Annotated in this window: 51 protein-coding genes and 1 other annotated feature (2 of these 52 running past the window's edge); of the genes, 45 read left to right on the top strand and 6 right to left on the bottom strand. The window is 56.3% G+C overall.

Annotated elements, in window-relative coordinates; genetic code table 11:
- From nadD to leuS, 6 genes are all read left to right on the top strand, one after another.
- On the top strand, positions 1–162 hold the end of the coding sequence (nadD, locus tag DNH61_RS21060) for a nicotinate-nucleotide adenylyltransferase (RefSeq protein ID WP_111148788.1). The gene continues 432 nt to the left of window position 1, outside the view; only the last 162 of its 594 coding nucleotides appear in the window; its start codon lies beyond the left edge, outside the window; its stop codon occupies positions 160–162.
- A complete protein-coding gene (gene yqeK, locus DNH61_RS21055) occupies positions 152–730 on the top strand; it encodes a bis(5'-nucleosyl)-tetraphosphatase (symmetrical) YqeK (RefSeq protein ID WP_111148787.1) in 579 nt (192 codons plus the stop codon). The genes nadD and yqeK overlap by 11 nt, the downstream gene beginning before the upstream one ends.
- The gene (gene rsfS, locus DNH61_RS21050) at positions 727–1,074 is read left to right on the top strand and encodes a ribosome silencing factor (protein ID WP_111148786.1); all 348 of its coding nucleotides are present in this window, start codon (positions 727–729) and stop codon (positions 1,072–1,074) included. Before yqeK ends, rsfS begins: the two co-directional genes overlap by 4 nt.
- The gene (locus DNH61_RS21045) at positions 1,071–1,976 is read left to right on the top strand and encodes a CvfB family protein (RefSeq protein WP_111148785.1); all 906 of its coding nucleotides are present in this window, start codon (positions 1,071–1,073) and stop codon (positions 1,974–1,976) included. Before rsfS ends, DNH61_RS21045 begins: the two co-directional genes overlap by 4 nt.
- A 60-nt stretch (positions 1,977–2,036) precedes the next feature.
- On the top strand, positions 2,037–2,810 hold the full coding sequence (locus DNH61_RS21040) for a class I SAM-dependent DNA methyltransferase (protein WP_111148784.1): 774 nt from the start codon (positions 2,037–2,039) through the stop codon (positions 2,808–2,810).
- 78 nt (positions 2,811–2,888) lie between these two features.
- Positions 2,889–3,126: a binding site (T-box leader), on the top strand.
- Between the two features lie 57 nt (positions 3,127–3,183).
- Complete coding sequence (gene leuS / locus DNH61_RS21035) at positions 3,184–5,622, top strand: leucine--tRNA ligase (protein WP_111148783.1); 2,439 nt, start codon at positions 3,184–3,186, stop codon at positions 5,620–5,622.
- Between the two features lie 133 nt (positions 5,623–5,755).
- On the opposite strand, the gene comER is transcribed toward leuS, so the two are convergent.
- Positions 5,756–6,583 carry a late competence protein ComER gene (gene comER / locus DNH61_RS21030; protein WP_111148782.1) on the bottom strand — a complete coding sequence of 276 codons (828 nt, stop codon included), beginning with the start codon at positions 6,581–6,583 and terminating at the stop codon, positions 5,756–5,758.
- A gap of 162 nt (positions 6,584–6,745) precedes the next feature.
- On the opposite strand from comER, the gene DNH61_RS21025 reads away from it, so the two are divergent.
- The 7 genes from DNH61_RS21025 (at position 6,746) to holA (ending at position 15,662) form a co-directional block, all read left to right on the top strand.
- Entirely contained in the window at positions 6,746–7,375 is a 630-nt protein-coding gene (locus DNH61_RS21025; RefSeq protein ID WP_111148781.1) for a ComEA family DNA-binding protein, read from the top strand.
- 121 nt (positions 7,376–7,496) lie between these two features.
- On the top strand, positions 7,497–8,789 hold the full coding sequence (locus DNH61_RS21020) for a homocysteine synthase (RefSeq protein ID WP_111148780.1): 1,293 nt from the start codon (positions 7,497–7,499) through the stop codon (positions 8,787–8,789).
- Between the two features lie 203 nt (positions 8,790–8,992).
- Positions 8,993–9,517 carry a deoxycytidylate deaminase gene (locus DNH61_RS21015; RefSeq protein ID WP_111148779.1) on the top strand — a complete coding sequence of 175 codons (525 nt, stop codon included), beginning with the start codon at positions 8,993–8,995 and terminating at the stop codon, positions 9,515–9,517.
- A gap of 144 nt (positions 9,518–9,661) precedes the next feature.
- On the top strand, positions 9,662–12,283 hold the full coding sequence (locus DNH61_RS21010; RefSeq protein WP_181438810.1) for a DNA internalization-related competence protein ComEC/Rec2: 2,622 nt from the start codon (positions 9,662–9,664) through the stop codon (positions 12,281–12,283).
- A 251-nt stretch (positions 12,284–12,534) separates the two neighbouring features.
- A complete protein-coding gene (locus DNH61_RS21005) occupies positions 12,535–13,083 on the top strand; it encodes an RNA polymerase sigma factor (protein ID WP_111148777.1) in 549 nt (182 codons plus the stop codon).
- The gene (locus DNH61_RS21000; protein ID WP_111148776.1) at positions 13,080–14,417 is read left to right on the top strand and encodes an anti-sigma factor family protein; all 1,338 of its coding nucleotides are present in this window, start codon (positions 13,080–13,082) and stop codon (positions 14,415–14,417) included. The genes DNH61_RS21005 and DNH61_RS21000 overlap by 4 nt, the downstream gene beginning before the upstream one ends.
- A 225-nt stretch (positions 14,418–14,642) precedes the next feature.
- A complete protein-coding gene (gene holA / locus DNH61_RS20995; protein ID WP_111148775.1) occupies positions 14,643–15,662 on the top strand; it encodes a DNA polymerase III subunit delta in 1,020 nt (339 codons plus the stop codon).
- A 131-nt stretch (positions 15,663–15,793) separates the two neighbouring features.
- Here holA and rpsT read toward each other — a convergent pair whose 3' ends face one another.
- A complete protein-coding gene (gene rpsT / locus DNH61_RS20990; RefSeq protein ID WP_111148774.1) occupies positions 15,794–16,066 on the bottom strand; it encodes a 30S ribosomal protein S20 in 273 nt (90 codons plus the stop codon).
- A 219-nt stretch (positions 16,067–16,285) separates the two neighbouring features.
- Between rpsT and gpr the strand changes: the two genes are divergently transcribed.
- From gpr to DNH61_RS20905, 17 genes are all read left to right on the top strand, one after another.
- The gene (gene gpr / locus DNH61_RS20985; protein ID WP_111148858.1) at positions 16,286–17,287 is read left to right on the top strand and encodes a GPR endopeptidase; all 1,002 of its coding nucleotides are present in this window, start codon (positions 16,286–16,288) and stop codon (positions 17,285–17,287) included.
- Between the two features lie 173 nt (positions 17,288–17,460).
- Positions 17,461–18,735, top strand: a complete 1,275-nt coding sequence (gene spoIIP, locus DNH61_RS20980; RefSeq protein ID WP_111148773.1) for a stage II sporulation protein P — start codon at positions 17,461–17,463, stop codon at positions 18,733–18,735.
- 28 nt (positions 18,736–18,763) lie between these two features.
- Complete coding sequence (locus tag DNH61_RS20975; protein ID WP_111148772.1) at positions 18,764–19,174, top strand: hypothetical protein; 411 nt, start codon at positions 18,764–18,766, stop codon at positions 19,172–19,174.
- A 149-nt stretch (positions 19,175–19,323) separates the two neighbouring features.
- Positions 19,324–21,138 carry a translation elongation factor 4 gene (gene lepA, locus DNH61_RS20970; RefSeq protein ID WP_111148771.1) on the top strand — a complete coding sequence of 605 codons (1,815 nt, stop codon included), beginning with the start codon at positions 19,324–19,326 and terminating at the stop codon, positions 21,136–21,138.
- 100 nt (positions 21,139–21,238) lie between these two features.
- Positions 21,239–22,405, top strand: a complete 1,167-nt coding sequence (hemW, locus tag DNH61_RS20965) for a radical SAM family heme chaperone HemW (RefSeq protein ID WP_111148770.1) — start codon at positions 21,239–21,241, stop codon at positions 22,403–22,405.
- A 79-nt stretch (positions 22,406–22,484) separates the two neighbouring features.
- Positions 22,485–22,946, top strand: a complete 462-nt coding sequence (locus tag DNH61_RS20960; RefSeq protein WP_111148769.1) for an N-acetyltransferase — start codon at positions 22,485–22,487, stop codon at positions 22,944–22,946.
- Between the two features lie 239 nt (positions 22,947–23,185).
- Positions 23,186–24,211 carry a heat-inducible transcriptional repressor HrcA gene (hrcA, locus tag DNH61_RS20955; protein ID WP_111148857.1) on the top strand — a complete coding sequence of 342 codons (1,026 nt, stop codon included), beginning with the start codon at positions 23,186–23,188 and terminating at the stop codon, positions 24,209–24,211.
- A gap of 55 nt (positions 24,212–24,266) precedes the next feature.
- Positions 24,267–24,869, top strand: coding sequence for a nucleotide exchange factor GrpE (grpE, locus tag DNH61_RS20950; RefSeq protein ID WP_425452290.1), 603 nt, complete (start codon positions 24,267–24,269; stop codon positions 24,867–24,869).
- Between the two features lie 96 nt (positions 24,870–24,965).
- The gene (gene dnaK / locus DNH61_RS20945; protein ID WP_111148768.1) at positions 24,966–26,810 is read left to right on the top strand and encodes a molecular chaperone DnaK; all 1,845 of its coding nucleotides are present in this window, start codon (positions 24,966–24,968) and stop codon (positions 26,808–26,810) included.
- A 158-nt stretch (positions 26,811–26,968) separates the two neighbouring features.
- The gene (dnaJ, locus tag DNH61_RS20940; RefSeq protein ID WP_111148767.1) at positions 26,969–28,108 is read left to right on the top strand and encodes a molecular chaperone DnaJ; all 1,140 of its coding nucleotides are present in this window, start codon (positions 26,969–26,971) and stop codon (positions 28,106–28,108) included.
- Between the two features lie 90 nt (positions 28,109–28,198).
- Entirely contained in the window at positions 28,199–28,348 is a 150-nt protein-coding gene (locus DNH61_RS20935) for a YfhD family protein (RefSeq protein ID WP_245948281.1), read from the top strand.
- Between the two features lie 16 nt (positions 28,349–28,364).
- On the top strand, positions 28,365–28,577 hold the full coding sequence (locus tag DNH61_RS20930; RefSeq protein ID WP_111148766.1) for a hypothetical protein: 213 nt from the start codon (positions 28,365–28,367) through the stop codon (positions 28,575–28,577).
- Positions 28,578–28,725: 148 nt separating this feature from the next.
- Entirely contained in the window at positions 28,726–29,709 is a 984-nt protein-coding gene (gene prmA / locus DNH61_RS20925) for a 50S ribosomal protein L11 methyltransferase (RefSeq protein ID WP_111148765.1), read from the top strand.
- The gene (locus DNH61_RS20920; protein WP_111148764.1) at positions 29,709–30,425 is read left to right on the top strand and encodes a site-2 protease family protein; all 717 of its coding nucleotides are present in this window, start codon (positions 29,709–29,711) and stop codon (positions 30,423–30,425) included. Before prmA ends, DNH61_RS20920 begins: the two co-directional genes overlap by 1 nt.
- A gap of 83 nt (positions 30,426–30,508) precedes the next feature.
- Positions 30,509–31,276, top strand: a complete 768-nt coding sequence (locus DNH61_RS20915; RefSeq protein WP_111148763.1) for a 16S rRNA (uracil(1498)-N(3))-methyltransferase — start codon at positions 30,509–30,511, stop codon at positions 31,274–31,276.
- A gap of 6 nt (positions 31,277–31,282) precedes the next feature.
- The gene (gene mtaB / locus DNH61_RS20910) at positions 31,283–32,635 is read left to right on the top strand and encodes a tRNA (N(6)-L-threonylcarbamoyladenosine(37)-C(2))-methylthiotransferase MtaB (protein ID WP_111148762.1); all 1,353 of its coding nucleotides are present in this window, start codon (positions 31,283–31,285) and stop codon (positions 32,633–32,635) included.
- Between the two features lie 97 nt (positions 32,636–32,732).
- Complete coding sequence (locus tag DNH61_RS20905; RefSeq protein WP_111148761.1) at positions 32,733–33,164, top strand: NUDIX hydrolase; 432 nt, start codon at positions 32,733–32,735, stop codon at positions 33,162–33,164.
- 123 nt (positions 33,165–33,287) lie between these two features.
- On the opposite strand, the gene DNH61_RS20900 is transcribed toward DNH61_RS20905, so the two are convergent.
- Positions 33,288–34,298 carry a Na/Pi cotransporter family protein gene (locus DNH61_RS20900; RefSeq protein ID WP_111148760.1) on the bottom strand — a complete coding sequence of 337 codons (1,011 nt, stop codon included), beginning with the start codon at positions 34,296–34,298 and terminating at the stop codon, positions 33,288–33,290.
- A gap of 120 nt (positions 34,299–34,418) precedes the next feature.
- Here DNH61_RS20900 and DNH61_RS20895 point away from each other — a divergent pair, with 120 nt between their 5' ends.
- Positions 34,419–35,840, top strand: a complete 1,422-nt coding sequence (locus tag DNH61_RS20895; protein WP_425452288.1) for a class I SAM-dependent rRNA methyltransferase — start codon at positions 34,419–34,421, stop codon at positions 35,838–35,840.
- A 126-nt stretch (positions 35,841–35,966) separates the two neighbouring features.
- On the opposite strand, the gene DNH61_RS20890 is transcribed toward DNH61_RS20895, so the two are convergent.
- On the bottom strand, positions 35,967–36,215 hold the full coding sequence (locus DNH61_RS20890) for a hypothetical protein (protein WP_111148758.1): 249 nt from the start codon (positions 36,213–36,215) through the stop codon (positions 35,967–35,969).
- Between the two features lie 129 nt (positions 36,216–36,344).
- On the bottom strand, positions 36,345–37,205 hold the full coding sequence (locus DNH61_RS20885; RefSeq protein WP_111148757.1) for a glycerophosphodiester phosphodiesterase: 861 nt from the start codon (positions 37,203–37,205) through the stop codon (positions 36,345–36,347).
- 201 nt (positions 37,206–37,406) lie between these two features.
- Here DNH61_RS20885 and addB point away from each other — a divergent pair, with 201 nt between their 5' ends.
- The 5 genes from addB to DNH61_RS20860 are packed head-to-tail and all read left to right on the top strand — an operon-like array spanning position 37,407 to position 50,416.
- Positions 37,407–41,048: a helicase-exonuclease AddAB subunit AddB gene (gene addB / locus DNH61_RS20880; protein ID WP_111148756.1), complete on the top strand. Its 3,642-nt coding sequence runs from the start codon at positions 37,407–37,409 to the stop codon at positions 41,046–41,048.
- A complete protein-coding gene (addA, locus tag DNH61_RS20875) occupies positions 41,032–44,982 on the top strand; it encodes a helicase-exonuclease AddAB subunit AddA (RefSeq protein ID WP_245948280.1) in 3,951 nt (1,316 codons plus the stop codon). Before addB ends, addA begins: the two co-directional genes overlap by 17 nt.
- Before the next feature lie 16 nt (positions 44,983–44,998).
- Positions 44,999–46,204 carry an exonuclease SbcCD subunit D gene (locus DNH61_RS20870; RefSeq protein WP_111148755.1) on the top strand — a complete coding sequence of 402 codons (1,206 nt, stop codon included), beginning with the start codon at positions 44,999–45,001 and terminating at the stop codon, positions 46,202–46,204.
- A gap of 6 nt (positions 46,205–46,210) precedes the next feature.
- Positions 46,211–49,732 carry an AAA family ATPase gene (locus DNH61_RS20865; protein WP_111148754.1) on the top strand — a complete coding sequence of 1,174 codons (3,522 nt, stop codon included), beginning with the start codon at positions 46,211–46,213 and terminating at the stop codon, positions 49,730–49,732.
- A gap of 30 nt (positions 49,733–49,762) precedes the next feature.
- Positions 49,763–50,416 (top strand): hypothetical protein, encoded by a 654-nt coding sequence (locus tag DNH61_RS20860; protein WP_111148753.1) that lies wholly within the window; start codon positions 49,763–49,765, stop codon positions 50,414–50,416.
- Between the two features lie 119 nt (positions 50,417–50,535).
- Here DNH61_RS20860 and DNH61_RS20855 read toward each other — a convergent pair whose 3' ends face one another.
- On the bottom strand, positions 50,536–51,864 hold the full coding sequence (locus DNH61_RS20855) for an FAD-dependent oxidoreductase (RefSeq protein ID WP_111148752.1): 1,329 nt from the start codon (positions 51,862–51,864) through the stop codon (positions 50,536–50,538).
- Positions 51,865–52,192: 328 nt separating this feature from the next.
- On the opposite strand from DNH61_RS20855, the gene DNH61_RS20850 reads away from it, so the two are divergent.
- The 9 genes from DNH61_RS20850 to yqfD all read left to right on the top strand — a co-directional run.
- On the top strand, positions 52,193–52,531 hold the full coding sequence (locus DNH61_RS20850; protein ID WP_245948279.1) for a hypothetical protein: 339 nt from the start codon (positions 52,193–52,195) through the stop codon (positions 52,529–52,531).
- A gap of 184 nt (positions 52,532–52,715) precedes the next feature.
- Positions 52,716–53,063 carry a histidine triad nucleotide-binding protein gene (locus DNH61_RS20845; protein WP_111148751.1) on the top strand — a complete coding sequence of 116 codons (348 nt, stop codon included), beginning with the start codon at positions 52,716–52,718 and terminating at the stop codon, positions 53,061–53,063.
- Between the two features lie 91 nt (positions 53,064–53,154).
- Positions 53,155–53,328, top strand: a complete 174-nt coding sequence (gene rpsU, locus DNH61_RS20840; protein ID WP_111148750.1) for a 30S ribosomal protein S21 — start codon at positions 53,155–53,157, stop codon at positions 53,326–53,328.
- Between the two features lie 15 nt (positions 53,329–53,343).
- Positions 53,344–53,787 carry a GatB/YqeY domain-containing protein gene (locus tag DNH61_RS20835; RefSeq protein ID WP_111148749.1) on the top strand — a complete coding sequence of 148 codons (444 nt, stop codon included), beginning with the start codon at positions 53,344–53,346 and terminating at the stop codon, positions 53,785–53,787.
- A gap of 247 nt (positions 53,788–54,034) precedes the next feature.
- Positions 54,035–55,405, top strand: coding sequence for an NfeD family protein (locus tag DNH61_RS20830; protein WP_111148748.1), 1,371 nt, complete (start codon positions 54,035–54,037; stop codon positions 55,403–55,405).
- A gap of 42 nt (positions 55,406–55,447) precedes the next feature.
- A complete protein-coding gene (gene floA, locus DNH61_RS20825; RefSeq protein WP_111148747.1) occupies positions 55,448–56,449 on the top strand; it encodes a flotillin-like protein FloA in 1,002 nt (333 codons plus the stop codon).
- Positions 56,450–56,505: 56 nt separating this feature from the next.
- Positions 56,506–57,024: a hypothetical protein gene (locus DNH61_RS20820; protein WP_111148746.1), complete on the top strand. Its 519-nt coding sequence runs from the start codon at positions 56,506–56,508 to the stop codon at positions 57,022–57,024.
- A gap of 148 nt (positions 57,025–57,172) precedes the next feature.
- On the top strand, positions 57,173–57,451 hold the full coding sequence (yqfC, locus tag DNH61_RS20815) for a sporulation protein YqfC (protein WP_111148745.1): 279 nt from the start codon (positions 57,173–57,175) through the stop codon (positions 57,449–57,451).
- Between the two features lie 14 nt (positions 57,452–57,465).
- Positions 57,466–57,671, top strand: partial view of a sporulation protein YqfD gene (gene yqfD / locus DNH61_RS20810; protein WP_111148744.1) — the 5' end (the start) only. It continues 988 nt past the right edge of the window; the window shows 206 of its 1,194 coding nt (coding positions 1–206); it begins with the start codon at positions 57,466–57,468; its stop codon lies beyond the right edge, outside the window.

Raw genomic sequence — 57,671 nt, 5'->3', positions numbered from 1 at the left:
CCCTCTCCATTGAGGGATAAGGTCAAAACTGCCGATATGCCCCAGATGGAAATCTCATCGACAGCTGTCCGGCTGCGCAGAGCGGAAGGCCGTTCCATCCGATTCTTGGTTCCGGACTCTGTGTATGAATATATTATGAGGAATGATATTTATGGATCGTAATCAACTGATGGAGTCAGTCAGGGCCCAGATGCCGGAGAAACGCTGGAACCATACGCTTGGTGTCATGCAGACGGCAGTCGAGCTTGCGAGGCGGTACGGAGTCAGTGAGGAACAGGCAGACCTGGCGGCTATCCTGCATGATGTGGCCAAGTACTGGCGTACCGACAAGATGGAAGAAGTGATGCGCGGCAATCCGGAGCTTGAGCCGCTGCTGTCACAGGACAAGGAGCTGTGGCATGCCTTTGTCGGAGCGGTTGTTGCTGAGCGTGATTACGGTATTACTGATCCGCTCGTGCTTGATGCGATCCGGTATCATACCTCTGGCCGGGAGAAGATGACCATGCTGGACAAGGTCGTATGCCTGGCTGATTATATCGAGCCGGGACGTGATTTTCCCGGGGTGGATAAGATTCGTGAAATGGCCCAAGATAGTTTAGAGAGGGCACTTGTCGCCGGATTTGATTCGACGCTTTCCTTTCTTATCGAAAGAGGCAAACGGATTTTTCCGCTGACCGTGCTTGCCCGTAATGATCTGATAATGGCTCTTAAAGAGGAGGCTGATTTATGACGATACAACCTAATGAATTGATGCAAGTAGTCGTGGATGCGGCAGAAGACAAGAAGGCTCAGAAGATCGTAGCACTTGGCCTGCAGGGGATTTCACTGGTAGCGGACTATTTTGTCATCTGCCATGGTAACTCGGACACGCAGGTGCTGTCCATCACGACGGAGATCAAGAAGCGGGCTGAGGAGAAGGGTGCTCGTGTGAAAGGAATTGAAGGCACCGATACAGCAAGATGGGTGCTGCTGGATCTGGGGGATGTAGTCGTTCATATTTTCCATCGGGATGAGCGTGAGTACTACAATCTGGAACGGCTCTGGTCGGATGCCAAGGTTGTGGAATTTGCATGACGCTGACCGCGGGAACAATCGTAAGGCTGCAGACTGCACGTGAAGTTCCGCCTAACGGCTTCTTCCTGACCGACGGGGAGCAGGACGTTCTGCTGCACTATAACGAAATTTTGGGTGAGCGGCCTGAACCGGGTGATGAGGTGGAGGTCTTCCTCTATTTTGACACCGAAGACCGGCTGGCTGCCACGATGCGCAGGCCGTATCTGACGCTTGGCGAGGTTGCCCGTCTGGCAGTTGCGGATACCCATCCCCGTTATGGGTGCTTCCTTGAAATGGGGCTGGGTAGGCAGCTGCTGCTGCCGAATGCCGAGCTGCCGGAGGCGCATGAGCTTAGACCGGTTGTTGGTGATGAGGTGTATGTGCGAATGGCGCATGACAAGGCCGGACGGCTGGTTGCCAAGACAGCCGGCGAGGAAGAGCTGGCCCCGCTGGTGTTTCCCGCACCGGCGTCGTGGCATAACGAGTGGGTAACCTGCTGGGTGACCAAGACCCTGCAGATTGGCTCGTTCGTGATTGTTGAAGGAGGCGTCACGGGGTTTGGGGTATATGGGCTGATTCCGGCAGCGGAACGGCCGCATCCGCTTCGGCTGGGCGAGAAGGCTGAAGCCCGGATTACCTTTATCCGTGAGGATGGCCGCGTTAATCTGTCCATGTTTCAGCGCAAAGAGGTCGGCCGGCTTGAGGATTCGCAGCGGATCCTGGCTTTTTTGCGTGAGCGCCCGAACGGGGCCATGCCTTACTCGGATGAAACGCCGGCAGACATTATCAAGCAGAAATTTGGCATCAGCAAATCCGCATTCAAGCGGGCGATGGGGAAGCTGATGCGAGACGGGCTTATCCAGCAGAAGGGCAGCTGGACGCATCTGAATGACAGCAGGCCCGAAGTAGGGGACGAACAATAGGATGACGAGGACCGGACGCTCACAGCAGGATCGGTGACAATCGGTTGGTATGGAGGCATTATGCGCGCATATAAGCAATTCGCGTCGGTTTATGACCGGCTGATGGAGGAAATGCCGTATCCGGAGTGGCTGAGGTTTGCCAGAGAGTGCTGGCAGAGGGGAAGCATGCCGGAGACGGTTGTGGATCTCGGCTGCGGGACGGGCAGTATCTCGATTCCGCTTGCCCGGTCCGGCTTCCATGTATACGGCATCGACTTGTCAGCCGACATGCTGACGGTTGCACGGAGCAAGTGGGAGGAGTCGCCGCAGCAGGCGATTCGCTCGAATGCCGGATCCATCCGCTGGCTGCAGCAGGATATGCGGGGTTGGGAGCTGCCGGATCCGGTGGATACGGTTGTATCCTTCTGCGACTGCATCAACTACCTGCTTGAGGAAGAAGATGTAGAGGCCGCTTTCCGTGCCACCTTCAAGTGCTTGAAGGATGGCGGTGTGTTCCTGTTTGATGTACATACGCCGCTCACGCTTCAGCGGTACGCTGATGAGCAGCCCTTCACGCTTGACGAACGGGATGTCGCTTATATTTGGACGAGCGAGCTTGAGCAGAAGCGGCTGGAGATTGAGCATCATCTGACGATTTTTGCCCGTGAGGGATCAGCTCGGGATGCGAGATACATCCGGTTTGAAGAGACGCATGTGCAGCGGGCCTACGAGCAGGCTTGGCTGCGCGGAGCCTTGAGCCGGGCCGGCTTTGAGCGGATTGAGGTCTATGCCGACTTCAGCTGGAACGCGCCGGATGAGAAGAGCGAGCGGCTGTTTTTTGTAGCTTATAAGTAATCTCTGCCCGGTCCACAGCGCGCAGCGCTTGACAGCAGGGTTCGCCTTTTTTATAATCGAACTAACATTTTTATCTATATATGAGCTGAGAGAAGGAACAGTACTTTCGGTTATCCGGATCAGAGAGTCGGCGGCAGGTGCGAGCCGAACCGGTAGCGAGACGAACTCGCCTTTGAGCTGCATCGGTGAACTGCCGTTAAACCGGCAGACAGCCGTGCCGTCTAGTCCGCGATAAGGACGAACGAGTGAGCAGGGGCAAAGCATGCATCTGCTAACTAGGGTGGTACCACGGGAAAATCAACCTCTCGTCCCTAGCGGTTTACGCTATGGATGAGAGGTTTTTTTGCTGATAATAAGGGGGCATATGATTCCAATGAGTGAGAATCAGAGGCAAGGCTACAATCCGTTAGTAATCGAGCCGAAATGGCAGCAGTATTGGGATAAGAACAAGACCTTCGCGACGACCGAGGACCCGGCGAAGCCAAAATTTTATGCGCTGGATATGTTTCCGTACCCTTCAGGAGCGGGTCTGCATGTTGGCCATCCGGAAGGCTATACGGCTACGGATATCGTATCCCGCTATAAGCGGATGCGCGGCTACAACGTGCTGCACCCGATGGGCTGGGACGCGTTCGGCCTGCCTGCCGAGCAGCATGCGCTCAATACGGGCGAGCATCCGCGCGATTTTACCGTCTTCAATATCAATAACTTCCGCCGCCAGATCAAGTCGCTGGGCTTCTCCTATGACTGGGACCGCGAGATCAGCACGACGGATCCGGAATATTACAAGTGGACGCAGTGGATCTTTATCCAGCTGTACAAGAAGGGCCTTGCCTATGTGGCAGAGGTGCCGGTGAACTGGTGTGAAGCGCTGGGAACGGTGCTGGCGAATGAAGAGGTCATTGACGGCAAGAGCGAGCGCGGCGGCCATCCGGTTGTGCGCCGTCCGATGCGTCAATGGGTGCTGAAGATTACCGAGTACGCCGAGCGGCTGCTGGAGGATCTGGAGGAGCTCGACTGGTCGGAGAGCATCAAGGATATGCAGCGCAACTGGATCGGCAAGTCGAAGGGCGCCGAAGTGACGTTTGCCATTGAAGGCCATGACAAGGACAGCCTCGTCGTCTTCACGACAAGACCCGATACGCTGTTCGGCGCGACATACTGCGTACTGGCCCCTGAGCATGAGCTGGTTGGACGCATCACAACTAATCAGCAGCGCGCTGCTGTAGAGGCTTACCAGGAAACGGCTGCCCGCAAGAGCGATCTGGAGCGGACGGACCTGGCCAAGGACAAGACGGGCGTATTTACTGGTGCTTTCGCCATAAATCCGGTCAGCGGCGCGAAGGTTCCGGTGTGGATTGCCGATTATGTGCTTGCTGGCTACGGCACCGGCGCCATCATGGCGGTGCCGGGTCATGACCAGCGCGACTGGGAATTCGCGAAGCAGTTCGAGCTGCCGATTGTTGAGGTTGTCGAAGGCGGCGATTTGTCGAAGGAGGCTTACGCCGGAGACGGTCCGCATGTGAACTCGGACTTCTTGAACGGCCTGACGAATGAGGCGGCAATCGCGAAGGCAATCGAATGGCTGGAGCAGGAAGGCAAGGGCAAAGGCAAGGTAACTTACCGTCTGCGCGACTGGCTGTTCAGCCGCCAGCGTTATTGGGGCGAGCCTATTCCAATCCTGCATCTGGAAGACGGCACGATGAAGCCGGTGCCGGAATCTGAGCTGCCGCTCCTGCTGCCCGAGGTGGACGAATTCAAGCCGTCCGGCACAGGCGAGTCGCCGCTTGCCAACGCGGAGGACTGGGTGAACACAGTCGATCCGGAAACAGGCATGAAGGCGCGCCGGGAGACGAATACGATGCCGCAGTGGGCGGGAAGCTGCTGGTATTACCTGCGGTTCATTGATCCGCATAACGATAAGGAAATTTGTTCCCCGGAGAAGCAGAAGCAGTGGCTGCCGGTTGACCTGTACATCGGCGGTGCCGAGCATGCGGTGCTTCACCTGCTCTATGCCCGTTTCTGGCATAAGGTGCTGTACGATCTTGGCGTGGTTGCCACGAAGGAGCCGTTCCACAAGCTTGTTAACCAGGGCATGATTCTTGGGACGAACAACGAGAAGATGAGTAAATCCCGCGGCAACGTTATCAACCCGGATGATATCGTAAATGAATACGGCGCGGATACGCTGCGCATGTACGAGATGTTCATGGGTCCTCTTGAGGCGACTAAGCCGTGGAACACGAACGGCGTGGAAGGCTCCTACCGCTTCTTGAGCCGGGTATGGCGTCTGTACATTGGGGAAGACGGCGAGCTGAACAGCAGAATCACGGACGGGGAAGGCAGTGAGGCGTTCAAGCGGACCTGGCACCGGACGATCAAGAAGGTAACGGAGGATTATGAGCATCTGCGCTTCAACACCGCAATCAGCCAGATGATGATCTTCGTAAACGAAGCCTACAAGGCGGAAGAGCTGCCGCGCAAGGCGCTGGAGGATTTCCTGCAGCTGCTGTCGCCGGTTGCTCCGCATATTGCGGAAGAGCTCTGGGAGAAGCTCGGCCATTCGGGGACGATCTCCTATGCGGCTTGGCCGTCCTTTGAGGAGAAGTGGACAGTGGACCAGGAGGTCGAGATTGTGGTCCAGGTCAACGGTAAAATCATGGACCGCATCGCGATCGCCGCTGATACGGATGAAGCCGAGATGGAGCGCATTGCCAAGGAAAGCGCGAAAGTGCAGGAGGCGACCGCCGGCAAGACCATCCGCAAAGTCATCACTGTCAAGGGCAAGCTCGTTAATATCGTAGCAAATTAATATACGGCAGCTGCACGTTAAGTGCGCTTAAGGCTCCGGCATGAAGCGGGCTGGGGGCGGCGGCAGGGCATCGCAACGGGATGGCAATGCTGCCGCATCCAGCACGGCTGCCCGGGCCGGAGCCAAGGCACAGTTACCTGATAACGGTAAAGGATTGGTCAACCTTCTCAAGATCTTCTCTGAATTTTGCATGAGTGGTCTTGATAAGCCGCTGAAAGACGCCATCCAGCTCGTTGCCCAGCATCGTAAGCGCCTTGGCGGTAATCCCGCCCGGAACAGAGACGCGTTCCTGCAGCATTTCAGGCGTCATTCCGCCTTCGGTCAGGAGCTGACCGGTCCCGAGCAGCATGTTGCTGGCCAGTCGAACCGCTTCATCGCGGTCGATTCCGGTTTCCTCCACAGCGGCATCGACGAACTGCTGCAGCAGAAATGCCATAAATGCCGGGCCGCAGCTGGAGAGATCCGAGACGATACGTGTGTATTTCTCATCAATCCGGATCGGTTCACTGATATGGGAGAGAAGGCCTTCAAGCATCTGCCGTTCCTCCATCAGCACGCGTGCGCTGTACATGCATAGGGAAGCGCCGCTAAGCGACAAATTCGTAATACTTGGAATGACCTTTGCCACCTTGCAGGGGAGCCATTCCTCCAGATGGGCCAGAAGCACTGGACTCGTGATCGAAATGATCATCTGTTCCGGCTGCACGCTGGCCCTTATTTCGTCTATGACGTTCTTGAATTCCAGCGGCTTGATGCAGAGGAAGATGAGATTGCTTCCCGAGATGGCGTCGACATTGTCGGGATAGGCCCGCATGCCAGGATGCCGGACCGCAATTTGTTCGGCCTTGGCGAAGGTTCTGTTGCTGATGGCAATCTGCGAGGGCTCGAGTGCGCCTGAGCGGACGAAAGAGTCAATCAGGATGCTGCCCATGCTGCCCGTTCCGATAAAGCTCACTTTCATCAGGATCTCTCCCTTTCATAAAGGGTAGTATGGTGCTCTAACTACACTATGAACGGCTGTTCGTCCAGCATTCCTGCTTTTTTGACATAGGAAGCACTAGATAACGTTATAAGTCGACTTGATGAGAATTAGGGATTCATTTGGATAGGAGGTGGCTGCAGGATGAGACGGATATCGAGCGGCGGGCTGCTGCTTGCGGCCGGGTTGGCCCTGATAGGGGGCGTGCTGCTGTGGAATGCGCTGCTTGTGGAGAGCGCCCGCAACCTTCCGCCTTGGGAGCCGGTAAACGAACGGTTAGAGGCCTCGCTGCAGGCTGTCAATGGGAGCGGTGGAGAAGCTCCCGGAAGCGGCAGCGGGTCAAGCAGCGGAGCGGACGGGGCCAAAGACAGCGGGACAAACAGCGAAGCAAATCGTGGAACGAAGAACGGAACGAACAGTAGTGCAAGCAGCGGAGCGGACAGTGACGCAGGCAGTGGAGCAAACGGTGGAGCGGACGGGGCGAACAGCGGCGATAGGGGTATTGCTGAGGATGCGGGGGCAGCAGGCGTTAGCCCGGCGCAAACGACCGGCCCCCCGGCAGCCGCGGCAGCGGATAACAGGCTGGACCTGAACCGGGCCTCTGCCGAACAATTGCAGGAGCTGCCCGGAATTGGCCCCGCCAAAGCGAAGGCTATCGTGGAGGACAGGCAGCAGAACGGCTTTTATCGTTCGGTGGATGAAATCACCCGGGTGAAGGGAATCGGCCCCAAGATGCTGGCCAAGATGAGGCCGCTGGTCACTGCTGTCCCCTGACGGCTGCCGCTGAAACAGGACCAAACCTGACAACAGATGACATAATTGTTGTAGACATGCTTTTCTTGTGCGAGAATGATAGAGATAGCGTTAATCAGGAACTGACAAAGGAGATGTTGACATGAAGGAACAACGCAAACCAAGCTTGGACACGCTGGCCGTTCACGGCGGGCAGGAGATCGACCCGACAACTTTATCCCGTGCAGTGCCGATCTATCAGACTACTTCATACGGCTTCAAGGATACCGACCACGCAGCCGATCTGTTCGCGTTGAAGGAGTTCGGAAACATCTATACACGCCTGATGAATCCTACGACAGATGTATTTGAGAAGCGGGTGGCGGAGCTGGAAGGAGCGCCTGCTGCACTTGCGGTTGCTTCCGGACAAGCGGCCATTACATATTCTATCTTGAACATAGCCGGAGCAGGCGATGAGATTGTCTCGGCTGCCAGCCTGTATGGCGGTACCTACAATCTGTTCTCCATGACACTGCCTAAGCTTGGCATCAAGGTGAATTTTGTTGATCCGTCGAACCCGGAGAACTTCCGTGCGGCAATTACCGAGAAGACGAAAGCACTCTATGCCGAGACGGTTGGCAACCCGAAGGGGGATGTGCTCGATATTGCCGCCGTGGCAGCGATCGCCCATGAGCACGGCATTCCGCTGATTGTGGATAATACCTTCCCAAGTCCTTACCTGTGCCGTCCAATCGAGCATGGGGCAGATATCGTTGTTCACTCGGCGACCAAATTCATCGGCGGGCACGGCACGTCGATCGGCGGCGTCATCGTGGACGGCGGCAAATTCGACTGGAAAGCAAGCGGCAAGTTCGAAGGGCTTACGACCCCTGATCCAAGCTACCACGGCGTTGTCTACACCGATGCGGTTGGACCGATAGCTTACATTATTAAGGCGCGGGTTCAGCTGCTGCGCGACATGGGCGCGGCACTGTCGCCGTTCAACTCCTTCATGCTGCTGCAGGGGCTTGAGACCCTTCATCTGCGGATGGAACGGCACAGCAGCAATGCTCTGCAGGTGGCCCAGTATCTGGAGAATCATGAAGCGGTGGAGTGGGTTAACTATGCGGGACTGGAAAGCCATCCGTCCTACAAGCTGGCTCAGAAGTATATGCCATCCGGCCAGGGCGCCATTCTGACCTTCGGCATCAAGGGCGGACTCGAAGCAGGCAAGAAGCTGATCCATTCGGTAAAGCTGTTCTCTCACCTGGCTAACGTAGGTGATTCCAAGTCGCTTATTATACATCCGGCCAGCACCACACACCAGCAGCTGGGTGAAGAGGAACAGGTCGCTGCGGGCGTATCGCCGGGCATGCTTCGCCTGTCGATCGGCACTGAGGGCATCGCGGATATTCTGCATGACCTTGAGCAGGCGATTCAGGCCAGCCAGGCATAGGGCTGCCGGGACAAGCGGAACGCTTTCTGCTCCAAGGTGCAGCTGCTCCGTCAAGGCACAGGAGGCCTTGTGCATTCCGTTAGCGGTTCGGGTATAATGGCTGCATAACGCAACAGGCGGAGCGGAGTATGTCCCCGATAAACCGTCTGAAATCTGGCCGTGGAGCAGAAGCGGGCCGGCTTTAATGGAAAGGAAGAAGCGGGATGTCAAGCACAATCAATGTCCGCAAGGATTGGGACACGTATTTTATGGATATTGCCTATATGGTTTCAACCCGGTCGAGATGTCCGAGACGCCATGTCGGCGCTGTTCTGGTACAGGGCAAGAAGCTGCTTGGAACAGCCTACAATGGGGCGCCGTCGGGTGTGCCGGATTGCTCAGAGGCAGGCTGCATGATTGCCGAGCAGTATGAGCTTGCCGTTGTCGATGGTGTTGAGCAGATGGTCAAGAAGGAACGGTGCATCCGGACGATCCATGCCGAACAGAACCTGCTTCTGTTCACGGACCGGATTGACCGTGAAGGCTCTACGGTGTATGTAACGGACCAGCCCTGCTGGACCTGTGCCAACATGCTGGCGAACAGCGGCGTTCAGGAAATTATATACCACCGTGCTTATCCGAAGGACAGCGATAAGGTAAACTGGCTGATGGAACAGAAGGGCATCGCCTTCCGTCATATGACCGGCTATGTGCCGCCGGAGCAGACCGCGGGGATCACTGCACCTTAACGCAGCCTCCCCGCAGGATAAGCTGCTGCGAATCAGACAGAGCGGGATAAGAAGTTGAGGAAGAACCTCCTTGTAGTTTACGAGGGGGTTCTTTTGCGTTTTTTTACAGGCTGATATTCATGTGAATAAGAGAGGGGGATGATTGTGCCAGAGTTTAACCGAAGGCCGATTGTCTGGTTTACGGTCTGTTATGTCGGCGGCAGCTCGGCAGCCGCTGCCCTTGATATGCGCGGCATGCTGCTTGCCGGTGCGGCGCTGCTGCTGTGGCTGCTGGCGCTGCTGGCCGCCGGCAGGCTGCCGCGCGCGCTGGCGGCGGCGTGTTTCGCCGCCTTCGCGCTGGCTGTGGGCGGGCGTCTGTGGGCCGACGCCCGCAACACAACCGGCCTCGGCCTCTGGACAGAGGCGGCCGAGGCCGGAGCTCCACCGGAAGCAGCGGTGGAGGCAACGATTGTTTCCGCGGTCAAGGTCGACGGCGACCGCGTTTCCTTTCGCGCGGCGGTCCGCTCCGCCCGCGTAGGGGGTGAGGCTCCGCTCGGGCTCCGCGAGCGGATGCAGGTGACGGTCCGGCTGAGCGAGGAGCCGGACCTGGCGGTCGCCGCCCGCTGGAAGCGCGGCGACCGCGTCAGCCTGGCCGGCCGGCTGGAGCGGCCGGCGCAGGCCAGCAATATCGGCGGATTCGATTACCGCCGATATCTGTACAGCCAGCGGATTCACTGGCTGGTACAGGTGAAGGGTGCGGCCGGTGTGACCGTTACCGGCCGTGAACGGCTTTCCGCGGCAGCGCTTATGGCTCACGCCGATGCGGCAAGGGAGTGGCTCGGCAGCCGGATGGAACGGCTGTTTCCTGGGGAACAGTCGGGTTATATGAAGGGGCTTGTCCTCGGAATCAGGGAGGATCTTGACCCGGATCGCTACCGCCAATTCGCCGAGCTGGGGCTCACGCATATTCTGGCGATATCAGGTCTTCATGTGGCCGTCTTCATTGGGGGTCTTGGCTGGGTGCTGCGCCGGCTGAGAATAACTAGGGAATCGATGTACACGCTTCTCATAGCTGCTGTTCCCCTCTATGTCGTTATGGCCGGTGCGGCGCCCTCTGTTATGAGAGCGGGCATTATGGCTGTCATCGGGCTTGCGGCAGCCAAGTACCATCTGCTGAAGGATGGCCTGCATGTGCTGTCAGCCGCCGCTCTGCTTATGCTGGTCTGGGATCCTTATTATTTGACAGAGGTCAGCTTCCAGCTGTCCTTTACGGTCACCGCCGGACTTATACTTGGCGTGCCGCGGGTTCGCGCCCTGCTGCCGAAAGGGGGCAAATGGAAAGCCTTGTTGGACCTGGCCGCCGTGTCCATGGTTGCGCAGGCGGTAAGCTTTCCGCTGTCGATATACTATTTCAACCAGTTTCACTTGCTTTCCCTTCCGGCTAATATGCTGCTTGTGCCCTTCATCAGTATGCTGGTGCTTCCGCTGGGCTCTGCAGCTCTGCTGCTGTCGTTTGCCTGGTTTCCGGCAGGCAGAGCAGCAGCATGGCTTGCGGAGTGGGCGAACGATACTACTTATGCGCTTAGCAGCCTGCTGGAGAAGGGCAGGATGTTCCGGTTAATATGGCCATCGCCGCCGGCCTGGTGGATTGTCTTGTGGTATGCCGTCCTTCTTCTGCTGTTCAATCTGCTTGCAAGGCGGAGCATCAGCTATCAGGCGGACCGTTCTTCTTTCCGTCTTGGGACATCCTGGGTGCCGGTTCTGCTGCTTGTCTGTATGGCTCTCTACGCTTACACGCCGGACCGCTTCCAGCAGACGGCCGTTGTTTCCTTCCTTGACGTGGGCCAGGGAGATGCCGTGCTGATCCGCACACCTGCTGGCAAGCACTATCTAATCGACGGCGGCGGTACGGTCAGCTTCCGGAAACCGGGCGAGGAATGGCGTGAGCGCCATGATCCTTATGAGGTGGGGAAAGACACAGTAGTTCCGTTATTGATGAAACGGGGCGTCCATACACTTGATGCCGTCATTGTATCTCACTTGGACACCGACCATATCGGCGGCCTTCAGGCGGTGCTGGACACGATACCGGTACGAATGCTCATCTGGAACGGTACGGTCAAGTCCTCCCCAGATGCAAGCCAGCTGCTTGCGACGGCCGTCCGCAGGAATATTACCGTGATTGCTGCCCACCGGGATCTGCCGGAGTACCGTACTGATCAATACAGCAGCTTTCATTTTCTCTGGCCTTATCCGCAAGTACAGGAAGAATCGGCAGAAGCGCCTTCAAGCGGCAGCGGGATGTCTGCAGCGCTGCCTGAGGCGCCGGATCAGAATGAGCTCAGTGTAAGTCTCCTGTGGACGCTGTATGACCGGACGTTCCTGTTTGCAGGCGATTCGGGAAGCGTGAGCGAGGAAGCCATGCTTGCGGCCGAGCAGGGCCACCCGGCAGGACCAGCCCTGTCAGCCAAGGACGAGTATGGGGCCAAGGGGACATCAGTCGATGTTATGAAGCTGTCCCATCATGGCAGCAGGCATTCGAGCTCCGCTTCCTGGCTGGCTTACTGGCAGCCGGTTGAGACGGTTGTGTCTGCTGGCCGGAAGAACCTGTACGGTCATCCTCACCCGGATGTGCTGCAGCGTGTGAGGAATGCCGGTGCTGCGCTTCGCAGGACGGATAAACAGGGAGAAATTCAATACAAGATTACAAGAGACAGTATGGAAGTCAGGAATGCCCTGGAAGCGGCGGCTCTGACAGCTTTAGAAACGCCCGAAATGACAAAATAATCTTGTTGCCGCTAGTCCAGTGTCCATATACGCTGGGCTTTTTTTCTGTTATGCTGAGAGGTGGACGGCCGCCTGGCAGCTGTCCGTTTTATTTGGTTTCCAGAAGGCAGGAAGGCTGAAACGGTGTCTTGAATCCGTGCCTTGGGGAGCCAGCCATTTATACTTAAAATTTTTATAAAATCATAGAATGTTTACCGCAACCTTTTACCCGGTACTTCCGTCTGAGAGGTTGCAAGAGAGGGGGATCCTTCGTGGTGGAGCCTGGTCTCATCAGAGCCGCTCAATTAGGCGATCGCGACGCCTTAATTACCCTGCTGCGCGAGATTGAAACGCATGTCTACCGGACGGCCTATTACATTGTAGGGAATGAGCAGGATGCGATGGACGCTGCGCAAGAAGCGCTCATCCGCATTTATACGAAGATCAACTCCTACGAGGAAAAGGCGCTGTTCAAAACATGGGTTCAGCGCATCGTGACCAATATCTGCATCGATAAATTCCGTAGAAGCAAACCGACGGTTTCTATTGAGGAGCATGAGCTGGTCTTCCGGGAAAAGCAGGATGTCGAAGAGGAGGTTCTCTCGGCATATGCGGCCAAAGATGTACGTGAGGCAATTGACAAGCTGCCTGAGCATCACCGGGCTGTCGTTGTTCTCCGGTACTTGCAGGATTTTTCTTACAATGAGATAGCAGACTCGCTTGATCTGCCGCTTAATACCGTCAAGTCGTATTTATTCCGGGCAAGGCAGCAGCTGCAGGGCTTACTGCAAGATTATCAGAAAGGTGGTGTCCGAGGATGACTTGTCAAGAGGTGATGGAATTGATGCAGCGACAGCTCGATGGCGATCTGGATGAGCGCGAAACAGCCGACTTGACGGAGCATATCAGGCATTGCCCCGAATGCGAAGCCATGATGGAGCGCTTGAACCGATTATCCGATGAATTAGAAAATCTGCCGAAAGTGCAGCCCAGATACAGCTTGGTCGATGCGATTCTGCCTCAGCTCGAACAGATTGACCAAATGCGTGAGGAGAACCTGCTTCTCACCCAAACGTCTGACGATCTGGAGATTGAGCAGGCGGCAGCCTTGGCTTCATCCTCTTCCGGACGCTCACGTGTCGAACGCCGGTCAGCGAGCTGGTTCGAACGCCGCTCGGTCCGCTGGTTAAGCGGTGTGGCAGCAGCGGGCTTGGTCATTGGGCTATTCCTGTTCACCTATGAACCGCAGCCGTTCGGCCAGGGTACACAAAGCTTCATGCTTGAGTCACGGTCCGGCAGCTCAGACGGTGGAGCGGGTGATGAAGCTGCGAATTCTTCAGAGACATACTCGGTGCAAAATCAAATGGGTGCTGCCGATGCAGGCGCAGGGAACACTTCAGACAGTATGGCAGGTTCGGATAACGAGCCTTCAAGCGATGCTGAAGAACGTTCAGCCTTGCGAAGCGGCGCTGACAAGAACAGCAGCTCGCCGGCCTCCCCTGGGAGCGACGCACCCGGCGAAGACCCGCGTCCTGCAGCCCGGCAGGATAGAACAGAGAGCAGCGGCTCCGCAGCGAAGAGGCCTTCTGCTGCAGAATCGAACACCTCAGCCGGGAATGCCGCTGGTGCTGACTCGTCCGGCGGGACCAATCAACCCGCAGCGGTTGCGCCTCCCGGCAGCAGCAACCAGCCGGTGGCTGATAGCAGCGAACGAGAGGACGCCGGGGCGCTTAACAACGGCAACAGCACAGAAGCAAACGGAAGCAGCCCACCGGCTAATAAGGGGATTACGGCAGAGGGCGGCACAGCGGAAGAAGAAGGGATCTATTCTACTGCAGAGCCAGAAGATACTGATAATACAGGCAGCTACAGCAACATGGGAATCACTTCTGAGCCCTCTTCTGATGCAAAACTGAAGCATGAGCTGGTTTCGCCTAATGGCGTCTACCGGGCGGTTGTAACAGACCGCAAGCTGATGGTTGTAGAAGAAACGGCCGGAGGCACCGTGTTTGAGAGCCGGACGAAGAATGGTGACATCTCGATTACCGGCTGGACAGCGGACAGCGCTTCGGTTGAATACGAGGTGCTGACTAAGGACGGAACGGTGGAGCGTTACCGGGTTGACATCAACCTTGGTACCGAAACCAAAATTTGATCTGGCAGCAGCCGCACACTTTCTCTGATTTCGACGTATGATACGGTATAGAGATTAGCCGAAAGGGCCTTGATCTTCGTTATGACCATCCGCGGTAACCGGGTACCATGGACCCGGATCGCTGATGTTTATATAGATTATCAAGGACAAAGGGATGAAGCCGCTTGCGGCATCATCCCTTTGTTGCGCATAATGGTGTAAGGATGTTGGGAAGGAGAAATGCATATGAACCCCAGTACGGCCGCCAAAGAAATCAATAGCGGACAGTTTCGCCCGGTTTACGTGCTGTATGGCAAGGACAGATACCGGATGCAGGAGTTCGTTGCCTATTTGTCGGACAGGCTGCTGGATAAAGAGGAACGCGACCTCGGTATTGTGAAGTTTGATACTGCGGAAACGCTGGTGGATGAGATGATGCTTGAGGCGGAGACGATGCCCTTCTTCGTGGCCCGCAAGCTTGTGCTGGTCCGAGACCAGACGGTATTTGCAGCTGGTGCCAAGGAAGGGAAGCTCCAGCATGACATCGACCGCCTGTTGGAATACATAAAGCAGCCTACAGAATCGACGGTTATCGTCTTCCTGGTACATAGCGACAAGCTTGATGAACGGCGTAAAGTCGTGAAGCTGCTCAAGGAACGAGACAGCGTAATTGCTTTCCAGGAGCTGGACGGAGCGGAGCTCATCCGCTGGATTACCCGGCGTGCTACCAGTCAGGGGAGGACCATATCAGAGGCAGCGGCCGACCGGTTAGTCCTTAGAGTGGGGACCAATCTTCAGGCGCTTGCGCAGGAAACGGACAAGCTGTGCTTGCATGCAGGTGCCGGAGGCACCGTCCGTGAGGAGGATATTGAACTGCTCACGGCTCCGTCGCTTGAAGAGGATGTGTTCGCCCTAATCGATGCTATGTCCGGGTCACGCGTTGACCGGGCTTTGCAGCTCTACAGACAGCTGCTGATCCGTAAGGAAGAGCCGATCAAGATAACGGCGCTTGTCGTTCGGCAGTTCCGTATGATGCTGCAGATCAAGGAGCTTGAAGGCCGAAGCTATTCGCATCAGCAGATGGCTTCCATTATTGGTCAGCATCCCTACGCAGTGAAGCTTGCGGCAGAGAAGGCGCGCAGCTGGAAGCCGGAACGGCTGGGCCGTCATCTGGCCGCGCTGGCTGATTTGGACTACCGCATGAAGACGGGGCAAGTGGATAAGGAGCTGGGGCTTGAGCTGTTTCTGCTGTCGCTCGGTGCCTGATTTCTTTCAAAAATAAGGCCGCTGCTCGTCATTTCCCGAGCAGCGGCCTTCCTGCTGTCTGCATAATACAGAGACAAAAAAATAGAGGGTTCCCCCTCTATTTTTGCTGTGCATCTATTCTCGTCTTTCGATTAAGCTTGCGCAGAAAGAGCGTTCAGCTTTTTCGCCAGGCGGGATTTTTTGCGGGCAGCGGCATTTTTGTGGATCAGACCTTTGGATACAGCTTTATCAAGCTTCTTCGAAGCCGTGACAAGAGCCGATTTTGCAGCGTCAGCATCCGAGCCTGCGATTGCTACGTCAGCATTCTTAACAGCTGTACGAAGTGCGGATTTTTGGGATGCGTTAAGCGCACGGCGCTTCTCGCTTGTTTTAACGCGTTTGATCGCGGATTTAATGTTTGGCATGTGGTTCACCTCCCGTAATACGGAAATACCCAGTCTCAATCAATCCTTACCGGCGGTTGTCCAGCGTATGTACGATCCCCCGATAAAGGATAGACTTCGAGACAACAACTTGAAATATTCTATCATGCGCAGTAGTAAAAAGCAATAGCTGATGCATAAAACGGTAAGCGGAACACATACTAACAAAAACTAGCTTGATTGGGGGAACGATTTGCTATGCTGGAACTAGACCTGGGGGCTTATAATATTCGGACTGACCTTGCATTGGAGGCTAAAGAGCTTGCCGAGTCAGGGAGCGGTCAGCCCGTACCCGGCCTGCTGTCTGAGGTCGTCCAAGAAGAAGGAATTACGATCACGAGAATGATTGTTGAGAACGAAGCTGCTTCAAATGCAATCGGGAAAATGATTGGTCATTACGTTACTCTTGAGGTGCCAGGGCTGCGCGGTCAGGACACCGGGCTGCAGGATCATGTGGCAACAAGCTTTGCGAGGGAGTTTGAGGCGTTCATGAGCCGGATTGGCGTTTCAGCGCAGGCAAGGACGCTGATCGTCGGTCTTGGAAACTGGAATGTGACACCGGACGCCCTTGGTCCGCTGGTTGTAGAGAATACGATGGTGACGCGGCACTATTTTGAGTTGATGCCTGATCAGGTGGCACCGGGCTATCGTCCAGTCAGCGCCGTTGCACCGGGTGTGCTGGGGATTACCGGAATTGAATCCAGTGAAATTGTGCAGGGCATAGTTGAGCGGACGAAGCCCGATCTGATTATTGCGATCGATGCGCTCGCTTCTAAAGCGGTCGAACGGGTAAATACGACCATCCAGATTGCGGACACAGGCATTCACCCGGGTTCGGGTATTGGCAATAAGAGACGCGGGCTGACCAAAGAGATATTGGGAGTGCCAGTCATAGCAATCGGCGTACCTACCGTGGTGTATGCTTCAACGATCGTTAACAACTGCATTAAGCTGATGTCCGAGCATTTCGGCAGACAGACGGGCAACACCGGCCCGATTCTTGGCATGCTGCCAAGCCTCCCCGAGCAGGAGAGACTGCAGCTGGTCAAGGAGGTTCTGCAGCCTGTCGGACACGATCTGCTCGTGACGCCGAAGGAAGTTGACCAGTTCATTGAAGACATTGCCAATATTATAGCAAGCGGCCTGAACGCAGCCCTGCACGAAGCGGTTGATAAATCGAACGTTGCCGCCTATACGCACTGAAAAAATTTGCAAGCTTCCTCGCAGCGGACAGCAGCCGCCAGCCCCTAAACGGGCCGGGCGGCTTTTTTGTGCTGTATCCGGATTGTCCTCTCGTAAATGGTTCTATGAATCTGCCTAATCTCATAGGTTGGTAGTAGATCACTAAGCGATCCGAACGAGGAGGACTATAACGAATGAAACGTGTAACCGTTCAGTGGCACGCACCGCGAAGCAGCGAGTCGGTCCGCAGGCTGCTCGTCAAGGGCCGCACCTTCGCAGCGCTGTCTCTCTGTTCCATGATGCTGATTGTAGCGGCCGGGCTGGCAGGAATATTCCACAAGTCGTCTGCGGACTCGCCGATTTCGTCGATGAAGGGCTTTGCGGCAGCTGTATCCAGCGCGCTCTTCTCGGATATGCTGAGTATGGAGCTGCCAGCCTATGAATCTTCCGGACCGGCTGCTGAGGTCAGCGGCAAGCAGGCCGCTTCCTTCCTGGTCAGACTGCTTACCGATATTAATCCTTCCGATCCGAAAAGTCTGATCGCCGGCGAACTGCCGGGCCTGCGGGATGACAGTGCTTTTCTGCTCCGCAGCGGTACGGGAACCGATGTTGCCCTAGGTCCGGAGGATAACAGGCCGCTCCCGTCCGAAGGGGCCGCGGAGGGCGGAGCCGAGCAGCCGAATGAAGATGGACATGCCCCGAGCAGCGGCAACTCAGAGCCGCGTGAGAGCGGAGAAGGCGGGCACGAAGCTGACCCGGCAGAGGAGTCCCAGCCTGATGAGGCTGCCAGACAGACAACAGGCGGGCGCAAGGTTGTATTCATCTATCATTCTCACAGCCGGGAATCCTGGCTTCCTGAGCTTAAGGAGGGCGCGAAGGATCCAAGCTCGGCTACCAAGAACATTACGCTTGTCGGCAAGAGGCTGGCGAAGATGCTGGAGCGGCGCGGAGTAGGCGCAGAGCATTCGGATACCGACTACCCGACAGCTATCGATGGCTACAGGTGGGAGCTGTCCTATAAGTACTCCGGTAAAACGGTAACCGATGCGATGGCTTCGAACGAGGACTTATCCTTCTTCTTCGATATTCACCGGGATTCCCAGCCGCGAAGTGTGACTACCGCGACCATTAACGGCAAGTCCTATGCCCAGGTTTATTTTATCATCGGACACCGCAATCCTAGATGGAAAGAGAATGAGGCCTTTGCTACAAAAATACACAATGCGCTTGAGAAGGCTTATCCGGGTATTTCGCGCGGCATCTGGGGCAAATCGGCCGCTACCGGCAACGGCGAATACAACCAGTCCCTGTCGACCGAAAGTGTCATCATCGAGATTGGCGGGATCGAGAATACTCTGCAGGAATCGTACCGAACCGCTGATGCGCTCGCGAAGGTCATAACGGATATATATTGGGAGCATGAGAAGGTTAACGGCAAGCAGGGCGCGGCTAAGCCGGTTGCCTCATAAATATACTGATCATAGAGGAGTGACGGATATGAAACGGAAACCTTTCCAATGGGCAATGGCAGGCGCCCTGCTGGTTATCCTTCTGCTGTATGGGCTCGAAATGTCGGCGGACGGAATCGGCAGAATTTATGGCCCGCTTGATCATGCAAGCCAGCAGCAAGGGATGGAGGTGCAGCTGAGTAAGGAGCCGCCGCCAGCCGAGGCAGCTCCGCTGGAGAATGGTCCGGCTGTGGAGCAGAATGATCTGGCTGCCGGAAACTCAGCGAAATCAGCCGAAGCGCTCCCAGGGGCTGCCGGGCAGGGGCTTGCAGGCTATTCGCCGCCTTCCGGTGAAGCCTCCGTTAATAAGGCGGCGGAGGGCGCGGCCGGATTTTTGCAGGGCTTGTCCAGCGGGGGAATCAGGCTCGTGGTTTCGCTCTTTGACGCCATTGCGGGCTAAAGCTGCCGGATGCATTCTGCATATTTGACCGGGTCTTGGAAGCCAGCGGCATCATCAGGTGTGAATTTCATCCCTCTGATTGCTGCCCCCGCCTTCTACTGTTATAATGGGAAGAATGGTTAGCATTAAAGAGGTGTGGGGGATTCATAATGACTGATGTCCGCAATCGGCAAAAAAAAATTCGCAACTTTTCCATAATCGCGCACATCGACCATGGCAAGTCGACGCTCGCAGACCGGATCCTGGAGTATACCGGAGCGCTTACGTCCCGGGAAATGCAGGAACAGGTACTCGACCAGATGGACCTGGAGAGAGAGCGCGGCATTACAATCAAGCTGCAGGCTGTTCGACTGTCCTACCGGGCGGATGACGGCGAGGAATATATATTGAACCTGATCGATACACCGGGACATGTCGACTTTACGTATGAGGTTTCCCGGAGTCTGGCTGCTTGCGAAGGTGCGCTGCTTGTCGTCGATGCTGCCCAGGGAATCGAGGCGCAGACACTTGCCAACGTTTACCTGGCACTTGATAACAATCTTGAAATTCTGCCTGTCATCAACAAGATTGACCTGCCAAGCGCTGAACCGGAGCGTGTGAAGCAGGAGGTTGAAGATGTGATCGGGCTTGATGCGAGCGATGCCGTGCTGGCTTCGGCGAAGGCGGGGATCGGCATCAAGGAAATTTTGGAGCAGGTTGTGCAGAAGGTGCCAGCCCCAACGGGTGACCCGGACCAGCCGCTTAAGGCACTTATCTTCGACTCCCATTACGATCCGTACAAAGGGGTTATCGTCTATGTGCGCGTAGTGGACGGCAGCATCAAGGCCGGCACGAAAATCCGTTTTATGGCAACCGGCGCTGAGTTCGAAGTGATTGAGGTTGGTGCGTTCAAGCCGCGCATGTCGATCGTGGACGAGCTTGCTATCGGCGATGTAGGCTTCGTGGTGGCAGGGATCAAGAATGTCAAGGACACGCGCGTTGGTGATACGATCACAGAGGCGAAGCGCCAGGCGCCGGAGCCGCTCCCGGGCTACCGTAAGATTAACCCGATGGTATTCTGTGGTCTGTACCCGATCGAAACGCAGGATTACAACGATCTGCGGGAGGCTCTCGAAAAGCTGGAGCTTAATGACGCTTCGCTGCGCTATGAACCCGAGACGTCATCAGCCCTGGGATTCGGATTCCGCTGCGGATTCCTTGGCCTGCTTCATATGGATGTTATTCAGGAGCGGATTGAGCGCGAGTTCAATATTCCGCTTATCACAACCGCACCGAGCGTTGTGTACCGGGTTATGCTGACGAACGGCGAAGAGCTGCAAATTGACAACCCGTCCAACTATCCCGAGGTTGGCAAGATCGACTACGTGGAAGAGCCGTACGTCAAGGCGGGGATCATCGTGCCTAATGACTATGTCGGCGCAATCATGGAGCTCTGCCAGGGCAAGCGGGGCGAGTTCATTAACATGGAATACCTGGATACGAACCGGGTCACGCTGACTTACGATATTCCGCTCTCGGAGATCGTATACGACTTCTTCGATCAGCTGAAGTCGAATACGAAGGGATACGCATCCTTTGATTACGAGCTGTCGGGCTACCGCAAGTCAAACCTCGTGAAGATGGACATTCTGCTCAATAACGAGCAGGTGGACGCCCTCTCGGTTATCGTTCACCGTGACCGCGCTTACCAGCGGGGCCGGGTTGTCTGCGAGAAGATGAAGGATCTGATTCCGCGTCAGATGTTTGAGGTGCCGATTCAGGCATCCATCGGCACGAAGGTTATTGCGCGTGAAACCGTTAAGGCTATGCGCAAGAACGTCCTTGCCAAGTGTTACGGCGGTGACATCAGCCGTAAGCGCAAGCTGCTCGAGAAGCAGAAGGAAGGCAAGAAGCGCATGAAGCAGGTAGGCAGTGTAGAAGTGCCTCAGGAAGCGTTCATGGCTGTCTTGAAGATCGACGACTAACAGCAGCAGAGCATGATATATATTTTTGCCGTCCCGGACGCTTCAAGTCCGGGACTCCTGCGTTTGCGGGTCAAATTGGTTTAGAGGAGGTTACTGCCGGATGCTTCATACAACACCAGCAGCGTTATATATTCATATCCCCTTCTGTACGAACAAGTGCCATTATTGCGACTTCAATTCGTTCGTGCTGAAGGGACAGCCGGTGGACGAATACCTTGAGGCGCTCGAACGCGAGATGGAGCGGACGGTGCAGGCCCTCCCTCCAGGCGAAATTAAGACGGTGTTTGTTGGCGGAGGTACACCGACCGTTCTGACACCTCCGCAGATGGAACGTTTTCTTGCAGGCGTAGCGCGTTATTTTCCGCTAGCAGAATCGGTGGAATTCTCCATGGAGGCCAACCCGGGGACGACTGATCTGGATAAACTCCAGGTCATGCGGGCGGGTGGTGTCAACCGGATCAGCTTCGGTGTCCAGTCCTTCGATAATGTGCTGCTGGAGAGGATCGGCCGGATTCACGACATAGATGATGTTTACCGGAGTATTGAACTGGCTCGCCAGGCCGGCTTCGATAATTTGTCCATCGACTTGATGTTCGGTCTGCCTGGCCAGACGATGGAGCAGATGGATGACAGCGTGTCCCGCGCGCTGGCGCTGAACCTGCCTCACTACTCGTTATACGGGCTTAAAGTCGAGGAGAATACGCTGTTTCATGCCCTCTATGAGCGCAACGAGCTTCCGCTGCCTTCCGAGGAGCAGGAGCTTGGCATGTACAAGCTCATTATGGAGCGTCTGAGAGGCGCGGGACGCAGACAGTACGAGATAAGCAACTTCGCGCTGCCCGGCTTCGAAAGCCGGCATAATATCACCTATTGGCGCAATGAGCCATACTATGGTCTTGGCGCTGGTGCACACGGGTATGCGCATGGTATCCGGCATGTTAATATCAAGGGCGTCCAGCCGTTTATTGATGCGACGCGCACAAGGCTGCCGAGACTTGGCGAGGAAGCCGTTGCGGAGCATGAGGCGATGGAGGATTTCATGATGGTCGGCCTTCGGATGCTGGGTGGAGTCCGGGATCAGGATTTCGCTGCGCAGTTCGGCGGGCTGACAATTGATTCTGTCTTCGGCACCGTGTTAAAGCCGCTTATCGAGAATGGATTGCTGGAGCATTCGGCTGAAGAAGGCAGCTATAGGCTGAGTGAACGGGGAATCCCGCTTGGCAATGAAGTGTTCGGCGCGTTTATCGCATCGCTTCCTGTGAAATAGTTCTTGAGTGTTTATTCTCTCTGTTGTATATTTATTCATGTTATGGGACACGGGCGGTTGAATGCCAGGGGGGAACATCATGGAAGCAGTATGCAGAAGAGCGACAATTGAAGATGTGGATACGTTGTATCTGTTAATAGAAGGCTATGCGAGGAAGGGCATCATGCTGCCCCGCTCAAGGGAGACGCTTTCCCGCCAGATCGACACCTTTGTTGTAGCCGAGGTGGAGCAGGAGATCGTCGGCTGCGGCTCACTGTGCCGACTTGGTTCAGAGCTGGTCGAAATCCGCTCGCTGGGTATGTCGGATGGCTACAAGGGTCTTGGGATCGGAAGCAAGCTGGTTGACCGGCTCATTGAGGAAGCAAAGTCACAGCGAATCCCGAAGGTGATGGCTTTGACTTATGAAGCCCGCTTCTTCCAGAAGAATGGCTTCGAGATTGTCGATAAGGATATTTTCCCTGAGAAGGTATGGACAGATTGTGTGAATTGTCCCAAGCAGGAATGCTGTGATGAAATCGCTGTGCTTAAAATTTTGAACTAATTCGTCTAAATCATTAAAAAACCGCTCTGCTGCCGGGCGATTGCATATCCATGCTAAATAGGGCTCAAAATACTGAACTGACTTGACAATCGTCAAGGCGGTTTGGTATTTTTGTATTATTGGTTAGCACTCACTGCTAACGAGTGCTAACGGCAGGTGTGCAGCGGCTGAAGCTGCTGAATAATCACTTATATGAGGCAGTAATTATACAGAATGAACGAGCCAGGGAGGGATTCGCGGTGTTGACGGAAAGACAACGAATGATACTGAATGCTATCGTGGACGACTATATTCGTTCGGCTGAGCCCGTCGGATCACGGAGCATATCGAAACGGGGAGGCGTAGGCTTCAGTCCTGCGACGATCCGCAACGAGATGGCCGACCTCGAAGAGCTCGGTTTTTTGGAGCAGCCGCATACATCGGCAGGCCGCATTCCGTCGACCAAGGGGTATCGGTATTATGTCGATCACCTGGTTAAGCTGGAAGAGGTTAATGAGGGTGATCTTCTGCGTGTCCGTTCCTTCTTTGCGAAGAAGATGAATCAGATGGAACAGATCATACAGCATGCTGCTATGATTCTGTCCAATATGACCAATTATACCTCGATTGTTCTCGGACCTGAGACCTTCGACAATTCCCTGAGGGCATTCCAGCTTGTCCCGCTTAATGATTCGTCTGCGGTCGCGATTATCGTGACGAATACCGGGCATGTGGAAAACCGGACCATATCGATCCCGCCTGACTTTGATATGTCGGAGCTCGAGAAGGTTGTCAACATTCTGAATACCAAGCTTGCAGGCGTGCCGCTCCATCGGCTGCAGTCCAAGCTGTTCAGTGAAGTGGGCGAAGAGCTCGGCCGTTATGTGGATCATTGCGAGATGATCATGGACTCCTTGGGCAAGGCGCTCTCCTCCGAGAGCGAGCATCGTGTGTTCCTCAGCGGCGCTTCCAACATGCTGACTCAGCCGGAGTTCAAGGATGTAGACAAGGTGAAGACGATCATGGACTGGCTGGATGAGACACCGGTTCTGATGAAGGCATTCACGTCACTTCCGTCGGGCATTCAGGTGCGGATCGGCAGCGAGAATGATCATGATGCCATTCACACCTGCAGCCTGATCACGGCAAGTTATTCCATAGACGGCAAATCGCTTGGAACGATCGGCTTGCTGGGGCCAACCCGGATGGATTACGGCAAGGTTATCAGCCTGCTGGACGTTCTGTCGAAGGATATGGCGGTTCTGCTTGGCAGATGGTATAAATAAACATCTCGCAACGCGTGAGATGCGAAGCAGTGCATTTTAAGGAGGTGAATGATACGTGGCAGAGCAAGAGAAGGTGAACACTGTGGAAGAACAGGAAGATACATTGAACCAGGGTGCTGACGTTCAGGAAGAAGCAGCCGTGGACCATAATGATGATATAGACAGCAGCGAAGACAGTGGCGAAGCTGGCGGGCAGGAAGAATCGGCATCAAGCCGTGAGCAGGAGCTGGAGCGGCTCGCAGAGGAACATCAGCAGCGGCTTCTTCGTACGCAGGCGGACTTTGACAATTTCCGCAGACGGACGCAGAAGGAAAAGGAAGAGCTGGCTCAGTATGCTTCAATGAAGCTGGTTGGACAGCTGCTGCCGGTAATGGACAATTTCGAGAGAGCTGTAGGAGCCTCCAAGGAAACCGGCGACTTCGAAGCGTTGTCCAAGGGAGTCGACATGATCTTCCGCCAGATGGCACAGCTTCTGGAGCAGGAAGGCCTGCGTCCGATGGAATCGGTCGGCCAGCCGTTTAATCCTGAATTCCATCAAGCCGTTATGACGGTCGAGTCTGACGAGCATGAGGAAGGCATTGTCGTTGAAGAGCTGCAGAAGGGCTACATGCTCAAGGAGAAAGTACTGCGTCCGGCAATGGTTAAGGTAAGCGGCTGATTAAGCCGGCTTAAGCGAGCCTGATTTTACTTATGAACATGAGATGTCTCTGCTTACTTAAATAGGATCAGAAGAAATAAAGGAGGAAGCTGTATAATGAGTAAAGTTATCGGTATTGACCTTGGTACGACCAACTCCTGCGTAGCCGTTATGGAAGGCGGAGAGGCAGTCGTTATCCCGAATCCGGAAGGCAACCGCACAACACCTTCGGTCGTTGGCTTCAAGAAGGACGGAGAGCGCATTGTCGGTGAAACGGCTAAGCGCCAGGCGATCACCAACCCGGACCGCACGATCATTTCGATCAAGCGCCATATGGGTACGAGCCACAAGGAAACAATCGACGGAAAAGAATTCACGCCGCAGGAAATTTCCGCTATTATTTTGCAAAAGCTGAAATCCGATGCCGAAGCTTATCTCGGCCAGCCTGTAACACAGGCTGTTATCACGGTTCCGGCTTACTTCAACGACAGCCAGCGTCAAGCGACGAAGGATGCGGGCAAGATCGCGGGCCTCGAAGTGCTGCGGATCGTCAACGAGCCGACAGCAGCGGCGCTTGCTTATGGTCTGGAGAAGTCCGAGGACCAAACCATTCTGGTATATGACCTTGGCGGCGGTACGTTCGACGTATCGATTCTGGAGCTGGGCGACGGCTTCTTCGAAGTAAAAGCTACGAGCGGTGACAATCGTCTCGGCGGTGACGATTTTGACCAAGTCATTATTGATCACCTGGTATCCGAGTTCAAGAAGGAGCAGGGCGTAGACCTGTCCAAGGACAAGGGTGCTGTACAGCGCCTGAAGGATGCAGCTGAGAAGGCAAAGAAGGAGCTGTCCGGCGTACTGACGACAACGATCTCGCTGCCATTCATCACGATGGTAGACGGCGTTCCTCAGCATTTGGAGATGAACCTGTCCCGTGCCAAGTTTGAAGAGCTTTCGGCAGATCTTGTTGAGCGCACGATGGGCCCAACCCGTCAGGCACTGAGCGACTCAGGTCTGTCTACAAGCGACATTGACAAGGTTGTGCTCGTCGGCGGCTCTACCCGAATCCCGGCTGTACAGGAAGCGGTCAAGAAGCTGATCGGTAAAGACCCGCATAAGGGTGTAAACCCGGATGAAGTAGTCGCGCTCGGCGCTGCGGTTCAAGCGGGTGTACTGACTGGCGATGTGAAGGACGTTGTGCTGCTTGACGTTACTCCGCTGTCCCTCGGTATCGAAACAGCCGGCGGCGTGTTTACGAAGATGATCGACCGCAACACGACGATCCCGACAAGCAAGTCCCAGGTATTCTCGACCTATGCGGACAACCAGCCAAGCGTAGAAATTCACGTCCTGCAGGGCGAGCGCTCGATGGCCCGCGACAACAAGTCGCTCGGACGCTTCATGCTTGGCGATATCCCGCCGGCACCGCGCGGCGTACCGCAAATCGAAGTTACCTTCGACCTTGATGCCAACGGTATCGTGAATGTATCGGCGCTCGACAAGGGCACTGGCAAGTCCCAGAAGATCACCATCACATCCTCCAGCGGCCTGAGCGATGAAGAGATCGAGAAGATGATGAAGGATGCCGAGCTGAATGCTGAAGAAGACCGCAAGCGCCGTGACCTGGTTGAAGCGAAGAACGGTGCGGACCAGCTCGTTTATACCGTTGAGAAGACCATCAAGGACCTTGGCGACAAGGTGGACGCAGGAGAAATCCAGAAGGCGGAAGAAGCGAAGGAGAAAGTGAAGAAGGCGCTGGAAACCGACAACCTGGAAGAAATCAATGCGGCAACCGAGGAGCTTACCCAAATCGTTCAGCAGCTGTCTGTCAAGCTGTATGAGCAGGCTTCGGCTGATCAGCAGGCTTCCGGCGGTGCGGATGCAGGCGGAGAAGCGAAGGGCAAGGACAACGTAGTGGACGCTGACTACGAAGTGGTGGACGACAACAAGAAATCGGAATAATCCTGCCTAAGCGGCCGCATGTCTCGGGCATGCGGGTGGCGGGGGATGGCATATCGGCCGGCATATGAAACGGTGGCGCTCTTCTTCATGGAGGGCGAGCCGTTTTGTGCTTGTGTCAGGACTAAGCTGCCGGCCAGCAATATCGCGGGGGTGAATACGTGGCGGAGAAACGGGATTATTATGAAGTGCTGGGGCTTGGTAAGGATGCTTCGAGCGACGATATCAAGAAGTCGTACCGCAAGCTAGCCCGGCAGTATCATCCGGACGTGAACAAGGCGGCGGATGCGGAAGCGAAGTTCAAGGAAGTGAAGGAAGCTTACGACGTGTTGAGCGATGACCAGAAGCGGGCGACGTATGACCGTTATGGTCATGTTGACCCGAACCAGGGCTTCGGCGGCGGTGCGGGCGGAGCTGACTTCGGCGGGTTTGGCGATATATTCGACATGTTCTTCGGCGGCGGCGGGGGACGGCGCGATCCGAATGCCCCGCAGCGCGGCAACGATCTGCAGTACACGATGACGATTGAGTTCAAGGAAGCGGTGTTCGGGAAGGAAACGGAAATCACCATCCCGCGTACAGAAACCTGTGATACCTGCCACGGCTCCGGCGCGAAGCCCGGAACGAAGCCGGAAACCTGTTCGGTCTGCCACGGGGCAGGCCAGCAGGAGGTTGTTCAGAACACGCCGTTCGGGCGTATTGTTAACCGCAGACCCTGCTCCAACTGCGGCGGCTCCGGCCGCGTGATCAAGGACAAGTGCACAAGCTGCGGCGGCGCGGGCAAGGTGAAGAAGCAGCGCAAGCTGAGTGTGCGGATTCCAGCTGGTGTGGATGACGGTGCCCAAATCCGTTTATCCGGTGAAGGGGAAGCAGGCGCCCGCGGCGGTGCGCCGGGCGATCTGTACATTGTCATTCGGGTTAAACCGCATTCCTTCTTCGACCGCGAGGGCGATGATATCTATTGCGAGGTTCCGCTGACATTTGCACAGGCTGCACTTGGTGATGAGGTTGAGATCCCGACGCTGACTGAGAAGGTCAAGCTGAAGATACCGGCAGGCACACAGACGGGAACCTATTTCCGGCTGAAGGGCAAAGGCGTGCCCCGCCTCCGCGGCTACGGCCAAGGGGATCAGCATGTCAAGGTAACCGTCGTAACGCCAACGAATCTGTCGGATGAGCAGAAGGATCTGCTGCGTCAGCTGTCAGGCTCTATGGGAACTCCAAGTACGTCGGGCTCCGCTCAGGAAGAGCATCATGAATCCATCTTCGAACGGATGAAGAAGGCATTCCGCGGCGAATAGCCTGCTGTATATTTTGTTGGGCGAGGCGCATCCTATCTTCGTATGACGCGGCATTAGCTGATGCTGAAGTCACACGAAGGAGGGACTTACATGACGGATAATAAGCCGGATTATATGAACCGGAAGCTGCCTGTAGCCAAAGCAGAGGATGTAGAATATTCGGAAGAGCTGGCAGACATGAACGACCGCGAGGCCCGGGCACGGGCTGAAGCGGCGGACCGTCGGGCTGAGCGTTCTTAAGGACGGGGGTACCAGCATGGATACCTCTTACGAAGTGAATGCTTCATTCGAGGGAGCGCAGTCTGTCCGTGAGGCAGAGCTGAAGCTGATGGCCCTCCGGGCATCCGGCATTATGACAGGCCGCGACGGGCATTCCTTAACGGCAACCTTAGACGAGGCGGTCGTGGACCGCGCCGTTCAGGTGATCCGTGAATCAGGGGGCACCGCAGGGATACATTCCTTATCCTGAAGCAGATAGGGGAAGGGTATGTTTAAACTGCCACAGCTGTGGCGGTTTGGGCATGCCCTTTTTTGATTGAGGCAATTTTTTGTACTGGAAGAGGTTCTGGTGTAAAATAGACGCTGGCAGGTTTACCGTTCAGGGGAGGATAATTAGAGTGAAATGGCATGAGCTTACCATTTCGACGACAGAAGAGTCTATCGAAATGATCACGAATTTTTTGCATGAGATGGATGCCGATGGCGTATCGGTCGAGGAATCAGGGACACTTAACAAACCGCGTGATACGTCGCTAGGGCAGTGGTATGAAGTACCGCTTAATGATATACCGGAAGGCCATGCGGTTATTAAGGGATATTTTCTGGAAGGAACGGATATGGAGGATGTCAAGAACGTGCTTAGAACACGGATTGACGAGCTCCGTTCCTATGATATCGAACCGGGCAGCTATACGTTTGCGGAAGCTCTGGTGGATGAAGAAGACTGGGCGAATGCCTGGAAGCAGTATTTCAAGCCGCTGCGGGTATCAGAGCGCCTGACGATCAAGCCTACCTGGGAGGAATATGAAGCCGGACCGGATGAGCGGATCATCGAGCTTGATCCCGGCATGGCGTTTGGTACGGGTACCCACCCGACAACCGCGCTCTGCCTGAGAACGCTGGATTCGGTTATCAAGGGCGGCGAACAGGTGATTGACGTTGGAACGGGCTCGGGGATATTGGCAATCGGTGCCGTTCGGCTGGGAGCCAGCAGTGTATTAGCGCTGGACCTTGATCCGGTTGCTGTATCCAGCGCGAAGGAAAACACCCGGCTTAATGGGCTCGAGGCGGCTGTCCAGGTGCACTTAAGCGATCTGCTTGGCGTGCTGCGCAGCAGTGAGGCAGGCAGTGGAACGGCTCTGAATGTTCAGGTGCCGGTAGATTTGGTAGTAGCCAATATTCTGGCGGAGATTATTCTGCTGTTTATCGGCGATGTGTACGAGGCGCTTAAGCCGGGCGGCACCTACATCGCATCCGGGATCTACGAGAATAAGGAAGATGCCGTGGCAGAAGCGCTGGAAAGCGCCGGATTTGTGATCGAGAGCCGTGAGCGCGAGGATAAGTGGACCGCGATCGTGGCCAGGAAGCCAGTGGTGGGCTGATGGATTTTCTGCAGAAGCTGCTGTGGTATCCGATCGAGGACTTTCCTTTCATTATGATTACATTGGTGGTGGCATTCACGCTGCATGAGTTTGCTCACGCCTACAGCGCCTATAAGTTTGGGGATCACACCGCTTATAATGCCGGCCGGGTGACCTTAAACCCTGCCATGCATCTGGATGTGCTGGGTACAATTCTGATCATGATTGCCGGCTTCGGATGGGCGAGGCCGGTCCCGGTCAACCGGGGCCGGTTCAAGTCGCCAAGGCTGATGGGAATCATCGTTTCCGCGGTCGGTCCGCTGAGCAATCTGTTGATTGCAGCGGTCAGCATTCTGGCTGTTTATGTGCTTAATGAGACGGGGCTGCTGCATGCGGTATCATACGGGGTGCAGAGTGCGGTTATTCATTTGCTGAATTATATGATCCTAATTAATGTCCTGCTTTTTATCTTTAATCTGATTCCGCTGCCGCCGCTGGACGGGTACCGGATTATTGAAGATTTGGCCCCGCAGAGGGTCCGGATCAAGATGGATCAGAACGCCCATTGGGGGATGTTCATTTTCCTGCTGATTGTGTTTATCCCCTCTCTGCGGGAAGTTACGCTCGATCCGCTGTTCGGTCTTTCAAGGCCGATTATCTATTGGTTCCAGGACTTGTATGAGCTGGTATTCAGCCCGGTCGACTGGTTTGGCTTCCAGAGGATTGTTGACCGCTAAGGCTGGAGCAGCAAGGCTCGCAAGCCGGGAATTACTATGGCGAAAGTCCTACAAAACGTGTATGATGAAGGTTGGTTAACGAGATGCAGCGATATTTTGTGGCGCCGGAGGCGTTTACGGACCGGCAGGTAACGCTTGCTGGAGACGATGCGCGTCATATCGTCCGCGTTATGCGGATGAAGGAAGGCGACGAGGTTATAGTCAGTGACGGTGCAGGGCGTGAGGCGCTTGCCGTGCTGCGGCGTCTTGCGCCCGACCAGGTTGAAGCCGAGGTGGCGGAGATCCGGCCGGTGACAGGAGAGCCAGTCTGGTCGGTTACAATTGCCCAAAGCCTCCCTAAGGGAGACAAGATGGAGCTGGTCATCCAGAAGGGAACGGAGATCGGAGCGGTATCGTTCCTGCCGTTCGAGTCCGAACGGATGATCGTCCAATATGATGCGAAGAAGGAAGGCAAGCGGCTGGAACGCTGGCGCAAGATCGCCAAGGAAGCAGCCGAGCAGGCGCACCGCAGTATGATCCCGGATGTCGAGCCGGTCTGCAGCTGGAAGCAGCTGATCGATCGGATGTCCGGCTACGATGCTGTCCTGTTCTGCTATGAGCGGGCTGGCGGCTCTGTAACGAGCGGCCTGCGCGGGCTGCTCGCCGGGCTGGCGTTCCCTGGCGGAGCAAAGCCCAGGCTGCTGATTGTCGTCGGTCCGGAAGGCGGCTTTACCGAGCGTGAAGCTGAGGAAGCGGAAGCGGCCGGAGCCCGCCTTGTCGGACTTGGGCCGCGGATATTGCGGACGGAGACGGCAGCGATGGTTGCGCTGACTTGTGTGATGTATGAATCCGGAGAGATGGGAGGCAGTTGAACTACAATGCCATCGGTAGCGTTTTACACCTTGGGATGTAAAGTCAACTTTTATGATACGGAAGCCATATGGCAGCTGTTTAAGAATGAAGGCTATGAGCAGGTCGACTTCGAGACGAAGACGGCTGATGTATATCTGATTAATACCTGTACGGTAACCAATACAGGGGACAAGAAGAGCAGGCAGATTATCCGCCGGGCGGTCCGCCGGAATCCGGATGCGGTGATTGCGGTTACGGGCTGCTACGCTCAGACCTCGCCCGCTGAGATCATGGCGATCCCAGGCGTCGATCTGGTAATCGGAACACAGGACCGCGACAAGCTGATGACCTATATTCATCAGATTCAGGAAGACCGCAAGCCGGTTAATGCGGTACGCAACATTATGAAGACTCGTGAATTTGAAGAGCTGGATGTGCCGGATTTTGCGGAGCGTACACGTGCGTTCCTGAAAATCCAGGAAGGCTGCAACAACTTCTGCACCTTCTGCATCATTCCCTGGTCCCGGGGCTTGTCTAGAAGCCGTGACCCGAAGAGTGTAATCGCCCAGGCGAGACAGCTTGTAGCGGCAGGCTACAAGGAGATTGTACTGACGGGTATTCATACGGGCGGCTACGGCGATGATCTGGAGAATTACAAGCTGGCCGATCTGCTGTGGGATCTGGACAAGGTGGAAGGGCTGGAGCGGATTCGCATCAGCTCGATCGAGGCGAGCCAGATTGATGAACGGGTTATCGAAGTGCTGAACCGTTCTCCGAAGATGTGCCGCCATCTGCATATCCCGCTGCAGGCGGGCGACGATTCCGTCTTGAAGCGGATGCGCCGCAAGTACACGACGGAAGAATTCGCGCGTAAGATTGAGCTGCTCCATGAAGCGATGCCGGGTGTGGCGATCACAACCGACGTGATTGTCGGTTTCCCTGGTGAGACCGATGAGATGTTTGAAGCCGGCTACGACTTTATGAAGCGGATGAAATTTGCGGAAATGCATGTCTTCCCGTATTCCAAGCGGACCGGTACGCCGGCTGCGAGGATGGAAGACCAGGTGGATGAGGAAGTGAAGAATGAGCGCGTGCACCGGCTGATTGATCTGTCGGAGTCGATGCAGCTTGCTTATGCCCAGCCGTTTGTCGGACAGACGCTGGATGTGATACCTGAACGGGATTATAAGGGTGCTCCGGGGACCGGATTCGTGATGGGGTACTCGGGTAACTATATACAAGTGGTGTTCGAGGGCGATGAGTCGCTGGTTGGGCAGCTCTGCCGCGTCCGGATCACGGAAGCAGGCGTGAACGAATGCAGAGGCGAGCTGGTCAGCACAGCTGCGAGCACGGTACATCAGGCAACGGCAGCAGGTTAAGCAGCCGAAGACAGCAGGGATTTCCGGACGCGGCGCAAGCTGTACTGGGAATCCCTTCTGCCTATTCATAGGGGACATGAAGGAGGGGAAGCGGGACATGAAGGAAATATCCGCAGGAGGAGTCGTCTACCGGAAAGTCGGCGGCCGGCTGCAAATCCAGTTAATCCAAGACCGTTATGGCAAAATCTCGCTTCCCAAGGGGAAGATGGAGCCGGGGGAAACGGTTGAAGAGACCGCACTGCGTGAAATTGCTGAGGAAACGGGTCTAAAGGGGCGAATCGTCGCGCCTGTCGATCAGATTAAATACAAATACCATAACGAAACAAAAGGGATGGTAAATAAGGAGGTTCACTACTACCTGGTGGAAGCGGTGGGCGGCAAGCTGCAGGCGCAGGTAGAGGAAATCCGGGGAGTCGACTGGTTTACGCCCGAAGAAGCTTGGCGGAGGCAGAAGCAGTCCGGTTATGATAACAACGACCGTATACTGGCCGGTGCCTTGAAGCTGCTCGGCATTCCGGTAGAAGGCTGAGCGGGCAGCGGACTTAGATCCTGCAGCGGGGCCCGGCTGTACAGCGGCAAAGAGCAGAAACAACTAAAACAATTGATCCAGCTCAAGCACCTCTATCCGCTCAAGCAGCCGATAGCCTACCTTCTATGCTGCTCTGTGTTCTGCAGGCGGGCTGCCGGGCGGAGACGATTTCCATCTCCAGATGGGAAGGTAGCACAGCGGAAAGGCAAGCAGTGAGCAGGCGAGGTTAAAGATGGTCTGGGCATGGGCAACCTGGCTGCCGGGCGAAGCGGTAATGAGCGATGATACAGCAGCCAGCTCTCCGATAAGGGGAAGGAACAGCAGAGTTCCGCCTACATTAAGGGCCACATGGGACCAGGCGACGAATTGGCCGGCTGCAGTACCGCCGATCGAAGCCAGGAGTGCGGTAAAGCAGGTTCCGATATTGGCGCCAAGAACAGCAGCTATCCCAAGCTCAACTGGCAGTGCGCCGAAGGCGGCAAGACCCATCATCATGGCGATCACGGCTGCGCTGCTGTGCACGGCGGCTGAGAGAACAGCGCCTGCAATAATCCCCCATAACGGACTGCTGGCGGATTTGTCGATGAACCAGGTGAACAGCGCTGTCTTCTCAATAGCCGGTGCGATCGACTGCATGACCGTCATGCCCAGCATCAGAAGGGCAAATCCGAATACGGCTACCGAGCCGTAGCGAAGCGGGACGAGCCAAGCAGGCTCTGGCTGCCTCTCTGACCGCAGCGGCGAAGACTCCCACATAAGCACGCTGGTCACCCAGCCCGCAAACGAGAGAGCCATAAGCGGAATGGCCAGCTGATTCAGGTTTAATCCGATCAGCTCAGTGGTCAGGCAGGTTCCAATATTGGTGCCAAGCACGATTCCAAGTGTGCGCGGAAAGGTCAGGAGCCGGGCGTTGACAAGCCCTATCGTAATGACCGTGACAGCCGTGCTGCTCTGCAGCACAGCCGTGGTAGCCGTGCCGGTAACAAGCCCGTGCAGCGGGGTTTGGGTGGAGCGTTCCAGCACAGCTTTCAAATAAGGGCCCGCCCAGCGGTGCAAAGCCAGCTCCATCAGCTTCATGCCGGCCATAAAGATGGAGAAGCCAAGCAGCATGGGCAGAATAACAGCGTGAACCATCGCAGTGCTCCTTTCAAGCGATTCTACCCTACTTTATGCTTGCAAGGAGACAGGCATGACAGGCATGCAGACACAGCGCAGCAGGAACAATTCGAACAAATAGAGCAGGAGACGATGCGAATGGCTTTACAGGCAGCAGTTCGTTTACATAAGCAGAGGAAGAAGAGATTGGAGCAGGGACATCCATGGATTTATGGGAACGAAATTGAACGGGTCGAAGGTGAGGCGAAGCCCGGGGATCTGGTAGCGGTTAAGGACCACAGGGACAGGCAGCTGGCTGCCGGTTACTATAATCCGCAGTCCCAGATAACTGTGCGAATCGTTTCATTCGGAGAGCTGGAGGAGATGGACACCGACTTTTTTGTGCGCCGCTTTGAAGACTGCCTGGCTCATCGCCAGCGGTTCCTGAACAATCCGCGCGACTGCCGGCTCGTTTACGGGGAGGCGGATTTTCTGCCGGGCTTAACGGTGGACCGGTTCGGTGATGTGCTCGTTGTGCAGCTGCTTACGCTTGGCATGGATATCAGACGGGAGCAGATTGTGGAGGCGCTGGTACGCGTCTTTAAGCCGCAGGGAATCTATGAACGTTCCGATGTTTCGGTGCGAACGCTCGAGGGTCTTGAGGAGCGTACAGGGGTGCTGTATGGGGAATGCCCCCGCCATGTTGAGATTCTGGAGAACGGTCTGTCGATGGAAGTGGATATTATCGGGGGGCAGAAGACCGGGTACTTCTATGACCAGCGTGAAAATCGCGCCTCCATCGCTCCGCTGATGGGCGGCTGGGGCTCTCGCAGCGGCATCCGGCTGGAGCAGCGCCCGGCTGCAGAGCTGCCGGACCCGCTGCCGGCGGGCTCTGTCCGTAAGGACGGCGAGGTGCTAGTACCTGTTAATCCGAATGGGAAAGTCGTAACCTTCCCTTATTGGGACGGGGCAACCGTACTGGAATGCTTCGCCCATACCGGAAGCTTCACCCTGCATGCCTGCAAGTACGGTGCCAAGCGGGTGACTTGTCTGGATGTATCGGAGCACGCAATCGCCACGGCCCGTTCCAATGTTGAGCGCAACGGTTTTGAGGACAGGGTGGAGTTTGTTGTGGCGGATGCATTTGACTATCTGCGCAGCCAGGCCAAAGGGCTGGACGAGCGTACAGAACGGGCAGCAGCAGGCGAGACGGGCCGGAAGGTAGATACGTCCAAGCCGCTGTCAGCACAGGGCAGGACATGGGATGTCGTCATTCTGGACCCTCCTGCCTTTGCCAAATCCAAGAGTGCGGTATCCGGCGCATGCAGGGGCTACAAGGACATCAACCTGCAGGGAATGAAGCTGGTCAATGAAGGCGGATATCTGGTCACGGCAAGCTGTTCCTATCATATGCGTCCCGATCTGTTTCTGGAGACGATTGCCGACGCTGCCGTTGATGCGGGCAAGACACTTCGCTTGATCGAATGGCGCGCTGCCGGTAAAGACCACCCGCAGCTGCTGGGCGTTAATGAAGGCCATTACCTGAAATTTGCGATCTTTGAAGTTCGCAGCCGTGCGTAATCTTCTGTGCAAACCCAGAAGGGGCTGTTCCAAAAGTCATATGACTTTGGAACAGCCCCTTCTTCAATCTATAAAAAGTAAAAGAAACCGTTTATTAGCAGGTTTTCTGTAAATCGTTACGCACGCTTATGGCAGGTCCGGATGAGGATCCGGCTCAATCTCGGGCTGTATAACGGGCGGAACATCAGGTGTAATATCCGGTTGGATTTCCGGAATAGGCTCTGGCTGTATATCCGGCGGATTGTCAGGTTGAATCTCTGGTGTTCCGGGAACGCCCGGCGTGTCAGGCGAATCCGGCGGGATGATCTCCGGCTGGACTGGCGGCTCAATGTCCGGCATCTCAAAGGCTTCGATATAGAGCTCTTGGTATTCCATGGCCTTCTTCCTCCTTTCGGTGTACAGGTATCTATACCCGATTAGAGGACTTGTGTATCCACTGGATGGAGGTAAATATTGGGTGAGGCTGCTATTGGCATCCTCTCATGCCCGGTGAATTGGCGGACATTATTTCGCGAGACGATTTTTCAAGCTGTGGAGAAATTCCGGATTCTTGGTCATAATGCCGTCTGCGCCTGCCTTAATCATGGCGGCTGCCTGCCGTTCCGAGCGAATGTCCCACACATATACCTTCATACCGTTTGCCTGAATGAGCCGGATTGTCCAGGTGCTGAGGCCCTTTCGCGAGGGATTGATATAGTCGGCATACTGTGCGATTTTCTTAAGCTCCCTGGTCCTCAGCTTCCCAGCCCCTGTTACAAGAATGCCGATGGATAGCTGCGGCAGCAGCTCCTTAAGCTTTTGCAGGGAGGACCGGTCAAAGGATTGAACGACAATACCGCTGCTCGCGGAATTGTCCAAGCTTCGTTCCTTCAGCATGCCGGCGACAGCTTTCTCTATGCCTGGGTACTGCTTCGGATCTTTCAGCTCGATAAGCAGACGAGTTACCGGACTGAAGGTATCGAGCACCTCTGCAAGTGACGGAATGCGTTCACCGGCAAAGGAGGGATGGAAATAAAGTCCGGCATCCAGCTCTCTCAGCTGCTTGAAGGTTAATCCGGCAACCTTGCCTTTGCCGCTGGTGGTACGGTTGACCTTGGCATCGTGGATGACGACGGGAATGCCGTCCTTCGTTAAACGTACATCAAGCTCAATAACATGAGCGCCCATTTCGACAGCCTTGTGGAAGGCTGCCATCGTATTCTCGGGGGCATGCAGGGAAGCGCCGCGGTGGGCAACAACAAGCGGCTTATCGCTCCCGCTCACCGTTTGAGCTCCCGCGGTGGCGGCTTCCGGATGGGCTGGGATGGAGAAGAGAATAGAGGCAATAAGGACAACGCTTACACTTCGAATGATGGAAAATCTCATGGATGCTCCTCCTTCGCTGACTTGTCTTAGGTGCTGTTACTAGGTTCTCCCTGTGGAGCGGAGACATTCACGTAGAGCCAAATATTACAAAATGGAAGAACGAACAGATGTTTGTTTAATGGCATGAAATCCGCAGCCTGGTGTGATAGAATGATTTTTAATAGAAATAGACGAGCAACAGGCAGCGGGAGGGAAATACGGATGGCATTGCGCTTTGTGCTGGGACGGTCGGGTGCCGGCAAGACACAGTTATGTCTGAACGAAATACGCAGGGAGCTGGAGCTGGGGCCGGATGGACCGCCGCTCATCATGCTGGTGCCTGAACAGGCAACCTTTCAGACGGAATATACGCTTGCCCGCACGCCGGGGCTGGCCGGGACTATCAGGGCTCAGGTCATGAGCTTCCGCCGCCTCGCATTTCGCGTGATGCAGGAGACGGGCGGTACTGCGCTCGTACCGATAAGCGATAACGGCAAGAACATGCTTCTATATAAAATCGTACAACGTCTTGGCCCGGAGCTCAAGCTTTTTTCTGCGGGTCTCCAGCAGCAGGGCTTTATTGAGCGCCTGAACGAGCTCTTGACGGAATTTAAACGCTATGGGGTGACACCGGACACACTGGACGGCTTGGACCAAGCTGAGAGTCCGGCTGCAAAAGGCTCGCTGCTCGGAGGGAAGCTGCATGATGTTCAGCTTGTATTCCGTGAGATGGAGGATGCGCTGCAGGGCTTGTATATGGATGCGGAAGACAGTCTCGGATGGCTGGCCTCAGGTTTTCCCCATGTGGAGTATCTGCGCTCGGCGCGGATATGGGTAGACGGCTTCCACGGCTTTACGCCGAAGGAGATCGAGGCGCTTGGTGTGATGATGAGCTGTGCGGCAGATGTAACGGTGGCTCTCTGTCTGGACAGGCCATACGGGCCGGGCGAGAAGCCGCATGAGCTGGATCTGTTCCATCCGACAGCCGAAACCTATAATCAGCTCTTTGAGCTGGCCAGGGCTGCTGGGGTTGATCTGCTCCAGCCTGTGCTGCTTAATGAGCAGCCGCTGCCCAGGTTTGCGGACAGTCCGATGCTGGACCACCTGGAGCGTCATTTCCGCAGCCGGATGCCGCTGCTTGTACCGGATGAAGCGGCCTGCCGGCCGGAAGACCCGCGCTGCGGAATTTCGATACACGCTGCCGTTCACAGGCGAGCGGAAGTGGAAGCGGTCGCCAGGGACATTGTCCGGCGCGTGCAGCAGGGTGATCTCCGCTGGCGGGATATCGCCGTTATGGTGCGGACAGCCGACGATTACAACGACTACATAGCCGCTGTGTTTGGCGATTACGGCATTCCGGTCTTCCTGGACCAGAAGCAGAGCGTCAATCATCACCCGCTTGTGGAGCTGATCCGTTCGGCTCTGGAGACGGTCAATGAAGGCTGGCGGTATGAGGCTGTTTTTCGCTGCGCGAAAACCGAGATGCTGCTGGGCGAGACGGATGGGGTGGACCGGGAGGCACTCGACCGGCTGGAGAACTATGTGCTTGCTGCTGGCATTGACGGCTGGCGCTGGCTCGATGACAACAGCTGGAAGCCGCTGATGCAGGATGCGCTTGAGGATGAGCCCGAGCAGGCACGTGAAATGGAGCCGGAACGCTTCGGCGAGCTGCTGAGGTCGAGAGACTCCATTGTCCGGCCGCTGGAGAAGCTGGCGAATCGGCTGAAGAAGGCTCATGACGTCAAGGGTATGTGTACGGCGCTGTACCGGCTCCTCGATGAAGCGGGAGCGGCTGACCGCCTGGAGGCTTGGAGCGCTGAGGCGCTTGAGAAAGGCGAGGTTCGCCGGGCGAGGCAGCATCGTCAGCTTTGGGATGGCGTAATGGATTTGCTTGACCAGCTTGTAGAGCTCGCCGGTGATGAGTCTGTAACGCCGGAGCTGTTTGCGGGCATGGTGGAGACCGGGCTGGACAGCTTGAAGCTGGCGTCCGTGCCTCCGGCTGTTGATCAGGTGCTGGCCGGCAGCATGGACCGCACCCGGTCAACCAGTGTTCACATTTGTTATGTGCTTGGCGCCAATGATGGCGTGATGCCGATGCGGATTCAGGAGGACGGCCTGCTGACCGAGCAGGAGCGGGAGCGGCTGACAGACGCTGGCATCCGGGTTGCGCCTAGTGTAAGAAGAAGGCTGCTTGATGAGAGATTCCTGATCTATGTGGCTCTGACCACACCATGCCGGCATCTGTGGATCAGCTATGCGCTCTCGGATGAGGAAGGAAAGAGCCTGCTCCCGTCCGAGGTGATACGGCATGTTAAGCTGATGTTTCCGGGTATAAAGGAACGAATAGAAGGCGGTGAGCCGTCACCCGATATGCCGGAAGAAGAGCAGCTTGGGTTTATCCGGCATCCGGAACGCACGCTGTCCTATCTCATCACCCAGCTTCGCGCCTGGCGGCAGGGTGCACAGATTGCGGATTTCTGGTGGGACATATACAACTGGTACGCCAAGCGGCCGCAGTGGCATGACAGGCTGCTGCTGCTGACGGGCTCACTTTCCTTCTACAACGAAGAGGCCTACCTGACCGGAGAAACAGCCCGGCTGCTGTACGGCGACCATCTGAAGGCGAGCGTCTCCCGCATGGAGCGCTTCGTGGCTTGTCCGTTTCAGCATTTCGTCAGCCATGGGCTAAGGCTTCAGGAGAGGCGGCTGTACCGTCTGGAGGCACCGGACATCGGACAGCTGTTTCATGCAGCGCTGTCACGTCTTGCGCAGGCGCTTGGAAGCGGCTACGGCTCGATGGCGCCCGGCCAAATCCGTCAGGCAGCAGGCGGCGTCGTTGACGAGCTGGCACCGCGCCTGCAGTCCAGTATTTTGCTGAGCAGCAGCCGGTATCAGTACATTTCCGAGAAGCTGAAGCAAATTGTCGCTCAAGCGGCCATTGTACTCGGCGAGCACGCCCGCAGGGCGGCCTTCAAGCCGGTCGGACTGGAGGTCGGCTTCGGCCCCGGCGGACAGCTGCCTTCGCTGCAGCTGCCGCTCAAGGGCGGAAGATCGATGGAGATAGTTGGTCGTATTGACCGCGTGGATGCAGCTGAGACCGAGGATGGCCTGCTGCTGCGTGTACTGGATTACAAGTCCTCGGAAACCCAGCTTCGTCTGGAGGATGTGGTGCACGGCCTCACGCTGCAGATGCTGACCTACCTGGATGTCCTGCTGACCCACGCGGAAGGCTGGCTGGGCAGGCCTGCGCTGCCTGCAGGCGTACTGTATTTTCACGTTCACAACCCGCTTCTAGGCACAACCAACAATCTCAGTGAGAAGCAGGCCGGCGATCTCATGCTGAAGCGGTTCAAGATGAAGGGGCTGCTGCTGGCGGAGGAGCATGCGGTCCGGCTGATGGACGGGGATCTGGAGAGCGGCCATTCGGAGCTGCTGCCTGCAGCTCTCAAGAAGGACGGCGGCTTTTACAGCTTCTCCTCCGTGGTATCACGGGATCAGTGGCAGGTGCTTCGCGGCTCGGTCCGTACGACGATCAAGCGGATTGGCAGCCGGATCATGGATGGGGAGATTACCATTGCTCCTTACCGGATAGGGGCCAAGATGCCGTGCCAGTTCTGTTCGTATAAGCCGGTATGCCAGTTTGATCCGCTGTTTGAGGGGAATCGGTACGTGAAGCTGTCCAAGCCGCCTAAGGACCAAATTTGGCAGCTGCTTGAAGCGGGAGCCGCTGAAAGCGCGGAAGGTGCTGAAGTTAGGGGAGGTTCCGGCTCTAAGGGATGGAATGAGTCATTCGATGATAGCAGCGGCGGTGGCAATGAGACCGTTAGGGGGAAGGGGGAGAAGAACCGTGACAACGAGCAATAACATCACAGCGGCGGCGGGATATATCCCGCCTAAGCCGGAAGGCAGCACCTGGACCGATGACCAGTGGCGTGCGGTGATGACAAGCGGACGGAACGTGCTTGTAGCAGCCGCAGCGGGATCGGGGAAGACAGCTGTTCTGGTGGAACGGATTATCCGCAAAATATCGGCTGATACGGACGTGGACCGGCTGCTCGTGGCAACCTTCACCAAGGCGGCGGCATCCGAGATGAAGGAGCGGATTCGCATTGCGCTGGAGAAAGCGCTGGATTTGCAGCCTGAGTCCGAGCATATGAGGCGGCAGCTTGCGCTGATGAACCGCGCAGCCATCACAACGCTGCATTCCTTCTGTCAGGATGTCATCCGCCGCTTCTACCCGCTGATCGGTCTTGATCCCGGCTTCCGGATTGCGAATGAGACCGAGGCTGAGCTGCTGCGGATGGAAGTGCTGGATGAGCTGTTTGAAGCTAAATATGAAGGGGCCGCTGATGACGGGGCCTTTCTGCGGCTGGCCGATGCGTTTGGCGGTGAGCGAGGGGACGAGCCGCTGGTCCGGCTTGTTCAGCAGCTCTATGATTTCTCGCGCAGCCACCCGTGGCCTGAGCATTGGCTGCAGCAGTCTGCAGCCTCCTTTCGTGTAGAGGACGCAGGCAGTCTGGAAGCAAGCGTCTGGGTGGATTGCCTGAAGAGTGATCTGCTGATGTCGCTGGAAGGGGCTGCAGCTCAGCTGGAGCAGGCCCTGTCAGTTGCGAAGCAGGCGGGCGGCCCGGCAGCTTACGCGCCAACGTTCGATGAGGATTTGGCATTGGTGCGTGAGTTGCTTGATGTGGTCGCGAATAGGGGCTGGACCGCCTGGCATGACCGTTTTCGCGGCGCCGAATTCGGCAGGCTGAAGGCTGTGCGGGGCAGCGATCTGGACAAGGAGCTCCAAGAGCGCGCGAAGAAGCTGAGGGAGCAGGCCAAGTCTGTAGTGTCTGACTTGGCGGATGAGCTGTTCGGGCGGTCGCCGGAAGCGTTCGCGGATGAGCTGCGCCGCCTGGCTCCGCAGATGGAGGCGCTGGCCCTGCTAGTAGCGGAGTTTGCCGAGCGCTATGAGGCGGCCAAGCGCCGCCGTGGCCTGCTTGATTTTGGCGATCTGGAGCATTACTGCCTGCGGATTCTGAGGCACCCGGATTCGACGCCGGAGCAGGCGATTCCATCACCTGCGGCGCTGGAGTATCAGCAGCAGTTTGATGAGATCCTGCTGGATGAGTACCAGGATACGAACATGGTTCAGGAGGCGATCGTTTCCCTGATTGCCCGTCCAGGTCTTGGCAACCGCTTCATGGTGGGCGACGTGAAACAGAGCATCTACCGGTTCCGCCTAGCTGAACCGAATCTCTTCCTGGCGAAGTATAAATCGTTTGTGTCCCTGTCTGACTCCATTCAGCAGGAGACAACAGACCAACCGGCCCAGCCTGACGGGGGCAGCCCGTCAGGCCTGCGCATTGATTTGGCGCGCAACTTCCGGAGCCGCCCGCAGGTCGTCGATGGCGTGAATGATGTGTTCAGGGCCATTATGCATGAAGCGGTTGCGGAGATGGATTATGACAAGAGTGCCGAGCTTGTCTGCGGTGCGGCGTACCCAAAGCCGGCTCCCGAGGAGGCGCCCGCCTATGAAGTGGAGTGTGTCATTATTGACAGAGGCAGGCCGCAGGACGGGGAGGAGCAGGCTGAGGCAGCTGCCGCTGATGAGGATCTTACGGACAGGAAGGCTGCGGAGGCTGTTGCGGACATGCAGACGGCACAGCTGGAGGCCCGCTGGATTGCCTCCCGTATCCGCAGGCTGATGGACGGTGACCCGGCAGCGGGCGAGCCTCCGCTGCGTGTATTCGACGGCAAGCAGGGTGTGCACCGGAAGCTGCAGTGGCGGGATATTGTCATATTGCTGCGGGCAACCCGGAGCTGGGCTCCGGTGCTCGTAGAAGAGCTGCAGGCACAGGGGATTCCGGCTTATGCGGAGCTGAGCAGCGGCTATTTTGAAGCGACAGAAGTCGAAATTATGATTTCTCTGCTGCGGGTCATTGACAATCCGTACCAGGACATACCGCTGGCCGGCACACTGCGGTCGCCGTTATTCGGTTTGACGGCAGAGGAGCTTGCCCGAATCCGGATACATGCGGGCAAGGGGCCTTACTATGAAGCTGTCTGCAGGGCGGTCGAGCAGTCGATGCTGCCGGAGGATACGCATCACAAGCTGATGCTTTTCTTGGAACGGCTGGCAGTATGGCGCAATGAAGCGCGTCAGGGATCGCTTGCCGATCTGCTCTGGCGTATTTACCGGGAGACCGGGTTCTTCGATCTTGTCGGAGGGCTGCCCGGAGGCCAGCAGCGCCAGGCGAATCTGCGCGCTCTGCATGATCGCGCCCGCCAGTATGAGGCGACTTCCTTCCGGGGGCTGTTCCGCTTCCTGCGGTTCATTGACCGTATGCGCGACAGCGGAGGCGATCTCGGCACGGCCAGGGCGCTTGGCGAACAGGAGGATGTCGTTCGGATCATGTCCATTCACAAGAGCAAGGGGCTTGAGTTTCCGGTCGTATTTGCAGCCGGGCTGGGGAAGATGTTCAACATGCAGGACTTGAACGGTTCCTTTCTGCTCCACAAGCAGCTTGGCTTTGGCCCCAAGTTTATTGATACAGACCTGCGGATCAGCTACCCGACGCTGCCGCATATGGCGGTTAAGAGACGGATGCGCATGGAGACGCTGGCTGAGGAGATGCGTGTCCTGTATGTGGCGATGACAAGGCCGAAGGAGAAAATGATTCTGCTGGGCAGCGTAGCGGATTCCGCCAGGGCGATGGAACGCTGGCAGGGTACGGCGGCTGGAGCGGAAGGCGGCCGCCTTCCGAGCCACGAGCTGTCTGCTGCGAAGCGGTATTTGGATTGGATTATGCCGCTTGCAGCCGCTCATGGAATACCGTCGGCGGATACCGAGCTCGCAGCAGATGATGCCGGAGATTCGGTTAAAGTCAGAGGCTGGCGTATCGGTGTCGCTCCGGCAGCCGTCTTTGGACTTGAAGCGGCAGCGGCTGCCGCAGAGCCGGACGAGACCGAAGCGGCATGGATGGAGGAACGGCTTGAAGCGCTCCAGGGAGGAGGGCTGGTCGAGAGCTCGGCAGACGCTGCTCTTGTCGAGGAAAGACTGTCCTGGCGGTACGCCTATGAGTCGGCAACAACCATTGCGGCGAAGACGTCGGTCACTGAACTGAAACGGCTCACAGCGGAAGCGCAGCATGCCGCGAATGCCGAAAGCCTGGAGACGCTCTCTGAAGACAGGCAGCTGCCGGATTCCCAGCGGGCGGCGGAACTCCCGGCTCCTGCCGGAGCATTCCGGCTTCGCCGGCCCCGCTTCATGGAGGCCAGAACGCTGACCGCAGCGGAACGCGGCACCGTCAGCCACTTGGTCATGCAGGTCCTGCCGCTGGAAGGGCCCAAGGATGCGGATACAATCCGGACTCTGGTCGCGGATATGGTGCTGCGCCAGCTGCTGAGACCCGCGCAGGCTGAGGCGGTTGATGCGGATACGATTGCCGCCTTCTATGCAAGCAAACTGGGGCAGAGAATGATGAAGGCTTCCTGGATCAAGCGGGAGCTGCCGTTCAGCTGTACTGTGCCTGCCAAGGTCGTGCACCCTGCTGTCCTGGACGGCAAATCAGCGGAGGAGCCGGTCTTCATTCAGGGTGTGGTGGACTGTTTATTCGAGGATGAGCAGGGGCTTGTGCTGCTCGACTATAAGACGGACCGGATCATAAACGGAGCTTATGAACAGGCGGCCAATCGGCATCGTTTCCAGATGGAGCTGTACGCTGAAGCGGTGGGCCGGATACTTGGCAAGCGGGTAACGGAGCGACACGTCTTTTTCTTTGACGGGGGAGAGTCCGTACACCTGCCTGAATAATGAAGGGGGCACGGTAATGCGTATATTGCACACGGCGGACTGGCATTTCGGCCGGACACTGGAAGGGAGAAGCCGTCTGGAAGAGCAGGCAGCATTCATAGATGAGCTGGCTGATATCGTGAACCGGGAGGAAGTGGATCTGGTTCTGGTCGCAGGCGATGTCTATGACTCGGTGAACCCGCCAGCTGCCGCGGAGCAGCTTTATTTCGAGGCTCTCTCCCGGCTTGCAGATGGCGGCCGCCGTGCGGTTGCGGTCATTGCAGGAAATCATGATCAGCCGGAAAGAATCTCAGCAGCAGCCCCGCTGGCCCGGCAGAGCGGCATTCATCTAGCAGGCCTTCCGACCGGACAGGCGCTGGAGATCGGAATACCGCGCACAGGTGAGCAGGCGGTTATTGCGGCTCTTCCGTATCCGTCTGAATCGCGCCTGAGAGAGCTTCTTAGTGAGGATACTGACGAAGGCAAGCTGCGCAGTGCGTACTCGGAACGGGTGAGCAGGCTGATGCAGGGACTTGCGGCAGGCTTTAAGGCAGATACGGTGAACCTGGCGATGAGCCACGTCTACGTGCTTGGAGGGGCGGAGACCGAATCAGAGCGTCCCATTCAGGTCGGCGGTGCCTATACGGTCGATCCGTCCGCTTTTCGGATCGGTGCCCAGTACGTAGCCCTGGGCCATCTGCACAGGCCCCAGCGTGTACATGGCGTGGAGACCATCCGCTACAGCGGGTCGCCGCTGGCATACAGCTTCTCTGAAGGAGGACAGGCCAAATCGGTCATGCTGTTTGATGCGGAGCCCGGCCGGCAGGTGGAGCCGCGAGAGCTGCTGCTGTCCTGCGGCCGGCCGGTTGTCTCCTGGAAGGCCAAAGGCGGAATTGCGGAAGTGCACAGCTGGCTGGATGAGAAGCGGGATGCCAAGGCGTGGATCGATCTGGAGATTACAATGGACGAGCTGATTACAATGGAACAGATTCAGCAGCTGCGCAAGCTGCACGCCGGCATTATTCACATACGGCCTGTTTATCCGGATGCGGACAAGCCGGTAGAGGCTGATGCGGCAGCACGCGAGCAGCTGCCTGTTGAAGAGCTGTTCCGCCGGTTCTTCACCCGGCAGACGGGCGGGGCAGTGCCGGATGATGAGACGGTGCGGCTTTTCCTTGAGCTCATTGATGAGCAGGAACGGGATGGAGCAGAGCTTGAGCCGGCTGCCAATGAAGGGGTGTGACCGAAGATGAAACCAATCAAGCTGACATTAAGCGGGCTGCAAAGCTACCGGGAGCAGCAGGAAATTGACTTCGCCCGGCTCTGTGAAGCAGGCGTCTTTGGGATCTTCGGCCCGACGGGAAGCGGCAAGTCCAGCATACTGGACGCGATGACACTGGCCTTGTACGGCAAGGTTGAGAGGGCTTACGGCGGTACGCAGGGCATCATGAATCAGGCGGAAAAAACACTGGCTGTTTCCTTCACCTTCGAGCTGTCAGGAGCAGGCGGTTCAAGCCGCTACCGGGTGGAGCGGCAGTTTAAACGCGGCGGCGACGTGTCGGTTAATAATACGGTTTGCCGCTTCGTGGAGATGACACCCGGTGGAGATGCGGTGCTGGCCGATAAGCTGTCTGATGTGAACCGCTGTGTTGAGCAGCATATCGGCCTCACGATGCAGGACTTTACCAGGGCGGTAGTGCTGCCCCAGGGCAAGTTCTCGGAGTTCCTGTCGCTAACAGGCAAGGAAAGGCGCCAAATGCTTCAGCGGCTCTTCTCCCTGGAGAGGTATGGCGACGGCTTGGCGGCAAGGCTGAGCCAGCGGGCGAAGGCAGCAGAATCGGCGCTGGGTGAGACGGCAGCCGAGCAGCAGGGACTCGGAGATGCCTCTGAAGAGGCGCTGGCAGAGGCAGCGGCATTGAAGGCAGCAGCCTCGGAAGCTGCTGCCTCAGCCCGCAGTGAGCTCGCTCAGGCGGAATCAGATCATGCGGAGCTGCGTGAGATTCGGGAACGCCAGCTCGAGCTGGCCGGTAGGAAGCAGGAGATCAGGCTGCTGGAAGCTGATGCCTCCCGGATGAATGAGCTCGAGATTAGGGTTAAGCTGTTTGAACAGGCAGAACGCCTGCAGCCGGCCGTCGAGGATCTGGACCTCGCTGAGCAGGACTGTGCGGATATGGAGCGCCGCAACGAAGCGGCTCTCCGCCTGCATGCGGAAAGGCAGCAGGCGGCAGAATCGGCTGCTGCCATATGGAAGGCTGTTCGTCAGGAGGCCGAAGAGGCTGAACCGCTGCTGGCGCAGCGGCGGGAGCAGCTGTCTCAGGCTCAGCGCCTAGAGCGGGAAACAGAGGAGCTGCGCAAGCAGGTTGAAGGCAACCGCAGCAGGTTTGCTGAAGCGGAGAAGAGTATGCAGGACTTTGCCGAGCAGGCCGCCAAGGCGCGTGATATCGTCAACCGGGCACAGGAACGGCAGCAGGAACTGAGAGAGATTCTGAAGAAGCTGGACCTTTCGGAGCAGGAGCGCTCCAGGTGGGTGTCCATGACGCGCCGGCTTCAGCAGCTTGAATATCAGAATGGACTGCTGAAGGAAGCGGGGCAGGAACTCGCTGCTGCTGACCGGGCCTTCAATGAAAGTGCTGCTGCTTGCGAAGCGGGCAAGAGAAAATGGGAAGCATCTTCAGCTGCACTAGCCGGGCTCTTGGCAGAGCTGCAGCCCCGTTATGAAGAGCTTGAACGGCTGGAGGAAGCTGCCCGTAAGCCTTCCCATCAGCTGCCCGGACTGCTTCAGCGGGCACGGGAGTATGAGAAGGAGCTTGTACGCAGGCAGCTTGCGGTAAAGCTGGCAGAAGAGCTGCAGGATGGCTTGGCTTGTCCGGTGTGCGGTTCAACAGAGCACCCGGGCGTTCCACATGCAGGTCAAGATGCCGGGACTGTCCGGGAACTGGAGGAGACGGGCGTTCAGATCACTGAAGGAGAGCGGCTGACTACAGCTGCCAGCAGTCTGATGCTCCGGTTATCTTCGCTTGGAGGGACCGCACGGCAGACATTGGAGCGGATCAGACGTGCCGCGGCGGATTCGGTTTCCCGCGACCCGGCCAAAAGCCTTGCAACGGCCGCCGCAATCCCGGATGCATACCGTTTCCAAGCCATCCCGGCAGCAGAAGCTGCTGCAGCTTTGGAGAATGACTGGAGCAGCGAACCTGACGGAGAGGAGCTGGCTGCTTTCAGGGCATCTCAGCTGGCAGTGCTTGCTGCGGCGATTGAAGCAGCAGAGGCTGCTGCTGCCGGCTTGGAGCAGAGCTGGCAGGCAGCTTCTACGGAAGCCGAGCAGCTGATTGAGCGCTCTGCAGCAGCAGAGAAGCAGTATACGTCTGCGCAAGCGGACAGAGATGCAAAGTCAGCAGCACGCACGGCTGTTCAAGAACGGCACAGCAGGGTGGCGGAGGGCTGCCGCCAGCTGCTGGCGGAATGGGAAGGCGATTTCCAGGAAGTCAAGCCCGAAGCGGCGGGAGCCTGGATTGCAGAATGCGAACGAAGGGATAAGGAAGCTCGGTCCGCAAGGGAGGGTCTCGAGAGAAGCGTGGCTTTCATTGAAGAGAAGCGGGCGCTGCTGCAGGCAAGCGAGCAGGGGCTGCAGAATGCGAGGCTTGCCTCCGTCGAAGCCGCAGCCCGCCTCGAAGGTGGAGAGAGACTGCTTCAAGAGCAGACTGCCCGTCTGTACGAGTGGACAGCTGGCCAGCCTGCATCGCTTCTGCTGGAGCAGACAGAGCAGGAAAGGGCAGGTTTGCAAGACCGTGTTCGTTCCTCGGGTGAAGCCCATGACGCTGCAGCTGCCGCGCTGCAGGAGGCAGCCGAGCTCCGCAGCTCCGCAGCGGAAGCGCTCAAGTCGGCAGCCAGCAGAAGGCAATCGGCGGCTCAGCGTTTGAAGGATCAGATGGCCAAGACTGGCTTTGCAGATTTGGCAGAGGTCAGGGAGCTGCTGCCATCCATTCCTATGAAGGAGAAGCTTGCGGCTGAGCTTGAAGCCTACAAGGAGAAGGCAAGAGAGCTGAAGGTCCAGATCGCTCTTCTCACTGATAAGCTGGATGGCCGTTCGGTTGATGAGGAGCACTGGCAGGCCGCCGAGGGCAAGCTTGCCGCCGCCCGGATTGTGTGTGAGGCTGCCATCCAGCAGGAGGCGAAGGCCGAGCGCGGCGTGGAGGAGCTGGCCCGGAAGCATGAGCGCTGGAAGGCACTAGAGAACAAGCGGCTGGAGCTCACGGAGCTGAGCGGCCGGCTGAGCCGTCTGCAGTCTGTCTTCCGCGGAAATGCCTTTGTCGAGTATGTTGCGGAGGAGCAGCTTGTTCAGGTATGCCGGGCCGCCTCGGAGAGGCTGGGCTTTCTGACGAAGCGGCGATACGCGCTTGAGGTGGATTCAGGCGGCGGCTTCGTCATTCGCGATGATGCCAATGGCGGAATACGCCGGCCTGTAGGAACGCTCTCAGGCGGCGAAACCTTCCTCGCCTCTCTGGCGCTTGCCCTTGCCCTGTCAGCCCAAATTCAGCTGCGGGGACGCTATCCGCTGCAGTTTTTCTTCCTTGATGAAGGCTTCGGCACACTTGATCCAGAGCTGCTTGAGACCGTGATCTCGGCGCTTGAGAAGCTGCATACGGATAAGCTGTCTGTGGGTGTGATCAGCCATGTGCCAGAGCTGCGTGCCCGCCTGCCAAGACGGCTGATCGTTTCGGCCGCCGACCCGGCGGGTGCGGGCAGCCGTGTCCGGCTGGAAACGCTGTGACGGACATGATACACTGCTGGGAGGAAAGGAGTGGCGGAAGTGGACAGCCCTAGCGGAAAACGAAGTTTATTTGCGCCCATTACGCTGATGCTGCTTGTGATCAGTCTAATTGGCAACGTCTTTTTCTATTCACAATATTTGCACGGCACCAAGGAGAAGCGTGTTGAGGAGGGCAGCCGTATCATCCGGGCAGGATGGGACACGAAGCTGCATTTTGGCGGTATACTGGACAATGTCCGGCTGCTGCTGGACAGCGGAGATGATATGGGCAAGCGCATTGCGGCCAAGCAAGGCATCGTTTCCTGGACAGGTTACGGGGAGCAGGTGCAGGCCTTCGTATGGGGAGCTGACGGCCGCAACGGCAAAGAACCGCTCACTTTCGAAAGAAGGAATGCGCTGACCTTCATTTCCCACGTGGAAGCGTCCCTTCAGCATATCGGTACGCACGGGGGCCCGCTCACAGAAGAGGAGCTCCGTTACCTGCAGTCCATCGAGGAGCTGTATAGCACATTAAGAGAGATTGCCGAACGCTTCACGGTCGATACGATTAATGATGCGCAAGCGCAGCTGGTTCTGTCGGGCGGTGACTGGGTTAACGCAGCATACGATCTGGCAGCTGTAATGGACAGGGAAGAGCAGGTGCTCTTCGAAGGTGTCGCAGATCCGCTGCTCTCGGAGGATTAATATACCGATCATAAAAAAAAGCTGCCATGCCGCGGATTTTTCCGCAGCATGGCAGCTTTTTTATGCTTCACAGGTGGTCTGCAATTCCTTGCGCAATGCTGGTGCCTCCCGCCCGCATACTAGATGCCAACAAGCTCGGGAAGCCCGGCACGTGCTGCTGACGCAAGCTTGGCGGCGGCATCTCTGGCGCTAGAGAAAGCGCGCTCGGCCAGCTCGCCTTTGCCCTGACAGCCGTCACCGCAGAAATAAAAGGGCATATTCTCAATCCGGACGGGGAGAAGCTTGTTGCCGGCAATATTTTTCACACTCTGTACCATCGCCTTCTTGGAGACTCGCTTGACGGCAATGGCATCCCGCCAGCCGGGATAGTGTTTGTCAAACAACGCTTCCATCCGGGCGGTCCGTTCATCGAGATATGCCTTGCGCTCCTGCTCGGTGTCGAAATCGTCGCTCAGATACGCGACCCCCTGCAGCAGCTGTCCGCCTTCCGGTACAAGCGTATGATCCGTCGCGGAAACGTCGGTAATGAACAGCTTGTTGTTCATGTCGCTGATGTAGCTGAACGGCCGGGCAACGACCTGGCTCAGTCCCACATCGTACACCATGACCTCCGTGGCCTTGTTGTTCGCGTACGGTGTCATGAACGGCTCCCAAGGCGTATCGTTAAGCAGCTTGATGATCTGCTGGACAGGCATCGCAAAGACAATGTTATCAAAGGATTCTTCCCGTAATTTGGTCGTCAGCACATACCGGCCGCCCTCGTAACGGATACCGTCGACGCCCTCCTGCATGGCGAGCTCCCACCGGCCTGATTGTTCCATCTTGGATTTCAGCTGGTTCGTAATGACAGCCCAGCTTCCGAGAATATAGTTAACCGGACGCTGAGACAGGAAGAGGTTGTGATAGTACTTGCTGATCACGTGACCCGGCACTTTGCGTGCATCCTCCGGCGTGATGAAGAAGTTGGAGCAGACAAGATGCTCCCAAAGCTCCTTCACGTTCTCATCTGCCTCTGAATCAGCGAGATAGTGGCCAAGCGTAGGATAGTGCTTCAGCTGATGGATATTCGTGATGATAGCTGTAATTTCAGCCGCAAACCGCATTTTCTGCCGGGGGCTGAGTATATCGGTTTTCATCAGATTAACAAAGTCGAGCGGAGCAGGAGACAGCTGATCGTGCTTCTCATACATGACCTTGCGCTTATCTACCTGACGGCTGCCAAAGGAAAGCTGCAGCTCCTTTTCCATAACCGAAATCGTATGGCGGTCCAAACCGTATACCGCGTGAGCACCGTAGTTCAAGGTAAAGCCGGCTTTCTCATAGGTAAAGGCGCGTCCCCCTAGCTGGGGGCTGCGTTCGAACAGCACACCTGTAACAGTAGGCTGCTCCGACAAATAAGCGGCAGCGGTCAAGCCTGCAAGTCCTCCGCCGATCACGGCTATCTTCATATCTGCTCCTCCTTTGCGGCGTAAGCCGCTCTACCCGATGCGGTCGTTGTCATCATATATTCCCAAACTCATCTATTAAAATTGTTTATAGGTCCTATTAACAACCATTATAAGGGGGCCAAGTTGTCGAATCCATGCCGATTTGGTCTGATATATGTATCAAATTGAGAACGATTGCAAACAAGGCTGCGCCTCCTTCATCCGATAGGAGGATATTCTGAAAACCAGGCATCCGCGGAAATTTTATGATAAAAAAACAACCGCAGCGGTAGCCTTTTGCCTATTGCTGAATAGGATAGAGCAGACTGATGATTCCAGGAGGGAATGGATGATGGAAAAACAGGAGCTGCACAAATGGTGTACAGCGCATATTCACCGTTACGTACTCGCTCACACGAAAGATGGGCTATGCTGCGACGGATTTATCGAGCACATTGATGAAACGCATGTTTACCTGGCGGTGCCTCACTGTGGAGGCGGACACGACGTACTGCGTGCGTACGCCCCATACGGGGGTGTTGTTCCTCCATACGGCACGCCTTATCCGGGATCGCCGTTTGTCCAGCCGCCATTGTACCCGTATCCGTACTATCCGCGCAGACGCTTCCTGCGGACGGTCTTCCCGCTGGCGGCACTGCTTGGCTTGTCGCTTCTTCCTTACTACTAAAGCCTACAGCAGCCGGGGAGCGCTGCCTGCTTCGGTGCTCCCCAGCGGCTCCGGCTGCAGTCCCGCATCCACCAGGCTAACCCCCTGTGCAAATTGGACGAGCCCCGCCTTTTTCGGTATGATGGAAGCACAGAATAAATCTCATACATAATGGCAGCATTCATATAGAGGAGGAGATGGAAAGTTGGATTGTATCTTCTGTAAAATCATTGAAGGAAGCATTCCTTCCCGGAAGGTTTATGAGAATGAGCATGTCCTTGCGTTTCACGATATCCAGCCGGCGGCACCAGTCCATGTGCTGATCATCCCGAAGAAGCATATTGCCACGATGAATGACGTGCAGGCTGAGGATGGTCCGCTGGTTGCCGAGATTTTTGCAGCTGCGCGCCACATTGCGAAGGAGCTCGGAGTGGACGAGTCGGGATACCGGCTGGTGAACAACGTGAATGCCGATGGCGGCCAGGTTGTCTACCATCTGCATGTGCATCTGATTGGCGGCAAGAAGCTTGGCGCATTAATCGGTAATGTGTGAGTTGACACCGGGTTTCCTTATACCATATAATGAAGTTTGATTACCGTGTTTATTGTTCTGGGACGGTCTGTTTCGGAGGGAGGGAAAACTGGTGTCTGAAACGAAAGTTCGTAAAAACGAGACAATTGATGCTGCACTTCGTCGGTTCAAGCGTTCCATTGCTAAGGACGGCGTTTTGGCCGAGGTCAAAAAACGCAAGCATTATGAAAAGCCTAGCATCAAACGCAAGAAGAAGTCCGAGGCTGCGCGTAAGAGAAAGTTTTAGGAGGATCCTTCCACAATGAACCTTACCGAACGATTGAACGACGATATGAAGCAGGCGATGAAGAGTAAGGATAAATTCAAACTCTCCACGATTCGGATGATCCGCTCCACGATTAAGAATCAAGAGATTGAGCTTAAGCGTGATCTGGATGATAACGAAGTGCTTGATATACTAAGTCGGGAAATCAAACAACGTAAAGATTCCCTCCAAGAATTCGAAAAAGCGGGCCGCAATGATTTAGCGGAACATGTAGCCGCAGAAATAGATATTATTAGTGAATACCTTCCCGAGCAGCTGACTGAAGAAGAAGTCAAGGAGATTGTAAAGCAGACCATCCAGGAAACCGGTGCTTCTTCCAAAGCTGATATGGGAAAAGTCATGGCAGCCTTAATGCCGAAGGTAAAAGGCCGCGCTGACGGTAAACTAGTAAATCAGCTCGTGCAGCAATTTCTGCAATGATTGGCGCAAAATGAGCCGCTTGCTCCGGTACAGCGATTCTTTTTGTATGAAATAGGGAGTGCGTCTTCAGCTCCCCTGTCAAGAAAGCACCCTAATAAGGGTGTTTTTTTGTTGTCCGATGAATAATACATATAGAGCCTTAGATTCCCGTTTGTGTTATTGTCATTAGGAAGGGGCTGCCTGAAAAATTGAAACGCTGGAAAGAATAAGACGTATAAGGACTATATCATGAGAGGGGTGTCAAATTATGCAGAACGCTGTAATCATTCGGCGATTCTCCATGCTGACCGTGCTCTGGCTGGTGGCAGCCGTATTCAGCGCCGTGCTGTCCACTGCTGCAGCGGCGGCGGAAGCACCGCCAAAGCCGTCATCAGCGGGAACGGCCGTGTATATAGTGCCTGTCAAGCAGACTGTGGAATCAGGCCTTCAATCCTTTCTGGAGAGAGCATTGGGTGAAGCAGAAGAAGCCAATGCCGAACGAATTATACTCGTTATCAATACTCTCGGGGGCAGAGTGGACAGCGCCGATGAGATCGGCAAGCTGATCCGGGAAAGCCCCATTCCGACGACAGCGTTTATTGAAGGAAAGGCCGTGTCTGCGGGCACATTCATTGCCTTGAATGCAGACATGATTGTGATGCAGCCCAGCAGTACGATTGGTGCGGCAGCAATTGTCGATGCACAGGGCACATTGATTGAGGATGCCAAGGTGAGATCCTACTGGGTGTCCCGTATGGTCGGCGCGGCTGAGCTGAATGGGCGTGACCCTAACATCGCCGTAGCGATGACGGACCCAAGACAGCGAGTTGAGCTGCCGAAGCTGGATAAGGTGAAGGGTGAGGGAGAGGTGCTCAGCATATCAGCCGCTGAAGCAGTAAAGGTTGGTTATGCTGATCATATTGCCAATTCGGTAGACGAAACGCTTGCCTGGCTAGAGCTTGAGGACCGTCCGGCCGTGGAGGTCAACCCTACCTTTGTTGAACGCATGGCGAGGTGGCTGGTTCAGCCATGGGTGCAGAACCTGCTGTTGATTGCCGGTATTGCCGGTATTGCCATTGAACTTCTTGTACCCGGGTTCGGGGTGCCGGGCATCATCGGCTTGCTAGGCTTTGGCCTGTTCTTCTTCGGCCATTATGTTGCAGGCTTTGCGGGCATGGAGTCGGTCGTGCTGTTCGTTATCGGGGTTGCGCTGCTGATCATTGAGATCTTCGTTCCGAGCTTCGGGATACTAGGCACACTCGGCATTGCGGCTCTTGTCGGAGGCGTTACAACTGCTGCCTATGACTCTGAGCAGGCTGTCATGTCGCTCTTGCTAGCCTTCCTGTGCGCATCTGTTATTGTTGCGGTTGTTGTTTATATATTCCGGAGGAGAGGCGTATGGAACCGGTTTATTCTGCGGGACCGGCTGACAACAGAGGAAGGATATGTTTCTACTGCATCCAGGCCGATGCTGCTTGGTCAAGAGGGAGTTACCCTGACGCCGCTTCGTCCTTCGGGCACGATACAGATCGGTGAGGAGCGGATTGATGCCGTAACAGAAGGAGGCTTCATTGCATCCGGTGCCAAGGTCAGAGTGTCCCAGGTAGAAGGAACAAGGGTGGTTGTCCGCGAAATATAGGGGAGCTGCCACATTTAACCTAACAATGGAGGTAAGACAAACATGAACGAGTTGGATCCAACAATTATGTATTTGGTGATTGGCGTTATCGCCTTCATCGTCCTGGCTGTATTCTTGAGCTTCTTCCCGGTTATGCTCTGGATTTCGGCACTGGCTTCCGGTGTGCGGATCAGCATCATCACCCTGGTGGCTATGCGCCTGCGGCGTGTTGTTCCGTCCCGGATCGTCAACCCGATGATCAAAGCAACGAAAGCCGGTCTCGGCTTATCGATTAACCAGCTGGAGAGCCACTTCCTGGCGGGTGGTAATGTAGACCGGGTGGTCAATGCCCTGATTGCCGCACAGCGCGCCAACATTCCGCTAGAATTTGAGCGTGCCGCCGCGATCGATCTCGCCGGCCGTGACGTTCTGCAAGCGGTACAGATGAGTGTTAACCCGCGTGTCATCGAGACGCCTGTCGTAGCAGCGGTTGCAAGAGATGGTATTGAGGTCCGGGTAAAAGCACGTGTAACGGTGCGTGCCAACATTGACCGTCTCGTCGGGGGCGCTGGCGAAGAAACGATTATTGCCCGTGTCGGCGAAGGTATCGTAACAACGGTTGGTTCAGCCAATACCCATAAGGATGTGCTGGAAAACCCTGATCTGATTTCCCGCACAGTGCTGGGTAAAGGTCTTGATGCCGGAACGGCGTTTGAGATCCTGTCCATTGATATTGCGGACGTTGATGTAGGCAAGAACATCGGTGCTCAGCTGCAGACCGAGCAGGCGGAGGCTGACAAGCAGATCGCCCAAGCCAAGGCGGAGGAACGCCGTGCAATGGCTGTGGCGCTGGAGCAGGAGATGAAGGCGCGCGTGGTCGAGATGCGTGCACGCGTCGTTGAGTCCGAGTCGCAGGTGCCAATCGCCATGTCCGATGCACTCCGCAACGGCAAGCTTGGCGTAATGGACTATATGAACCTCAAGAACATTGAAGCGGACACGCAGATGCGCGGCTCCATCGGCAAGCCTTCGGATTCCGGCCGCGGCGATAAAGACGGTGTCTAACCTGCAAACCGGCATTAACCAGCTCTTTTGCCGATTGCGGACACGGAGGTGATGGAATGATCGAGAGGCTGATCTATTTTTTGCTGGATAACATATTTATCGTCGTGGTTATCGGCGGTTTCCTGCTATCCTTGCTCGGTAAGAAAGCCAAGGCGCCCAGCCGGATGCCTGATTTCGGCGGACAGGGGCGTCCCATGCAGCAGCAGAGCAGCGAGCAGGACCAGCAGCGGGATCCGGATAACCGCAGCGTCGGCCGGCCGGCGGAGGTAAGGCGTGAATTCCGTCCGGAAGGCGCAGAACCGATTCCTACAAGAGAAGGTTCGCGATCGCCCTTCGGCAGTACAGGCGGCAGCTTGTCAGCAGAGGGTTCCACTCCGGGCTGGTACGGGGAAGGCACTCCCGCGCCTGCGCGGCCAGTCCGTCCTGCACCTGTCCGTACGGTCCGTACTTCACCTGCCCGTCCTGACGACCAGTCAGAGGTGCTTAGAACGGATGCAGATGAGCTGCGCCGTGCTGTAATCTGGGCTGAGGTGCTTGGCCCGCCCCGGGCGAAACGTCCCTATGGGCGCAAATAACACCGTAAATAGAAGAAGGCTGCTGCCAGCATCTGCTGGTTTTGGCAGCCTTCTTTTTTATTTGCCCCGAAGTCATCCACAGCACATTTTCATAAATTGGAAGGCTGGCGCATAGGTTGTAAGGTACAGAGGAGGGAGTGCATCCGCCATGCGTCGATTTGGCCAAAAGTTGCGAAAATGGACCGCTGAAGTGCTTGATCTGCCCCAGGACGTCGTTTTCGATCTCCCGCGTATGACGATGATTGGCGATCGGCAGCTTTACATAGAGAATCATCGTGGTGTGCTTCATTTCTCCCCGGAAAAGCTTCGGCTGGCATTGCCTACCGGCGAACTGGAGGTCATGGGTCAGGAACTGGTGATCCGGGGCATCTGGACGGAGGAAGTGTTTATAGAAGGCATTATCGTGCAGGTACAGATCAACGGGTAGGAGGCGTCTTGCCAATGAGATTGTCATGGCTGGATAAGATGAGAGGTGTCGTATCGGTCCGGATTCAGGGGAACGGGTTGGAAAATTTGATGAATGCGGCGGCTGCGGACGGGCTGCAGCTGCTTTCTCTGCGGCGGACAAGCCTGGATGAGGCAGTATGCGGCCTGCGCCTTCGGGATTTGTTCCGGATCAGGCCTTATTTGAGGAGGACAGGCTGCAG

Source organism: Paenibacillus sambharensis (genome assembly GCF_003233845.1).
GTDB classification, from domain to species: Bacteria; Bacillota; Bacilli; order Paenibacillales; family Paenibacillaceae; genus Paenibacillus_I; species Paenibacillus_I sambharensis.
The sequence above is the reverse complement of the archived record's forward strand: the minus strand, read 5'-3'. Positions and strand labels throughout refer to the sequence as shown.

What these genes read in the sequence shown, in the direction of transcription:
- yqeK (WP_111148787.1), top strand. Translation starts at nt 152, where the DNA reads ATGGATCGTAATCAACTGATGGAGTCAGTCAGGGCCCAGATGCCGGAG.
- rsfS (WP_111148786.1), top strand. Translation starts at nt 727, where the DNA reads ATGACGATACAACCTAATGAATTGATGCAAGTAGTCGTGGATGCGGCA.
- DNH61_RS21045 (WP_111148785.1), top strand. Translation starts at nt 1,071, where the DNA reads ATGACGCTGACCGCGGGAACAATCGTAAGGCTGCAGACTGCACGTGAA.
- DNH61_RS21040 (WP_111148784.1), top strand. Translation starts at nt 2,037, where the DNA reads ATGCGCGCATATAAGCAATTCGCGTCGGTTTATGACCGGCTGATGGAG.
- leuS (WP_111148783.1), top strand. Translation starts at nt 3,184, where the DNA reads ATGAGTGAGAATCAGAGGCAAGGCTACAATCCGTTAGTAATCGAGCCG.
- comER (WP_111148782.1), bottom strand. Translation starts at nt 6,583, where the DNA reads ATGAAAGTGAGCTTTATCGGAACGGGCAGCATGGGCAGCATCCTGATT.
- DNH61_RS21025 (WP_111148781.1), top strand. Translation starts at nt 6,746, where the DNA reads ATGAGACGGATATCGAGCGGCGGGCTGCTGCTTGCGGCCGGGTTGGCC.
- DNH61_RS21020 (WP_111148780.1), top strand. Translation starts at nt 7,497, where the DNA reads ATGAAGGAACAACGCAAACCAAGCTTGGACACGCTGGCCGTTCACGGC.
- DNH61_RS21015 (WP_111148779.1), top strand. Translation starts at nt 8,993, where the DNA reads ATGTCAAGCACAATCAATGTCCGCAAGGATTGGGACACGTATTTTATG.
- DNH61_RS21000 (WP_111148776.1), top strand. Translation starts at nt 13,080, where the DNA reads ATGACTTGTCAAGAGGTGATGGAATTGATGCAGCGACAGCTCGATGGC.
- holA (WP_111148775.1), top strand. Translation starts at nt 14,643, where the DNA reads ATGAACCCCAGTACGGCCGCCAAAGAAATCAATAGCGGACAGTTTCGC.
- rpsT (WP_111148774.1), bottom strand. Translation starts at nt 16,066, where the DNA reads ATGCCAAACATTAAATCCGCGATCAAACGCGTTAAAACAAGCGAGAAG.
- spoIIP (WP_111148773.1), top strand. Translation starts at nt 17,461, where the DNA reads ATGAAACGTGTAACCGTTCAGTGGCACGCACCGCGAAGCAGCGAGTCG.
- DNH61_RS20975 (WP_111148772.1), top strand. Translation starts at nt 18,764, where the DNA reads ATGAAACGGAAACCTTTCCAATGGGCAATGGCAGGCGCCCTGCTGGTT.
- lepA (WP_111148771.1), top strand. Translation starts at nt 19,324, where the DNA reads ATGACTGATGTCCGCAATCGGCAAAAAAAAATTCGCAACTTTTCCATA.
- hemW (WP_111148770.1), top strand. Translation starts at nt 21,239, where the DNA reads ATGCTTCATACAACACCAGCAGCGTTATATATTCATATCCCCTTCTGT.
- DNH61_RS20960 (WP_111148769.1), top strand. Translation starts at nt 22,485, where the DNA reads ATGGAAGCAGTATGCAGAAGAGCGACAATTGAAGATGTGGATACGTTG.
- dnaK (WP_111148768.1), top strand. Translation starts at nt 24,966, where the DNA reads ATGAGTAAAGTTATCGGTATTGACCTTGGTACGACCAACTCCTGCGTA.
- DNH61_RS20935 (WP_245948281.1), top strand. Translation starts at nt 28,199, where the DNA reads ATGACGGATAATAAGCCGGATTATATGAACCGGAAGCTGCCTGTAGCC.
- DNH61_RS20930 (WP_111148766.1), top strand. Translation starts at nt 28,365, where the DNA reads ATGGATACCTCTTACGAAGTGAATGCTTCATTCGAGGGAGCGCAGTCT.
- DNH61_RS20920 (WP_111148764.1), top strand. Translation starts at nt 29,709, where the DNA reads ATGGATTTTCTGCAGAAGCTGCTGTGGTATCCGATCGAGGACTTTCCT.
- DNH61_RS20915 (WP_111148763.1), top strand. Translation starts at nt 30,509, where the DNA reads ATGCAGCGATATTTTGTGGCGCCGGAGGCGTTTACGGACCGGCAGGTA.
- mtaB (WP_111148762.1), top strand. Translation starts at nt 31,283, where the DNA reads ATGCCATCGGTAGCGTTTTACACCTTGGGATGTAAAGTCAACTTTTAT.
- DNH61_RS20905 (WP_111148761.1), top strand. Translation starts at nt 32,733, where the DNA reads ATGAAGGAAATATCCGCAGGAGGAGTCGTCTACCGGAAAGTCGGCGGC.
- DNH61_RS20900 (WP_111148760.1), bottom strand. Translation starts at nt 34,298, where the DNA reads ATGGTTCACGCTGTTATTCTGCCCATGCTGCTTGGCTTCTCCATCTTT.
- DNH61_RS20895 (WP_425452288.1), top strand. Translation starts at nt 34,419, where the DNA reads ATGGCTTTACAGGCAGCAGTTCGTTTACATAAGCAGAGGAAGAAGAGA.
- DNH61_RS20890 (WP_111148758.1), bottom strand. Translation starts at nt 36,215, where the DNA reads ATGGAATACCAAGAGCTCTATATCGAAGCCTTTGAGATGCCGGACATT.
- DNH61_RS20885 (WP_111148757.1), bottom strand. Translation starts at nt 37,205, where the DNA reads ATGAGATTTTCCATCATTCGAAGTGTAAGCGTTGTCCTTATTGCCTCT.
- addB (WP_111148756.1), top strand. Translation starts at nt 37,407, where the DNA reads ATGGCATTGCGCTTTGTGCTGGGACGGTCGGGTGCCGGCAAGACACAG.
- DNH61_RS20870 (WP_111148755.1), top strand. Translation starts at nt 44,999, where the DNA reads ATGCGTATATTGCACACGGCGGACTGGCATTTCGGCCGGACACTGGAA.
- DNH61_RS20865 (WP_111148754.1), top strand. Translation starts at nt 46,211, where the DNA reads ATGAAACCAATCAAGCTGACATTAAGCGGGCTGCAAAGCTACCGGGAG.
- DNH61_RS20855 (WP_111148752.1), bottom strand. Translation starts at nt 51,864, where the DNA reads ATGAAGATAGCCGTGATCGGCGGAGGACTTGCAGGCTTGACCGCTGCC.
- DNH61_RS20850 (WP_245948279.1), top strand. Translation starts at nt 52,193, where the DNA reads ATGATGGAAAAACAGGAGCTGCACAAATGGTGTACAGCGCATATTCAC.
- DNH61_RS20835 (WP_111148749.1), top strand. Translation starts at nt 53,344, where the DNA reads ATGAACCTTACCGAACGATTGAACGACGATATGAAGCAGGCGATGAAG.
- DNH61_RS20830 (WP_111148748.1), top strand. Translation starts at nt 54,035, where the DNA reads ATGCAGAACGCTGTAATCATTCGGCGATTCTCCATGCTGACCGTGCTC.
- floA (WP_111148747.1), top strand. Translation starts at nt 55,448, where the DNA reads ATGAACGAGTTGGATCCAACAATTATGTATTTGGTGATTGGCGTTATC.
- DNH61_RS20820 (WP_111148746.1), top strand. Translation starts at nt 56,506, where the DNA reads ATGATCGAGAGGCTGATCTATTTTTTGCTGGATAACATATTTATCGTC.
- yqfC (WP_111148745.1), top strand. Translation starts at nt 57,173, where the DNA reads ATGCGTCGATTTGGCCAAAAGTTGCGAAAATGGACCGCTGAAGTGCTT.